Origin of the sequence: Pseudocitrobacter cyperus, assembly GCF_039889165.1 — a bacterium.
Classification (GTDB): Bacteria; Pseudomonadota; Gammaproteobacteria; order Enterobacterales; family Enterobacteriaceae; genus Pseudocitrobacter; species Pseudocitrobacter cyperus.
The window spans coordinates 345,446-403,116 of record NZ_JAYMYY010000004.1 but is presented as its reverse complement, the minus strand read 5'-3'; the positions used below and the strand labels follow the sequence as shown (position 1 = coordinate 403,116).

The following is a 57,671-nucleotide window of genomic DNA, read 5'->3' as shown; positions in this document are numbered from 1 at the left end:
TGCCACCACTTCGGCCCCGGTTTGCGGTGCAATAACCAGCGAAGCCAGTTGCGCAGCTTCGCTCTGTGGGTTGCGGGTGATCACGGCAACGGGTGCCCCTTTCGACCATGCGTGACGCAACGCCCCCCATACCCACGGCGTTTTACCGCCAACGGTCAACCCCAGCAGCATATCTTTGTCGTTGAAACCAATGGCCTCTAAATCGAGCGCGCCGCGATCATAATCGTAAGCGGCTTCACCTTTTTCAGTCAGCATCGCCTGCGGCCCACCCGCGATAAGCCCAACCACCGGGCCATTGCCCTGCGGCGTAAACTCACTTGCCGCCAACATGCCCGCGCGCCCCGACGCTCCTGCGCCAACAATAACCAGACGCCCACCGCGGCTCAGCGCCGCCGTAGCCTGATCAACTAAACGGGTAATTTCATCCAGACAAGGGGTAATAGCATCGGCAATACGTTTATCTTCCTGATTGATAACGTTGAGCATGTCCTCGGTGGACAATCTGTCGATATCAGCGGTCACTGTACTGCGTCGTTCCATGACTGCATCGGTAAGCTTAATGCTCATATACTGCCTCCTTATTATGAGTTACCGAACAATATAAAGTGTTTCATATGGGTAACCTGCGAGTACGGTCACAAAGAGACGTTTGATTTTGTAAGGTTTAGACTGCTTTAAGAAATCCTGCTTATCAGCGATAATGCATCTTTATCACCGATTTCTGGGATCCTGATGCACGACTTTCAGCAGCCTCAGGGCGCGCAAAAACGCCCGATGAAGCTCAGTACTCTGGTAACGTTGATGGTCTGCGGTGTTATCGGTGCCGTCCTGCTGGTTATCTACACCTTCTATCTTGCGCAAATCACCAGGGCGACACGCACGGGATTGCAGGATACCGCCTTCGCCATTGCCAGAACCCTGGCCGACTCCCCCGAAATCAAGCGCGGCTTACTGTCGCCATCGTACAGCGACATCATTCAGCCCCTGACAATGGATGTGAAGCAGCGGAATCATCTGCTGTATGCGGTTATCACGGATATGCACGGTATTCGCTATTCGCATCCGGATCCACGCCGCATCGGCCAGCGCTTTATCGGTGAGGATCTACAACCTGCCCTGCACGGCCAGGAAAACGTCTCCGTTAACCACGGCGTACTTGAAGAAGCGCTGCGCGTATTCACACCGATTTATAACACTCAGCGCCAGCAAATTGGCGTGGTGATTGTCGGTATCTCGATGAATGACGTTCAGGCGCAAATCAATCGCAGCCGCTGGAATGCCATCTGGTTTGTACTCTTTAGCGCCATTATTGGCACATTTGGCACCTGGGTACTGGTGAGGGTTCTGAAAAACATTCTGTTTGGCCTTGAGCCCTACGAGATTTCCACCTTATTTGAACAACGCCAGGCCATGCTGCAATCTCTTAAGGAGGGCGTCATTGCCGTAGATAGTCAGGGGAATGTCACGCTTATCAACCACACGGCGCGACAGATACTGCTGTCGACAAGCAACCGCCTGCCAGGTGAATCGCCACACGCGCCATTACAGGGCGGACTGGAGCAAGTGCTGTCCAGCGGTATCGCCCTTCAGGATCAGGAAGTTGGCTGCAATGGTCGATTGCTACTGACCAACACGGTGCCGGTACTCAGCCAGAGCCGGGTGATTGGCGCCATCTGTACTTTTCGTGATAAAACCGAAGTCAGCCAGCTTATGCAACGAATGGATGGGATGGTGAACTACGTTGACGCCCTGCGCGCCCAGTCCCACGAGTTTATGAATAAATTGCATGTCATTCTGGGGCTTTTGCATATCAAGCGCTATGACAAGCTGGAAGAGTACATTCTGCAAACAGCGCAAAATTATCAGACCGATATTGGTGAGATTCAGCATAAAATAAAATCACCCATTGTCGCAGGGTTCCTGTTAGGCAAGATTAACCGCGCAAAAGAAGCCGGTATTACCCTCACGCTTGCTGAAGAGTCGCGGGTTCCGGACAATGCCAATGAGCAGCAGGTCGCCGTGCTGGTGACGGTTCTCGGCAATCTCATTGAGAACGCCCTCGATGCGATGGCCAGCCAGCCAGAAGGTGAAATCAGCCTCCTGCTCCATTATCAGAATGGCTGGCTTAGCAGCGAAGTGAGTGATGATGGGCCGGGTATTGACCCGGACAAAATCGATGCCATCTTTACCAAAGGTTTTTCGACGAAAGGCGAGAATCGCGGCGTCGGGCTTTTCCTTGCCCGGCAGCAGACAGAAAACCTCGGCGGCAGTATTGCCGTGGAATCCGAGCCTGGCGTCTTTACTCAATTTTTTGTACAAATCCCCTGGGATAGCGAGAGGAATGCCGAGTGATTAATGTGTTAATTGTTGATGATGATGCCATGGTGGCCGATCTTAACCGTCTCTATGTCGAACGGGTTGATGGGTTTACCTGCTGCGGCATCGCCTCAACCCTCAGCCAGGCTCGCGAGTTAATTGAAGAGAGCATTCAGCCTATTGACCTGGTGCTGCTGGATGTCTATATGCAACAGGATAATGGCCTGGATCTGTTGCCGATAATTCGCGCATCGGGACGTGCTATCGATGTCATTATGATCTCCTCCGCCTCCGATGCGGAAACCATCCAGACTTCAATGCATTATGGCGTGGTGGATTATCTGATTAAGCCGTTCCAGTTCCCGCGTTTTGAAGAAGCGCTGACCGGGTGGCGAGAGAAAAAACAATTGATGGGTAATCATAAGTATTACGAGCAAGCGGATGTTGACCGCCTGTTACATGGCGGTGCCCCTGAGCTTGCTGATACAAAACGGCTACCAAAAGGCTTAACCCCGCAGACGCTGCGAACCATTTGCCAGTGGATTGACACCCATCAGGAGAGTGAATTTTCGACAGACGACCTCGCAAACGCGGTCAGTATTTCGCGAGTCTCCTGCCGTAAGTACCTGATTTGGCTGGCGCAAATCAATATCCTTTTTACCAGCATTCACTATGGCGCAACCGGTCGCCCGGTTTATCGCTACCATCTGCTGCCTGAGCAGTACGCCCTGCTTAAACAGTACGCGCAATAAGACGGTAATCGTCATCAAGCAGCGTAAAACGGTAATGATTTGCCGATGAGAGAATAATCTCGCGCTGTTTGGTGACAAATATTGCTTCTATATCTGACCGTGCGCGCAACGCCGCGCAGCCTTTCTCAACGCCCATCCCGTAAATCAGCGTGGACCAGATATCGCAATCCAGAGACTGGCGGGCAATGATAGTCACGCTATCAAGTTCGTTGTCCAGCGGGTAGCCGGTACGCGGGTCAAGAATATGGTGATAGCGGCGACCGTCCTGTTCAAAATAACGTTCATAGACGCCGGAAGTAACAACAGATTGGCCCATGACCTCAATGGTGCCCAGCAATGCTGTACCCGGGGCGAACGGTTTTTTCAGGCCGATTGACCAGCCGCCTTCCGGCGACCCCAGGGTCTGGACATTGCCGCCCAGGTTAATTAATCCCAGCGTGACGCCCTGCTGGCGTAAATAATCACGCACCCGGTCAGCGATATACCCTTTTGCAATCGCCCCCAGGTCAATTTCCATCCCGGGCAGAGTGAGAAAAACGCTGGTTTGCTCGTCATTAAGTACCACGTTTTGCGGGTCAGTTAGCGTCAGGCGCTGCGCAATATCTCCGGCAGGCGGCACACGGTCGCCTTTAAAGCCAATTTTCCAGCATTTTACCAGTGGGCCAATCGCCAGATTAAACGCGCCTCCGGCAACCAGGCTCGCTGCTTTTGCGCATTTGATCAGTTCATACACCGGGCGACTCACACTCACCGGTTGCTGACCCGCCGCCTGGTTGATATCCATCACCTGCGAGTGGGCACGATTCACGGTGAGGAGATCTTCATACTGTTTGATCAGGCTGAAAACGCGGGAAGCAAGAGGTTCGTTATGTTCGAAGAGTTTAAGCAGAATGGGGGAGCCCATCAGAACCGCAGAATAACTGTACATACGTGCATCGTCTGACATTCCAGCCTCCTGTCGCAAAAGAGAACCCGGTAGCCTGGGCTACCGGGATATCAAGGACTGCTAGCTGCGTTTTGCGCGCATCGCGGCCTGATGACCGGCGAGTGTACCAAAGATAATGATGTCGGCAACAGCGTTACCGCCGATACGGTTGCCACCGTGGATACCGCCAACCACTTCACCTGCGGCATATGCTCCGGCGATGGCGTTATGCTCTTTATCCAACACGCAGGTGTCGGTGTTGATAGTTACGCCGCCCATGGTGTGGTGTACGCCCGGCGCAATCTGAATGGCGTGGAACGGCCCTTCATTGATAGGTGCGCGCAGCGCGGTGGTGCGGCCGAAATCATCATCATGCTGTTTTTCAACAAAGCCGTTGTAGCGTTCCAGCGTCGCCAGGAAAGCATCTTCATTCAGCCCCAGTTTTTCCGCCAGCGCGCGCGGTGAACTGGCGCTGGTGACAAACCCACGGCCAATGTATTCATCAGCGGCTTTATTTTTCGCCCGAACATGCTCATCAAATACGATATAAGCATATTTTTCCGGCAGGGCGATGATTTGCGCCGACACTTTGTCGCGGGTTTCCATTTCGTTGAAGAAGCGGCTGCCCTGCTGATTGACCAGAATCGCCCCACCGCCGCGGATGGATTCGGAAATCAGATACGAGGTTTTCTGCTCAACGGTCGGGTGGATCTGAATCTCACCCATATCGACGGTGCCTGCGCCGATTTTTTCCAGCAGTGCAATACCGCCGCCGGTCGCACCTTTATGGTTGGTGGTCACGAAACCAGCGAGATCAGGGCGATATTTCACCACCATCGCACTGTTAGCGCTGAAACCGCCGGTCGCCACGATAATGCTTTTTGTGGCGATGGTCAGGGTTTCTTTCTCTTCCGTCAGCAGGTTAACCGCAGAGACTTCCCCCTCTTCCATGACAATATCCACCACGGAAGTATCGAGCATCACGTCAATATTACGTTTGTTAACGTTACGCACCAGGCCGCTTATCAGATAGCCGCCGACAGCCGATCCATCACGCGGGCGATGGGTACGGTCAATGCTCATCCCACCGGTGGTAGTGATGTCATTAAGCATGATGCCGCGGCTCGCCAGCCATTCAATGGCTTCAGGCGCGTTTTCCACAAAGCGACGCAGCAGTTCCGGGTTATTTTTGTTTTTCCCGCCTTTCAGGGTTTCCTGATAGAACAGCTCTTTGCTGTCCTGAATGCCTTTCACGCGCTGGAAGCGGGTTTCCGCAGCGTTCATCCCGGCAGAAGCTTTAATGGTGTTCCCGCCAATGGTCGGCATTTTTTCGACAATCAGCACGCTCGCACCTTCGTCGTGTGCCTGAATTGCCGCCGCCAGACCTGCGCCGCCGCTACCGACAACCACAACGTCATAGCTTTTCGCTTCTTCGACGTTACCGCCCTCTTCTGCCACCCGCGCTTTGCTCGATTTCAGCATCGCTTTGGACACCGCTTTTTTCACCGCTTCACTCTGGCTGGTTGCGCCGGAGATAGCATCGACGTGCGGCGTGTTGGCCTCAAGAATGCGGGTGCGAATTTCTTCAAAGCTGGTGGTAAATTCAACGCTCTGGTCAGGTGCGCTCGCCAGTTCGATATCCGCGATGCTATCCGTCGCCAGGCTGACGTTGATCACCAGTTCATTGGTATCATCCATCACGGTTTCTACGAAGGTGCCCGCTTTAAATTTCGACTCACCCATGCTCATGTCGCGGATCATGGCTTCAACCAGGAAGAAGCGCCACAGGGGTTCCGGAATGCACAGGGCTTCACGTTGAGTGCTGTCGATGAACAGTTCCGGCGCTTCGCCACGCGCAATACGGTCAGTCCAGTCCGGATAGGCAATGCAGGCGCGTCCGACAGCGACCAGGTCATAACCGTTATCCAGCGCCGTGTCGACATCGGCCTCGTTAACCACCCCGCCCACGCCCATCACCGGCACCTGTGCCAGGGTTTCAGAACGCATCGCGACATATTTTTGGATCAACGGCGTTGGGTCATTGGTCTCAACGATGGAAGGACGCAGCGTCGCGCCCACAGAGAAGTGCAGATAATCCACGCCGCGTTCAGCCAGTTTTTCCAGCAGATACATGGTGTCATCGAAACGGATGCCCGGAATTTCCATCTCTTCTGGTGAGAAACGGTAGCCAATGATGAAGGAATCATCCGCGTACTGGCGAGCCATTTTGTGGGTAATATCCAGCACCGCCAGCGGGAATTTCGCGCGGTTATCGCGACTGCCGCCCCACTCGTCGTCGCGCAGGTTAGAGTTAGGGGAGTAGAATTGTTGAATCAGATAGGTGTTGGCGCCGTGGATTTCCACACCATCAAAACCTGCCTGAATGGCACGGCGTACCGCGTCACCGAATTTCCCCACCATGCCATAGACTTCTTCGGTGGTCAGGGCGACCGGCGTCGCTGCACCATCACGCGGAGCCGCAACGGCACTCGGGCCCACCGGTGTGCGCCCGCCAATCAACTTCGGTTCGACCATGCGGCCGCCGTGATAGATTTGCAGCAGCGCTCTGGAACCCCGTGATTTTATCGCTTCGGCGATTTTCGCCAGCCCGGCGATTTTATCATCGTTGTCGATACCCAGCGCGCCCGGGAAGGCGAGACCGAGATCGTCAACAAAGCAGCACTCCACAATGATAGTGCCGATGCTGCCGGAACGGGCGCGATAGTACTCAATCAACTCACTGCTGACCGAACCGTCGTAATATCCCGAACAGGTGGTCATCGGTGCCATAAATAAACGGTTTTTAATTTCAGTACCGTTAGGTAAGGTGAACGATTCAAGTATGCGATGGTTTGTGCTCATCATATAAAACTCCAAACTTTTTAAAATTGAAATCTGCGAATTTTGAATCGGTGTGTATTTGAGTTATTTTTTCTTCCCGATATTGATGCTACTAATATAATGGTATTTTTAGTTACAAAAGTAATTACGTTAGTTAATAAACTAATGAATCACCGAAATAACACCAGTACCCCCATAGTGTTATTAATAAAAAATACTTTATTCACAATTATTTAAATAATTATTACTTTTCTGTTACCTTTAACGGCGCAAACCCAACGTCAAGGGAATCTTGATAGCTCAATAAAAACAATGCATTAGACAACATTAACCTTATGCTCTATATTTAAAGTAAGCGCCTCCCATCGGGGATAAACGGCAAATATCCCTATAGTCCAACAGGGTTATTCGGAAATAATAAAAAAGCGCATAACCATCCTGTTTTCTTGATCGAGATCAATTGCCTTATTCTTTAAAAGAGCATTAAATAAATATAAAGAACTCCTGATTTATCGCTGACAAAATAGCGCTAAATCTTCATGCCAGTAATACCAAATGCTGCCTTTAATAATTAAATAAAGTAAAAAAACTAAAGAAAGCAAAAAGTCATTTTTGGCATAACCGAATTACTAACAACTTAAGACGCAAAACTATGAAAGAGAAAACCGCCGTAACGCCCCCCGTGGCGAGCAAGCCAAAAGACGGAAATACAAAACGTCTGATGATGATGGCACTGCCGATTATCGTCGCCGTGCTGTTGCTGTTTGTGCCGGTTCCTGAAGGGCTGCCGCCGTATGCCTGGCACTACTTCGCAATCTTTGTCGGCGTGATCGTCGGCCTGATTTTCGAGCCCCTGCCGGGTGCGGTAATTGGCCTGACCGGTGTCGTTGCCATCGCGCTGTGCAGCCAGTGGGTGCTTTTCAGCCCGGAACAACTGGCCGACCCAAAATTCAAACTGGCAGGCGCGTCCTTTAAATGGGCGGTGAGCGGCTTCGGTAACTCAACCGTCTGGTTGATTTTCGGCGCTTTCATGTTTGCTGCTGGCTACGACAAAACCCGCTTCGGCCGCCGTCTGGCTTTGATTCTGGTTAAATACCTTGGTCGTCGCAGCCTGACGCTCGGTTATGCCATCACCTTTGCCGACCTGCTGCTGGCGCCGTTTACGCCGTCCAACACCGCACGTAGCGGTGGGACTATCTACCCTATTATCGCCAACCTTCCGCCACTGTATGGTTCTAAACCGAACGATCCCAGCGCGCGTAAAATTGGTTCTTATCTGATGTGGGTGGCGATTACCGCAGCCTGTATCACCAGCTCCATGTTCCTCTCTGCTCTGGCACCGAACCTGCTGGCGCTGGCGCTGGTAAAAAGCATCCTCGGCATCACCATCTCCTGGGGCACCTGGTTTATCGCCTTCCTGCCGCTGGGTATCCTGCTGATTCTGACCATGCCGCTGCTGGCTTACTGGTTCTATCCGCCAGAAGTGAAAGTAAACGACGAAGTGCCGCTGTGGGCGAGCCGTGAACTGGAAAAACTGGGCAAACTGTCGCGCAACGAAATTCTGCTGCTGGTCTTCGTATGCTGTGCGCTGATGATGTGGATCTTCGCCGCCGCGTGGATTGAACCGGCGATGGCCGCACTGTTGATCGTCGGCCTGATGCTGTGGACTGGCGTACTTGAGTGGAACGATATCACCGGTAACAAAGCCGCGTGGAATACCTTTGTCTGGTTCGCCACCCTGGTTGCGCTGGCAGATGGCCTCTCCTCTACCGGCTTCATTAGCTGGTTGGGTAAAGAAGGTGGCCTGCTGATGAGTGGTATCTCCCCAGGCGTCGCCACTATCGTGCTGCTGCTGGCGTTCTATCTGTTGCACTATCTGTTTGCCAGCACCACCGCGCACACGACGGCGCTGCTGCCGGCAATGCTGACTATCGCCGCCACCATCCCAGGCATGAATATGGAAGTATTTGTTCTGCTGATGGTGACTTCACTGGGTATCATGGGGATCATCACCCCTTACGGTACTGGCCCAAGTCCGATTTACTACGGAAGTGGCTACCTGCCGACCAAAGACTACTGGCGGCTGGGCACCATCTTCGGTGCCATATTCCTGGCAGCCCTGCTGCTGATTGGTTACCCGTGGATGTCCATGATGTTCTGATTCTCAACCGCCGGACGTTAACCTCCGGCGGTTTTATTTTATGGAGCAATAGCTATGTCGAATAAACCCTTTGTTTACCAGAACCCCTTCCCTCTTAGCAAAGATGATACGGAATACTATCTGCTGAGCCGCGAGCATGTTTCTGTTGCCGAATTTGAAGGTCAGGAAATCCTCAAAGTAGAACCTGAAGCGCTAACTCTGCTGGCGCAGCAAGCTTTCCATGACGCCTCTTTCATGTTGCGCCCTTCTCACCAGAAACAGGTTGCCGCGATCCTGAGCGACCCGGAAGCCAGCGAAAACGACAAATACGTTGCCCTGCAATTCCTGCGTAACTCAGAAATCGCCGCCAAAGGCGTACTGCCTACCTGTCAGGATACGGGTACCGCCATCATCATGGGTAAAAAAGGCCAGCGCGTCTGGACTGGCGGCGGCGATGAAGCTGCGCTGGCGCGCGGTGTTTACAACACCTACACCGAAGATAACCTGCGCTACTCACAGAATGCGCCGCTGGATATGTACACCGAGGTGAACACCAAAACCAACTTACCTGCGCAGATTGATCTCTACAGCGTTGATGGCGACGAGTACAAATTCCTCTGCGTCGCGAAGGGCGGCGGTTCAGCGAACAAAACCTATCTCTACCAGGAAACCAAAGCGCTGATCACCCCGGCAAAACTGAAAAACTATCTGGTTGAGAAAATGCGTACCCTGGGTACCGCGGCCTGCCCTCCGTACCATATCGCCTTTGTTATCGGCGGCACGTCAGCCGAAAGTACGCTGAAAACAGTTAAACTGGCGTCAACCCGCTATTATGACGGCCTGCCGACTGAAGGTAATGAGCATGGCCAGGCATTCCGCGATGTAAAACTTGAGCAGGAACTGCTGAAAGAAGCACAGAATCTGGGTCTGGGCGCACAATTCGGCGGCAAATACTTCGCCCACGACATCCGCGTGATCCGCCTGCCGCGTCACGGTGCATCCTGCCCGGTTGGCATGGGTGTTTCCTGCTCAGCAGACCGTAACATCAAAGCGAAGATTAACCGCGACGGTATCTGGATCGAGAAGATGGAGCATAATCCGGCTCAGTACATTCCAGAGGCGCTACGTCAGCAGGGTGAAGGCGATGCGATCGCCATCAATCTGAATCAGCCGATGAAAGAGATCCTCGCTCAGCTTTCCGCTCATCCGGTATCGACGCGCCTGTCGCTCAACGGGACGATTATCGTTGCCCGCGACATTGCGCATGCCAAACTGAAAGAGCTGATTGACAACGGAGAAGAGCTGCCACAGTACGTAAAAGATCACCCGATCTACTACGCCGGCCCGGCAAAAACCCCGGAAGGTTACGCTTCTGGTTCTCTTGGCCCAACCACCGCGGGCCGTATGGACAGCTACGTTGACCTGTTACAGTCTCATGGTGCAAGCATGGTGATGCTGGCGAAAGGCAACCGCAGTCAGCAAGTGACCGACGCTTGTCATCAGCACGGTGGCTTCTACCTTGGCAGTATCGGTGGCCCGGCGGCAATCCTCGCACAGGACAGCATTAAAAGCCTGGAATGTGTGGCCTACCCTGAACTGGGAATGGAAGCTATCTGGAAAATTGAAGTGGAAAACTTCCCGGCGTTTATCCTGGTGGATGACAAAGGAAATGATTTCTTCCAGCAGATCCAGAACAAACAGTGTGCGGGCTGCTCGCAGCGCTAACTGCCCCATCACCATCACGCATAGCGGTGTTTGTGCGTGATGGCGGCCTGATGCGCGCGATGCCATCAGGCCATTTCCCCGGCTATCAATAAAAAGTCGCTTTCGTCATCACCTTCAGCCTGAGCGGCTTTCTTGCAGGGTGATCGTCATAGGTGATGGTGACATCACAGGAACTGGGCGTACCCTGTTTATCGTACTTGCAGAGGCTTTCGCTGGTGTAGTTCTCGGAGTACTGCGATCTATTAATCAGTTTATAATCCAGTGGTTTATGTTCCGGGTCACTGTAGGTGACAACATTCGTTGCCGTTACACCACGCGATGAGAAGAATTTGGTCATCGTCATCCGCCCGCTTGCATCATAAGCATATTCTGAGACTTTATTTCCCATAAACCGTGTTGCCGTCAATAACCCGTTTTCCCCGGTATTATATTCCTCAAAGCCACCATTCTCCGTTTTTGACACAATATTACATTTTTCATCCAGAGTAATTACAATGATTGACCAGTCCTTCACTCCTTTTAGTGAACGACCATCACGTTTGAGAATGAGCTCTGATTTTTTTCTTACATCATTAAATTGCATACTATCGATACAGCCACTTTCGTTAAGGGATGCCTCAAGCTCATACACCATTTTGCCTTTATCATTTTCAATGACGACGTTTAAATTCTTGACCGCACCAGCAACAGGCATAAATCCATATAAAAGCGAAAAATTATATAAAACAGGAACATATGAATTACTCGCTAATACAGAGGTCGATACCACGAAAAATCCGAACAATAAATCCCTCTTTATCAAAATCATGATCCCCTCCGTTATAATCTATTGCTGCTTTCTTATAGTAAGCCACATCCCTCTCCCACGCTCAATATACTTAACGTATATTTTGACAATGAATAATCTCATCAATAATAAATTAAACATTAGACTCGTAGAATTAATGCAATACACGTACTCAGGAAATTATTATTCCATATCGGTGTTAATAGTTGCATCATGGTATTAATCTGTCGCAGCAAAATAAATATCCGGGAAACGCATTGGCTATTTTCTTTGATGTACAAGTGAACGTCGGGGCTAATGGAATAGACAGCGGATTGCACAGCCGCTAGCATGCCATAACGTTTCTTATCTCTCAGTGACATTTCCATTATGAAAAATGATATCAGATCTCTGGATCTCAATCTGCTCAAAGCGCTCGATGCCCTGCTTGATGAAGGGAGCGTCACCCGGGCGGCACAGCGGCTTTCCCTGACCCAGCCAGCCGTCAGCGGGATGCTTACCCGCCTGCGCGACTATTTCGACGACCCGCTGTTCGTGCGCGCCCAGCGCGGGATGGTGCCCACCGCGCGCGCCTGCGAACTGGCTGCGCCGGTAAAACAGATTTTGACTGATATCTCTGTTCTGCTGCAGCCCGTAGATTTTGACCCGCTGAGCGCCAGGATGACCTGTTCCATCATGGCTACCGATTACGCTCTAAAAGCCGTCATCGTTCCTCTGATGAGCGCACTCAAAAAACGTGCGCCGGGTATCCGTGTCGCCGTTCATCCGCTCGATAACACGCGACTCTTATCCCTGCTGGAACGGGGTGAAATCGACCTGGCGCTGGTGACTCCAGAGAGCACACCCGAAGACCTTCACGGACGAGCACTCTACGAGGAAGAGTATGTCTGTATGATGCGCGATAGTCATCCCATCCTGCTTTCCGGCTCAATGACGCTGGATACCTTCTGCGAACAGGAACATATCCTCGTCTCCTCCGGGGGAGGGTTCTGGGGAGTCACGGATGAAGCGCTGGCGAAACTCGGAAGGAAGCGGCATGTCGGAATGTCTGTTAACAGCTTCCTAGTGTTACCGGAAATATTACGCACGACAGACATGATAGCCGTTGTTCCCCGTCGTCTCGCCTGCCAGCACGACAATTTGACTATTGTCCCCCCACCGCTGGCAGTACCCGGTTTTACCAAAAGCATGGCCTGGCACGAGCGTAACCATCGCGACCCGGCGCATCAGTGGATACGCGCATTGTGTGCGGAGGTCAGCCAGCCGGGATCGCTGTGATATAAGTTATCTTATGTGCTTCATCGTGATTACTAATTTGTCTTATATGTGGTTCTGCCGATAATAGCTTCATACCGCCGGAACAGCGTTTAGTGACACAACTCAGCCTCCACTGCCGGCGACATCGACACTATATTCAGGAGAAACACGATGAATGCAATTAACTGGCCGGAAGGTTTTGTACCGGGCTATACCGATAACTTCGTTTCTAACGAGATGATTGTTGCCAATTTGAGCGTAAAAGATGTTTGGCCATTTCTGAATCAACCTTTTTTGTGGCCTGATTACTACAAAAACTCAGCAGACATTCGTTTCTACGATAATAAAGGCCCTGAACTGGAAAACGGCGTTCGCTTTTACTTCAGCACCTTCGGCTTCCCGGTAGAGTCTCAGGTGGTTGAATATCTTCCCCCGGCAAATGGCCAGGCCGCGCGTGTCGCCTGGCACGGTTGGTCTGGAGAGGTAAACAGCGCAGACCGCCTGGACGTGCACCACGCCTGGTTACTGGAAGATCTTCCTGGCAACCGCGTACGCATCCTGACCCAGGAAACTCAGAATGGTCAGCCTGCGAAAGCCCTCGCGGCAACCCGCCCTAACCCGATGCTGAACGGCCACCAGGAGTGGCTTGATGGGCTGGTTGACGCAGCGCTGAAGGCAAAAAAAGCCTGATGAGGGATCCCCCATCAGGCCTGCCATTCAGCGCTTTGGCACGGTGATGAAATGCCGGACAACGGGAGGTTCATCGCCCACATGATATTTCAGCAGTTCAGCTTGTATATCGGCATCAGATTTAGATACTCGCTGGTGTTGACGTAAATGTTCCGCCCAGGACTCAACCATAAACCACTCCAGTAGTATTCGCGGATTGGATGAGTCCTCGGTGATCCCCCAACGGTATGCCCCATCACGGCGTCGTTCATGGGAAAATGCGTGGATGATACGCAGAAAATCCTGACGCTGCTGTGGGTCGATTTCATATTCAATCTGCACCAGCACCGGCCCGCGATCGTGCTCAACGTCTCCCGACGTCAGCGGCTCAGGCCAGTGGTTTGAAGGCATCAGGTCAGACTCCCCCGTCGGCAAGCGCAGACGATAGCTCACCGCGCCAATAACGATAATCCCTATAGCCCCGATAAAAAGTGTCTGCTGCACGCCAGCCGACTGCGCCAGCGCGCCCCAGGCCAGGCTTCCCGCCGTCATTGCGCCATTAAAAACGGTCAGATAGACCGCCAGCGACCGCCCGCGAACCCAGTTAGGTAGAATAGATTGCGCTACGCCATTAAAGGTCGTCAGCGCGATAATCCAGCCGCATCCCAACACGACCAGCGCCACCACAGCCAGCCACTGCGGCGGGGCAATCGACAACAGCGCCATGACCGCAGCGGTAATGACCGACGCAAGCAGCAGCAGACCGTCAGCGCTGCATTTTTGTCGCAGAGTCGGCAGCAGAAAAGCCCCCAGAATCGCACCAACCCCCACCGCGCCCAGCAGAATGCCGTAAAATCCGGCATCCCCACCCAGAACCCGACGAGCAACCAGCGGCAGAAGCGCCCAGACAGAACTACAAAAGGCAAAAAACAGGAAGGTACGGATCAATACGACATGCAGTTCGCGGCTGGCCATCGTAAAACGCAGCCCGGCGCGGAAGGCACCGAGAAACTTTTCCGCCAGCTCATCACTCTCGGTTTTTGTTCGTTTCCACCATAGCAGTGCGGCAATCACGAAAAGGTAGCTGATCACATCCACGCCGTAAGTGACCGAAGTACCATAGGTCGCCAGCACGATACCGCCTAACGCGGGGCCAATCGCCCTGGCAATATTAATGCCCAGAGAGTTCAGTGCGACGGCGTCGCGCAAATCCTGTTTTTTCACCAGTTCGGGGACGATAGCCTGCCAGGTCGGCCCCATCAGTGCCGCACCAATCCCGCCGACAAATGTCAGCATCACCAGCGAAAGAATGGTTTGCAGACCTGTAGCAGAAAGCAATAGCAAAGAGATGCTCACGCTCGCCATCAGGAATTGAATGCCAATCAGAAATTTACGCCGATCGAGAATATCGGAAAGCACGCCTGCGGGAATTGCGAGCAGAAATACCGGTAACGTCGCCGCCGCCTGAACCATAGCAACCGCAAATGGCGATGAAGAGAGGTCGGTCACCAGCCAGGAACTGGCAATATCTCGCGCGAATGAACCAATATTACCGATAATCGTGGCCACCCAAAGTACGGCAAAAACCGTCTGGCGCAGAGGGCCAAAACCGCTGGATGTGGCGGTTGTCATGATTGCTCCCCCCACGTCCCGCTATGACGCAACAACAACATTTCTTTTTTCTGTTCAGCCATCGTTAACCCTCAGTCAATGTTCCCGGGATTAAAGTTAGCCGAAAGAAGCGATTAACACCCAATATCCTTATTAAAAAAGCCCCGACAGTTTTACCGGGGCAGAAACGGCGATCAGCGATAATCAATTACATCATTGTTTGAGGCAGAATTGCGATCGGTAGCTGGTGAGACAGCACCCTCAATCCGATCACGGTAAAAATGCAGACGCTGCTGGAAGTGTTCAGACATATCTAACGGCATATTACCCACTACAGCACGTGCGCACAGGCCACGTTGTTCATACTCCATTTTCGCAACGGTAAAGGCGATAAAATCTACGTTAGTTTTCATAGACTTTGGACAAAACTCAAACATATAAGCTCCTTTATTGTTTGTTTTCTCCACCCGACACACAGAGTCGGCTTTTTAAGCATAGCCTTTTTTTTAACCGCTGCGTCAAATAGCATCACAATAACAGTGGATACTTACCTGTTTTTAATTTTGCTGAAATATCTATACGATGAAATAAGGTATTTAAAATCAGAAGATATAATTTAGCCGAGAACTAATGCATCTCTGCGATTATTTCATCGTTTTGTACCCTGAATAGGAAAAATCAAAATGTCGTATCAGTGTCTGCATCCTGGTCCGCTTAACCTACAGGCGCCGCTCACTCAAAAGTCTGTACCGGCTTGAAGGCGTTAAGGGTAAACCAGACGCTGTGATTTTTTGAGGATATTCTCAGATTATCTCAATGCGAGTTGGGTCACTGAAAATAAAAGGGGTAAGTGCTTGAATAGTGGCGGAGAGAGGGGGATTTGAACCCCCGGTAGAGTTGCCCCTACTCCGGTTTTCGAGACCGGTCCGTTCAGCCGCTCCGGCATCTCTCCGTTATGATGGTTGCCATGATGCCAGGTTATTTGGCATTTTAACAGACCCAGTCCCTTCAATTGCGTTCAAGTGACGAGTTTGCGAGCAAAATGATGATTAAATGGCCCTGGAAGGCAGACGACTCTGCTGATAAAACCGACATCCCCTGGGAACAAGCGTTCTCCGTCCCGCTTTTGGCCAATCTCAGCACCGATGAGCAAGCCAGGCTACAGCCGCTCGCCGATCGTTTTTTGCAGCAAAAACGTCTGGTGCCACTTCAGGGATTGGTGATCGAGCCCGTTACCGAGGCGCGTATTGCCCTGCTATTTTGCCTTCCGATCCTCGAACTTGGGCTGGAGTGGCTCGATGGCTTCCATGAAGTGCTAATCTACCCTGCTCCATTCGTGGTGGATGATGAGTGGGAGGACGACATTGGCCTGGTGCATAACCAACGCGTGGTACAGTCCGGACAGAGCTGGCAGCAGGGCCCCATCATTCTCAACTGGCTGGATATTCAGGACTCCTTCGATACATCAGGTTTTAATCTGATTATCCATGAAGTGGCACACAAACTGGACTCACGCAATGGCGATCGTGCCAGCGGTATCCCTCTGATTCCCCTACGTGAAGTTGCGGGGTGGGAACACGATCTCCATGCCGCCATGGATAACATACAGGATGAGATAGACCTGGTCGGAGAAAGCGCCGCCAGCATTGATGCTTATGCGGCAACTGACCCCGCAGAATGCTTCGCTGTACTCTCTGAATATTTTTTCAGCGCCCCCGAACTTTTTGCGCCGCGATTCCCTGCCCTGTGGCAACGTTTCTGCCGGTTCTACCGTCAGGATCCACTGGCTCGTTTACGTGATAATGGCGAAGACGAGGAGATCCCGCCGGTAGTTCACTAAAACAGCAAGTCGCACTAAAATCATGCAATTGAATCAGTTAGTTAATTTTACTGTTGACACAAATATTCGGGGCCAGTAGTATTCGCCCCGTTCACACGATTCCTCTGTAGTTCAGTCGGTAGAACGGCGGACTGTTAATCCGTATGTCACTGGTTCGAGTCCAGTCAGAGGAGCCAAATTCAGAAAAGCCTGCTCAGGAAACTAAGCAGGCTTTTTGCTTTCTGCATTATATCCTCGCCAGAATACGCCGTACCATTTCTTCAAATTCAACCAGATCGATATGATCAATATCCCTGCCGACAACAAGCGTCTCTGAAATCTCCTGCATCGCTGGCCAGCGCGTTTTATAGTCAGCATAAATGGCAATTGCAGGAGTATTGTATGCACTAGCCATGTGCAGGATGGATGTATCAGGAGTGATAGTCAGAAAAGCATCTTTAATGACGCTTGCCGATCGCATTAATGAAGGTGCTAAAGAGAGGTGATAAACATCATCGTATGATTCGGTTAATTTAACTGCACAGTCAGCGCCTTTCGGCCCGTGAACAATAATGACTGGCATATCAGTTGCTTTTTTAATCGTCATAATGATCTTTTGTGCAACGGTAAAAGAAAATGTCCGTGCCTGCACACTCCCTTCCAGATTAAGCGCAATATAATCCCCCCACAAGGTCGTCTCGCGACGCACTTCCTCAAGAACGTCTTCGCTTAGGGGAAATTCATATTTTGCGATAACGGCTGGAAAGCCCGCCTCCCTCATTAATAGTGCCCAGGTCATGGGTACGGGCGCGCGCAGCGTCTGATCCATCCTGGAGGCCATCTTACAGACTGGGGAGTAACATTTTTGCGATAACCCAACGACCTGAAAATTGGTTGTTGCTCGCAGAGTACGAACAAAAAGCATCGTTTTCAGGTTTTTCTTGCGCATGGCTTCAATACAGAGATCCGGCGTACCGTGCTGATCTTTTATTGCTTTTGCGACATTTTTTATCTCTTTGAGACTGGCATAGTCTTGCATCGTCATGCTGACTACCGTCAATTGTGTATGACTTAATTTAAGTGATTCAAACACCGGTTTATTCATTACCGATGCCACAATAAGAAGATGTTTTATCTGCTGTTTTTCCAGAGAGCGAATAAGCGGAAAAATTGCCATCGCATCGCCTATCTGATCGGGAATATGAATAACGACAAATTTTACATTCCCACTGTCGATGGGTTTTTCTTTGTAATCATAAAAATTAAAAATAATATTCCTGAGAAGATTAATTAATAACATTTTTAACTACACCTCCCTGTAGATTAAAATAGTGTGCAGTCTAACAGATCCTGGCATAAATCGTAAAATAATCGTTACACTAAAATTCAGCACATAAAACCATTCACTCTTCAGGCCTGCCGAGGTAGTCTCATAAGTGCCAGTTATGAACCGGCGCAATGTGTACAATTTAATTTACATTATAAGAAAAAACAGCACAGACAGGATAACTATGGACTCCACCCTCACCTCCACGCGTCCTCAGGAGACAACGCCTTCACTTAACCGCGCGCGACGCGCAGCGCTGGGCAGTTTCGCCGGTGCCGTCGTCGACTGGTATGATTTTTTGCTTTATGGCATCACTGCCGCGCTGGTTTTCAATCGGGAATTTTTCCCCCAGGTCAGCCCGGCGATGGGCACACTGGCCGCATTCGCCACGTTTGGCGTCGGCTTCCTTTTCCGCCCGCTGGGTGGGGTAATTTTCGGTCACTTTGGCGATCGCCTTGGCCGTAAACGTATGCTGATGCTCACAGTATGGTTGATGGGCGGTGCCACGGCGCTGATCGGCATGCTCCCTTCTTTTGCTTCAGCAGGCTGGTGGGCCCCGGTGCTACTGGTCACGCTGCGCGCCGTTCAGGGATTTGCCGTGGGGGGTGAATGGGGTGGCGCGGCCTTACTCTCCGTAGAAAGCGCGCCAGAGGATAAAAAAGCCTTTTACAGCAGTGGTGTCCAGGTGGGGTATGGCGTAGGTTTACTGCTCTCCACCGGGCTGGTTTCACTTATCAGTATGATGACCACCGATGAGCAGTTTCTGAGCTGGGGCTGGCGCATTCCATTCCTCTTTAGCGTTGTACTGGTGCTTGGCGCGCTGTGGGTTCGCAACGGGATGGAAGAGTCTGCAGAATTTGAACAGCAGCAGACACCATCAGTCAAAAAGAGACTTCCGGTAATAGAAGCATTAACCCAACACCCAGGCGCTTTTGTAAAAATTATTGGCCTGCGCCTGTGCGAACTGCTGACCATGTATATTGTCACCGCCTTCGCACTCAACTACTCAACGCAGAACCTCGGCCTCCCCCGCGAGCTGTTTCTCAATATCGGTTTGCTGGTGGGCGGGATAAGCTGTCTGACTATCCCCTGCTTCGCCTGGCTTGCTGACCGCTTTGGTCGTCGCCGTGTGTACATTACCGGTGCGCTAACCGGCACCCTCTGCGCCTTCCCGTTCTTTATGGCACTGGAAGCACAATCGATTTTCTGGATCGTATTCTTCTCTATCATGCTGGCGAATATCGCCCATGACATGGTCGTTTGCGTTCAGCAACCCATGTTTACCGGCATGTTTGGCGCAGGCTACCGCTATAGCGGCGCGGGGGTGGGGTATCAGGTTGCAAGCGTAGTCGGTGGCGGATTTACCCCGTTTATCGCAGCGGCGCTGGTCACCTTCTCCGGCGGCGACTGGCACAGTGTGGCAATTTATCTGCTGGTAGGCTGTCTTATTTCCGCCATGACCGCGTTGCTGATGAAAAATAAACCGCATCCCTGACCCTCATGCTTAAAGGTTAACCAGTTGTAACAAAGGCGTCGTCTGACGCTTTTGTTTCATCCGGGGCTGACATACTATCGATGAACGCCGCAGACCTGACACAAGGAGCGAAGGATGAATACTACGAGCGCGAGCCTGACGCCGGAACAAGCCCTGGAAAAACTTCAGGCACTATACGACCAATCAGTCACCGCCCTGCGTGATGCCATTTCCATCTATATTGACAATCATTCGCTGCCTGATCCGAAAGCGCGCGCAGACGGGCTTTTTGTCTACCCTCAGCTCTCCGTTTCATGGAATGGAAACGCGCACAAGGCACAAAAAACGCGGGCTTTTGGCCGCTTCACCCACTCAGGGTGTTACACCACCACCATCACCCATCCGACGCTGTTTCGCCCCTATTTACTCGAACAGCTTACGTTACTGCACGAAGATTATGATGCGCATATTGAGGTTGGCCTGTCGCAGCATGAAATTCCTTATCCCTATGTCATTGATGGTTTACTGCTCGACCGCTCAATGAGTGCTGATTTAACCCGCTTCTTCCCTACCACCGAACTGGCGCAAATTGGCGACGAAACGGCTGACGGCATTTTCCATCCCACGGAGTTTTACCCGCTATCGCATTTTGATGCCCGTCGCGTCGACTTCTCTCTGGCCCGACTGCGCCACTATACCGGCACACCGGTTGAACACTTCCAGCCCTTTGTACTTTTTACTAACTACACCCGCTATGTGGATGAGTTCGTGCGCTGGGGATGCAGCCAGATCCTCGATCCTGAGAGCCCTTATATTGCTCTCTCCTGCGCGGGCGGTATCTGGATCACCGCCGAAACGGAAGCACCGGAGCAGGCGATTTCCGACCTGGCCTGGAAAAAGCACCAAATGCCAGCCTGGCATTTAATTACTGCGGATGGTCAGGGGATCACGCTGATTAACATTGGCGTCGGGCCATCAAATGCCAAAAATATCTGCGACCACCTTGCGGTGTTGCGCCCTGACGTCTGGCTGATGATTGGCCACTGCGGCGGGCTGCGCGAAAGCCAGACCATCGGTGACTACGTGCTCGCCCACGCCTATCTGCGTGACGACCACGTACTGGACGCCGTTCTGCCGCCGGATATTCCAATCCCGAGCATCGCGGAAGTGCAGCGCGCACTCTACGACGCGACCAAACAGGTTAGCGGCATGCCGGGTGAAGAAGTCAAACAGCGCCTGCGTACAGGCACCGTGGTCACGACTGACGATCGAAACTGGGAGCTACGCTACTCTGCCTCGGCTCTGCGCTTTAACTTAAGCCGCGCGGTAGCGATTGATATGGAGAGCGCCACCATTGCCGCCCAGGGCTATCGCTTCCGGGTACCTTATGGCACTCTGCTGTGCGTCTCAGATAAACCGCTGCACGGCGAAATTAAGCTGCCGGGTCAGGCTAACCGTTTCTACGAAGGCGCGATTTCCGAGCATCTGCAAATAGGCATTCGGGCCATTGACCTGCTGCGCGCCGAAGGCGACAAGCTCCACTCCCGTAAGCTGCGCACGTTCAACGAACCCCCGTTCCGCTAATATAATGAAAAGGGTCAGAAATGGCCCTTTTTGCTTCCTGCCAACCCAACGCGGTATAGCGCTTTCGAGAGAGCGCATGCCTGATGCTGTCGTGAATGCCGGCTGGAAGCTATTCTGAGTTGAAACGCAGAAAAGCAAAAAGCCCGCTAAAAAGCGGGCTTCTCAAATTTGGCTCCTCTGACTGGACTCGAACCAGTGACATACGGATTAACAGTCCGCCGTTCTACCGACTGAACTACAGAGGAATCGTGTGAACGGGGCGAATATTAACGGGGTGCCCCGGGGTTGTCAAAGCCTGATTTCACAAAAAAATGCCGTTTGCTGAATTATTCCGCACTTCGGTCAAAAATTGTTGTTTGCGGATGTTTTTCACAGCAATTACGCGTCTATTCCGACTTCACTCGCGGATATTTCCACAGCCAGCGCCCGCTCACTAATCGCCAGTAGAAAAACGCCCCACGCACCGCCCAGTCGAGGAACATCCCCAGCCAGACACCGACAACGCCCATGCCAAGCACAACCCCCAGCGTATAACCCGCCACCACGCGACAGCCCCACATGCCGAGCATTGACACCCACATGGCAAAACGCACGTCGCGCGCCCCTTTAAAACCTGACGGTAACACCCAGGACGCGGCCCAAATAGGCATGAAAGCCGCATTCAACCACAGCAACACTTTCACTACTTCTTTCACATCTTGTTCCTGGGTGTAAAACGACGCGAATAGCCCGGCAAACGGTGCGGTTCCCCAGGCGATTGCCGTTAGCACAATGGTCGACATCCAGAACACATGGCGCAACTGCCGCTCTGCCTGGCCTATCTGACCGGTACCCAGTCGTTTTCCGGTAATAATCGTGGAGGCCGAGCCAAGGGCATTCCCCGGCAGGTTAATCAATGCCGCCACCGAAAAGGCAATAAAGTTACCGGCAATGACATTCGTCCCCATACCGGCAACAAACATCTGCGTCAGCAATTTCCCGCTATTGAACAGAACGGATTCAATACTTGCCGGAATACCAATTCCCATCACCTCCCAGATAATGGCGAAGTTAAGTGGCTTGAGATAGCTTTTCAACGGAATACGCAGCGCAGGGTTAAAACCTATCATCAACACCCAGATAATCGCCGCTGCGCCGATATAGCGAGAAATGGTCAACCCAAGCCCCGCCCCTGCAAACCCCAGCCCCTGCCAGGAAAAGGCACCGTAAATCAGAACGCTGCTGATGACGATATTGAGGATATTCATCCCGCCATTAATCATTAGCGGAATTTTTGTGTTTCCGGCTCCCCGCAACGCCCCGCTGCCAATAAGAGCAATCGCCGCTGCCGGATAACTCAGCACCGTCAGTTCAAGGTAAGTTAACGCCAGTGCTTTAACTTCCTCTGTCGCCTCACCGGCGACGATATTAATGATTTCACTGCCGAAATAGTGGATAACGGCCGCCAGCACGGCCGCGAACAGCGTCATGATCACCAGCGACTGCCGCGCAGCCGCCCTTGCGCGCCGCCGGTCACGCTTACCCAGGCTGAATGCAACTACCACTGTTGTACCAAGATCGATCGCCGCGAAGAAGGCCATGATGACCATATTGAAACTGTCAGCGAGGCCAACGCCCGCCATCGCTTCTTTCCCCAACCAGCTAACCAGGAATGTACTCAATACCCCCATCAGCAGGACGCAGGTATTCTCCAGAAAAATAGGTACAGCAAGAGGGGTGATTTCACGCCAGAAGAGAACACGGTAGCTTTTGCGTTTTTTATACCAGGGCGTGCGTGCAACGGCCTGACGGAGCGCAGTGGTGACGTTCAAAGTAGACCTTAGTGAGAAAGTTGAAACTCCATTTCAAATGATGAGCGAGAAAGCTAAATCCTGCAAAACATTTTTCCTTAATATTTGTCGGTAATTACGACAAATTGTTGTCAGAAACGGCAATCAGCAACACCAGCCAGAATTGGTGTTTGACAAAAAATTTTTCGCCGCTAATATGAGCCTCCACAACGATTCCTCTGTAGTTCAGTCGGTAGAACGGCGGACTGTTAATCCGTATGTCACTGGTTCGAGTCCAGTCAGAGGAGCCAAATTTAAAAAGCCCGCTTTTTAGCGGGCTTTTTGCTTTTCTGCGTTTCAGCTCAGAATAGCTTCCAGCCGCTTACCATTTCAGACACCCATATCAATGGTTCGGGGCTGGTTGCAACGGATCACGTCCGTTGTTTTTGTCCCCGCGCGTCCAATGAAACGGTAAAACCGGCTGCTTGGGGCAATTCACAAGGAAACGTGATCCTCCTCGCTGATATTCACCGGCATCCCGGAACGTCGCTGCATTTCACTCTGCGCCCGCTCGACATCCACGCCTTCGCCGCGCACGAATGCCTGCATGGCTGGGGTAACTGGCAGCGGTACCTTTTTGTCCGACTCATATTCCGCGCGGTTACGCGATAACGGTTCATGGATCTCAATCCATCGGCTGCCATCCGGCTCAGTGGTATATTTCACCGGCCGGTCAATAATCTGTACCCGCGTCCCCACCGGAACGGTGTCGAAAAGATATTTGATGTCATCGTTACGCAGACGAATGCAGCCCTGGCTCACCCGCAGACCGATGCCAAAATTCGCATTGGTACCGTGGATAGCGTACAGGCGGCCAATATAGATGGCATACAGCCCCATCGGGTTTTCTGGCCCGGCAGGCACCATCGCAGGCAGGGTTTTGCCTTCTTTGGCATATTCACGTCGCGTATTGGCCGTCGGTACCCAGGTCGGCCCTTCCTGCTTACGTTCCACCTTAGTCACCCAGTTACGTGGCGTTTCGCGCCCTGCCTGCCCAATGCCGATCGGTAATACCTCCACCGTATTCCCCTCCGGCGGATAATAGTAGAGTCGCATCTCGGCAACGTTAATCACTATTCCCTGCCGTGGTGTGTCGGGCAGGATGAGCTGCTGCGGGATAGTCAGCGTAGAGCCTCGCGCAGGGAGGTAGACATCCACACCAGGGTTCGCCTCCAGCATATTGCTCAGTCCCTGACCATAACGCGCCGCAAAGGCTTCCAGCGGGAAATGGCTATCGAGCGGAACAATGATTTGCAATGGGCTGCCGACCAGTCGGCTTCCTTCCGGGGGCAACGGATAAGTGACTGCCAGCGCGCTGTAACTGGCTAACAGCAGCACGGCGGGCCATAACAGTTTGACACGACGCATAATTTCCCTTCCTCAGCCGTGAAAAGATGATTGTTAATTATAGCTTTTTTATCCGCCTTATGTCGGTAAAGAAAGCCATTAAAGGAAGGGATTTCATTCAGGTCAGGAGAAACCGCTCCGACGGGAGCGGTGAAGGGAAAATTACTTCTCCGGCAGGACGATATTACTTTCAGCCAGTGTTCCCATATTGTTATAGATAGCGCAGGCTGATTCAACGATATGCATCGCCATTGCCGCCCCGCTCCCCTCGCCAAGACGCATCGCCATATTGAGGTACGGTTCCAGCTCCAGCGCTTCAAGCGCAATACGTGCCCCCTTCTCCGCAGAAAGATGCGACGGGATCAAATAAGGTTTTACGGCAGGGGCGATCCGACACGCTGCCAGCGCTGACGCATAGGAGAGAAAACCATCCAGCACCACCGGCAGCCCACAGGAAGCCGCGCCAAGCATGACGCCCGTCATCCCCACCAGATCAAAACCGCCCACTTTCGCCAGTACATCCATACCATCCGCAGCATCGGGCTGATTAAACGCAATTGCACGACGCACCACGTTCACTTTATTCGCCATCTGGGTTTGTGGCAGGTTAGCACCGATACCGACGGTATCCTGCGGATCGACCCCGGTTAGCACACTGACGATGGCGGCGGCAGGCGTGGTGTTAGCCATTCCGAGCTCGCCTACGCCAAACAGCGTAACACCCTGCTCCGCCAGCTCGCGCGTATAACGGATAGTTTCCAGCAGCAACTCCTGCGCCTGCTGGCGGCTCATCGCGGGCTCTCGGGCGATATTGCCGCTGCCGCGCGCCACTTTCATGTTGACCACGCCGGGGATGGGATCGGCATCAATCCCGACATCAATAACATGCACCTTCGCCCCGGCCTGCGCTGCCAGTACACATACGCCGGTATTATGGCGAGTCATGTTAACCGTTTGGATTGCGGTGACGACCTGCGGCGATATCGCTACACCTTCATGCCAGACGCCATGATCGGCACACATCACCAGAATGGCTTTTTGCGTTACCTGCGGCCGCCCTTTTAAACCCGGCATGCCCGCCAGTTGTACCGCCAGCGCTTCGAGACGCCCCAGGCTTCCCGGAGGTTTAAGCAACCCATCAATGTGATGTTGCGCCTGCGCCATTGCGGCGCTGTCCGTCTCCGGGATGGCGTCGAGCAGCGTTGAAAGTGTTTGCATCTTGTTCCCCGATATTCTGATCAGACTGACTTAAATTAACGCCAGCAGAAAAATAAGTTCGCCCAGTTCAATGCCTGCGCCCATGGTATCGCCCGTCAGACCGCCCAGCGTGCGTTTGAGCAGTTGCCCGAGAATAAAGACGCCGATAAGCGTCACCAGCAACGCGCGCAGCCCCTGCACGCCAAGTAGTGTCGCCACCAGCACGGCGCTCAGCCCCAGCGTGATCCCCGTCTGGCGCAACGACACTTTGCCAATAAACAGATTGCCCAGCCCCTCTTCGCGCGCATAGCGGTGGCGGTACATCATCAGCACCACGCAACCGCGCCCGGCGATGCAGGCACATGCCAGAGCCGCCAGCATCGGCGTATCGCGCAACGCCAGTTCATTGACCGCCAGCACTTTGCCCAGCAGAATAAAAATCAGCGCCAGCCCGCCGTGAGTCCCCAGACGGCTGTCGCGCATGATCTCCAGCATTTTCTCGCGACGACGTGCCGAGAAAACGCCATCACAGGTATCCGCCAGGCCATCAAGATGAAAACCCCCCGTTAACAGCGCCAGCGCCAGCACGGCAAAAAATGCCGCCAGCGGCACGCCGCACCAGGGTTGCAGCAGCATAAAGGCCAGGCCGCTTAAGACACCGAGCAATAGCCCGACAAGAGGAAACGTCACAACCCCACGCACATACTGGTCGATATCCAGCCCCTGCGACCAACGCTGCGGCACCGGCAGACGGCTCATAAAAGACAGCGTGGCAAAGAAGATCCTGCTCATTTTATTTTGACTCCAATTCCTGACACCACCAGCCAGACGTCATCTGCCGCCTGAGCCAGTTTTTGATTCACTCGCCCGGCAATGTCGCGGAAATGGCGCGCCAGACGGTTCTCCGGCACGATGCCCATCCCCACCTCATTAGTAACCAGCACGACCGGCGAAGGACAGTGCTGACAGGCTATAATAAGCGTCTCAATTTCCAGGTCTACCGCCCTCTCCAGCGCGGCAAAATCCCACTGTTCAATGTCACCCTCATCTTCTGTGGCAAACAACACATTCGTTACCAGAGTGGTGATGCACTCCAGCAAAATGGCCTCGCCGGGATCGTTGTCGGGGGTGATGACCTCACTCAAATTCTGCCAGCGCTCTGCGGTACGCCAGTGCGCCGGACGGCTGTCACGATGATGCTGAATGCGCGCCGCCATCTCGGCATCGGTAATTTGTGAAGTGGCGATGTAGAGCACATGCGGGTAATCGCGCAGCAGGGATTCAGCATGGCGGCTTTTCCCGCTGCGTGCGCCGCCAGTCACCAGTATCATGATTGGGGCTCCTGATAGTCCTGCATAATCTGATAAATTCTCCCAATATCGATATGTTCGCGCATGGCGTCGGCAAGGATATCAAACTGCTGCGCTTTGTAATCGGCGTAGCTCATCACAGTATCCAGCGCGGGCAGCCCTTTACGCTGGCGCAGCGCGTTGATAATGCCGCGAGTAAATACATCGCAGTCGAACAAACCATGAAGATAGGTGCCGAACACCAGGCCGTCGTCGCTGACCGCGCCATCCTCCAGCGTTGAACCGTCCTGGCGCTGCAGGGATAGCCCCGCCTTGCAGTGGGCGCGTCGCGTGGTGGTGCCCATATGAATTTCATAACCCGCGATTGCCATACCGGACACAGCGGCTAACCAGCCTGGCAGGGCGTCGGCCATTACCGCGCGCGTTTGTTCGGTGGTTTTCTCCGGCGCAAACAGCGTGTCCGTCGCCAGCAAGCCAAGCCCAGGCACAACGCCCAGTCCCGATTCAATCTCATCGGTAATGGTCTCGCCCAGCATCTGATAACCGCCGCAAATACCCATTACCGGCGTCCCTTCCCGATGGCTTGCCAGCACGGCCTGCGCCAGCCCACTCTGGCGCAACCAGTTCAGGTCGCCCAGCGTATTTTTACTTCCCGGCAGAATAATCAAATCGACCTGCGCCAGCGCTTCTGCCGTGCGTACATAACGCACCTGGACATCGGGCTGCGCCGCCAGCGCATTCATATCGGTAAAGTTTGAGAGGTGGGGAAGTTGCACCACTGCAATCGTTATGGGACGATCGCCGATATGGCGATAGAGCCCGCGCTGCATCGCCACGCTATCCTCTTCTTCCAGGTCTACCTCCAGCCATGGCATCACGCCAAGCACCGGCACCCCGGTCAGCTCCTCAATCTGTTTCACGCCCGGCATCAGGAGCGAAACGTCGCCGCGAAATTTGTTGATGATAACGCCCTTCACCCGGGCACGTTCGTGCTCTAACAGTAGCGCCAGCGTACCGTATATCGACGCAAAGACGCCCCCACGGTCGATATCCGCCACCAGGATCACCGGGCAATGTGCCAGTTCGGCCATTCCCATGTTGACGATATCACGGTCGCGCAGATTAATTTCCGCCGGGCTACCCGCGCCTTCGAGCACCAGCGCATCATACTCCTGCCCAAGATGGGTATAGACGTCAAGGATCTGCTGACGCAGCCGCGGTTTGTATTCGTGATAGCTGACCGCATCCATATCTGTCATCACCTTGCCCATCAATACCACCTGCGCTTTGCAGTCGCTGGTTGGTTTCAACAGCACCGGGTTCATGCGCACATCGGGCGTGATACCGGCGGCTTCAGCCTGAAAAATTTGTGCGCGCCCCATCTCTTTGCCATCCGGAGTAATACCGGAATTAAGCGCCATATTCTGCGATTTGAACGGCGCGGTTTTCAGGCCATCCTGATGAAAAATACGGCACAGCCCGGCCACCAGCACACTTTTGCCGACGTCGGATGCGGTACCCTGAATCATAATTGCCTGCGTCATGATGCCTCTTCATGCTGGCTGTTGCGCATAAGCCCCGTGATGGCCAGCGCGTCAGCCGTTAAACCATTTTGCTGTGACCGGGAATGATACTTGTCATTAGGGAGCCGCCGCCAGTCAGATCGTCTGGCATTCAGAAAGTAAGCGGGCAAAAGCGCACAACATTGATGCATGTCGCTCAATCAGTGCGAAATTATCGGCAATGCAATTCAGGCCGGCTCTTCTGAACGCTTTTCGCGGATTTGTTGGCGGTACGCCTGCGGTGTTATCTGGTAGGTGTGGCGAAAAACCTTACAAAAATAGCTGGTCTGAGAAAACCCTAAATTGCGGGCAATACTGGCAATGCTCCAGTTACTGTGGCTAAGCAACTCTTTGGCGCTCGCCATACGTTGTTGATTGACCCAGGCGTTAAAGCCAATGCCCTGATATTTTCTGAACAGCTTGCTGAAATAATAAGGACTGAGATAAACATGAGAAGCCACCTCTTCGAGACGAAGTTCATCAGACAAGTGTGCCTCTATGTAACGTAGTGCTTTATTCATTTTACTGTCATGGGGATTCGCCTCCCGCTGGGAACGGGGCGACACCGCCTGCGGAGGGTTATCTTTAATCACCACAAAGTTAAGCTGCTTTTTAAGGCAGTTTTCTACGATCAATTTCAGCAGATCCGCAGAGGCCATCACGCGCGAAAAATCCATTTCCGGGACATTGCGAAACTCATTAAGCAGTTGCGGATCCGCCTGCCAGCGATCATCAACATTCAGAATATCAATCATGCCCGTTTCTGCGTCATTGCGCACACGCACCTGACCGCACAGAACGAACCCGACAAGATGCCCGGCTATAATCAGTGGAATAGAAATGTCTGTTAATCCGGCATGGCAGCGATAGATGCACGGCTGGTCTGATTTGGATGCTTCCAGCCCGCCGCAGCGATCGCTCATTCGGCAGCGAGTGCTGTGCTGCGGGTGCTGACGCATCATCTGGCAAAATGAGGTGAAATTAAACAGTTCAGAAATTTCATCACCATGTATATTGACCACTACAACCGCCAGACTGGTGGCCTGTGCAAAATCCTGCGCGATTTTATTAATGAGTTCTGAGTTCAGTGTACTCGCAGAAATCATGATAAAACCCCTCAGTTAATTCATTGTTACAGTGAAACATTGTTTTCACGCATCTATTTCACATCATCTTTAATGCTTATCGATGGTATGACGTAGGGTGGACAATAACAAAAGCCCCTCGAAACCGAGAGACTTTTTAATAAATCCGGAAAGCGGATCACGAAATAATAATGAATAAAATGCTACTGCTAATCAGAAGCCTAATGAATGCGCTACTTAATATTCACTGGCAGATTATTACTGAACAAATATCGATAAATGGCAGCCCCCGCACAGGCACCAATAAGCGGCGCGATCAGCGGAACAATAAAGTAAGGAATGTCACGCCCACCGGTGATAGCCACATTTCCCCACCCGGCAAGCCAGGTAAAAATTTTGGGGCCAAAATCACGCGCAGGATTCATGGCGAACCCCGTCAGCGGCCCGGTTGCCGCACCAATGACCGCCACCAGAATACCGATAAGCAGCGGTGCCAGTGGGCCTTTTGGCATGCCATTACCATCGTCCGTCAACGCCATAATCAACCCCATCAGCATTGACGTGATGACGATTTCCACCAGCGCTGCCTGCCAAACGCTCAGCGCCGCGGCCGGGTAAGTGCTAAATATTCCCGCCAGTTGCAGGCTTTCGACACTTCCGCGAACCATATTGTGGGCTGATTCAAACTCAGTGAAGAGAGAGGCATACATCAAATACGCAAGCAGTGCACCACTGAAGGCACCCGCAAACTGAGCAGCGGCGAAGGGGAGCACTTTGCGCCCAGGAAATTGCGCAAACAGCCAAAGTGCGACAGTAACGGCCGGATTAAGATGTGCGCCAGAGATCCCCGCGGTTAAGTACACAGCAAGTGAGATCCCAAGCCCCCAGACAATGCAGATCTCCCATAAACCGAAGCTCGCGCCCGCAACAACCGCTGCGCTCAGACAACCGATACCAAAAAAGAGAAACAGGCCTGTGCCTAAAAATTCAGCAATACATTGTGTTTTTAGTGAATCATTCATAGTGACACCTTTTAAGCAGGGGTTGTGCCTTCGCCAGCCGCTCCACTGCTGACGATGAAGTACGTCGCCCCTTACTATAAAAAGTGGCGTATGAAAATTGTTGGCAACCTGAATAAATCCACATTGGTAAAATCGCCTTGCGATAGCAAATTCTTGCCATGCCCTTTTCATATATCTATACACACCGGGCACTCCAGCTAATAATTTAATTTTTTAAAATATGAAAATATTGCTTTCATCAGATTTATTTTTTCCAATGAGCATCACACATCGGTTCATTTTCGCCTGGCACACAATGTATTCACTGTCATCAAAAAAAATGTAAATATGGATTGTTAATAGCTAATTATTCACATAATTAAAAACTGCAAAATCAATTCAAATCATCAACATAAAAAAAGCAATGACAATTTTATATCATTGCTGCGCCACTATTTTTTCACGCATGCCATCAAGTCAGCCATTCTTTTTTCTCGCTTCTTTTTATAGTCATCAATATCAAAAAAACCAGGCGAGGTCTTTATGCAACAAGAAGCGTTAGGAATGGTAGAAACCAAAGGATTAACTGCCGCGATAGAGGCCGCAGATGCAATGGTGAAATCGGCCAACGTGATGCTGGTCGGTTACGAAAAAATCGGTTCAGGGCTTGTGACCGTTATTGTCCGTGGCGATGTTGGCGCGGTAAAAGCGGCCACGGATGCGGGGGCTGCGGCAGCGCGCAACGTGGGAGAAGTGAAAGCCACACATGTCATTCCTCGCCCACACACCGATGTCGAAAAAATCTTACCAAAGGGAATTAACGGATGAGCAGCAATGAACTGGTGGAACAGATCATGGCACAGGTGATCGCCCGAGTGGCGACGCCGGGGCACTCGGTTACTCCTGAAACCTCCAATACACAACGAGAAACAGCTATGGCAGAGAAAAGCTGCAGTCTAACGGAATTTGTGGGCACCGCGATGGGTGACACGGTCGGCCTGGTTATCGCAAATGTGGACAGCGCCCTGCTGGACGCCATGAAGCTTGAAAAGCGCTACCGCTCAATCGGCATCCTGGGCGCGCGCGTCGGCGCAGGCCCACACATTATGGCCGCCGATGAAGCCGTGAAAGCGACCAACACGGAAGTCGTGAGCATCGAACTTCCTCGCGATACCAAAGGAGGCGCTGGTCACGGCTCGCTGATCGTTCTGGGCGGCAATGACGTTTCTGACGTCAAACGCGGCATCGAAGTGGCTCTGAAAGAGCTCGATCGCACCTTTGGCGACGTCTATGCCAATGAAGCCGGGCACCTCGAATTGCAGTACACCGCGCGCGCCAGCTACGCGCTGGAAAAAGCGTTCGGCACGCCAATTGGCCGCGCCTGCGGCGTCATTGTCGGTGCGCCTGCGGCTGTCGGTGTGCTGATGGCCGATACGGCACTGAAATCGGCCAATGTCGACGTGGTGGCTTACAGCTCCCCTGCACAGGGCACCAGCTTCAGTAATGAAGTCATCCTGGTGATTTCCGGCGACTCCGGGGCTGTGCGTCAGGCGGTGATCTCCGCCCGTGAAATCGGCAAAACCGTACTCTCGACGCTCGGTTCTGAACCGAAAAACGACCGCCCCTCCTACATTTGATATCCATGAGGCTGATTCATGAGATCGAAAAGATTTGAAGCACTGGCAAAACGCCCTGTGAATCAGGACGGTTTTGTTAAAGAGTGGATCGAAGAAGGCTTCATTGCGATGGAGAGCCCGAACGACCCGAAACCGTCAATTAAAATCGTTAATGGCGCCGTCACCGAACTGGACGGCAAACCGGTCAGTGAATTTGATTTGATTGACCACTTTATCGCGCGTTACGGGATCAATCTGGCACGAGCGGAAGAAGTCATGGCGATAGACTCTGTCAAACTCGCCAATATGCTGTGCGACCCGAATATAAAACGCAGCCAAATCGTTCCGCTGACCACCGCGATGACGCCGGCAAAAATTGTCGAAGTAGTATCGCACATGAACGTGGTTGAGATGATGATGGCGATGCAGAAAATGCGCGCCCGTCGTACCCCTTCTCAGCAATCGCACATTACCAACGTAAAAGATAACCCGGTGCAAATCGCCGCAGATGCGGCGGAAGGTGCCTGGCGTGGATTCGACGAACAGGAAACTACCGTTGCGGTGGGGCGTTATGCGCCATTCAACGCCATCGCGTTACTTGTTGGCTCACAGGTCGGACGCCCTGGCGTACTGACACAATGTTCCCTGGAAGAAGCGACTGAGCTGAAGCTCGGCATGCTGGGGCACACCTGCTACGCCGAAACCATCTCCGTTTATGGGACGGAACCCGTCTTCACCGACGGCGATGATACGCCGTGGTCGAAAGGCTTTTTAGCCTCATCCTACGCATCGCGCGGCCTGAAAATGCGCTTTACCTCAGGTTCCGGTTCAGAAGTCCAAATGGGTTATGCCGAAGGTAAATCCATGTTGTACCTGGAGGCACGCTGCATTTACATCACTAAAGCCGCAGGTGTTCAGGGGCTACAAAACGGTTCCGTGAGCTGCATCGGGGTACCTTCTGCAGTGCCATCAGGGATCCGCGCGGTGCTGGCGGAAAACCTGATCTGCTCCTCACTGGATCTGGAATGCGCCTCCAGTAATGACCAGACCTTCACCCACTCCGATATGCGCCGTACCGCCCGTTTCCTGATGCAGTTCCTGCCGGGTACAGACTTTATCTCCTCCGGTTTTTCTGCGGTACCGAACTACGACAACATGTTCGCAGGCTCCAACGAAGATGCCGAAGACTTTGACGACTACAACGTTATTCAGCGCGACCTGAAGGTTGATGGTGGCCTGCGGCCGGTGCGTGAAGAAGACGTTATCGCCATTCGAAACAAAGCCGCCCGGGCGTTGCAGGCCGTATTTGCCGGTATGGGGCTGCCGCCTATCACTGACGAAGAAGTTGAAGCCGCAACCTATGCGCATGGCTCGAAGGATATGCCTGAACGCAATATCGTCGAAGATCTCAAATTTGCCCAGGAAGTCATCAACAAAAACCGTAACGGCCTGGAAGTGGTGAAAGCACTGGCTCAGGGCGGTTTTAACGATGTTGCGCAGGACATGCTGAATATTCAGAAAGCCAAACTGACAGGGGATTATCTGCATACCTCCGCCATTATCGTGGGCGACGGACAGGTGCTCTCTGCGGTAAACGACGTCAACGATTATGCCGGTCCGGCAACAGGTTATCGCTTACAAGGCGAACGCTGGGAAGAGATTAAAAATATCCCTGGCGCACTTGATCCCAACGAGCTTGGCTAAGGGGTGAACAATGGAAATTAATGAAAAGCTACTGCGCCAGATTATTGAAGACGTGCTGTCCGAAATGCAGTCCAGCGATAAGCCTGTCTCCTTCCGCGCAGCAGGCGCATCTGCAACGCCCACTGCGCCACAGGGTGAAAGCTTTCTGACGGAAATCGGCGAAGCAAAACAGGGTACCCAACAGGACGAAGTCATCATTGCGGTGGGGCCAGCCTTTGGTCTCTCTCAGACCACCAACATTGTCGGCGTACCCCATAAAAATATCCTGCGTGAAATGATCGCCGGTATTGAAGAGGAAGGGATTAAAGCGCGCGTAATTCGCTGCTTTAAATCCTCCGATGTGGCATTTGTTGCCGTCGAAGGTAATCGTCTGAGCGGCTCGGGTATCGCCATCGGCATCCAGTCCAAAGGCACGACCGTTATCCACCAGCAGGGTCTGCCGCCGCTGTCGAATCTCGAACTGTTCCCGCAGGCACCGCTGCTGACGCTTGAGACCTACCGTCAGATTGGTAAGAACGCCGCGCAGTACGCAAAGCGCCAATCACCACAGCCAGTTCCTACGCTGAATGACCAGATGGCGCGCCCGAAATACCAGGCCAAATCCGCCATTCTGCACATTAAAGAGACGAAATATGTCGTAACGGGCAAAAACCCGCAGGAACTGCGCGTGGCGCTTTAATAAGGATCGCTTTATGAATACCGATGCAATTGAATCGATGGTTCGGGACGTGTTGAGCCGCATGAACAGCCTGCAGGGCGATGCTTCTGTTCCGGTCGCCGCCCCCGGTAATACCACACACACCGCAAAAGTGACTGACTACCCGCTGGCGAATAAGCATCCGGATTGGGTAAAAACCGCCACCAATAAAACGCTGGATGAGCTCACCCTTGAAAACGTCCTGAGCAATAAAATCACCGCGCAGGATATGCGTATCACACCGGAAACGCTGCGCATTCAGGCTGCCATCGCAAAAGATGCGGGGCGCGACCGCCTGGCAATGAACTTTGAACGTGCAGCAGAGTTAACGGCCGTGTCGGACGACCGCATCCTGGAAATCTACAACGCCCTGCGGCCCTATCGCTCCACCAAAGAAGAGTTAATGGCTATTGCGGACGATCTCGAAAGTCGCTATCAGGCGAAGATCTGCGCTGCTTTTGTTCGTGAAGCGGCAGCACTGTACGTCGAACGTAAAAAACTCAAAGGCGACGATTAAGGGTAGGACATGAAATATATCGCTGGCATTGATATTGGCAACTCATCAACAGAAGTCGCTCTGGCGACGATTGATGAGGCGAATGCATGCACCATAATTGGTAGCGCACTGGCAGAAACCACCGGAATTAAAGGCACATTGCGTAATGTGTTTGGCATTCAGGAAGCGCTCACGCATGCGGCCCATCACGCAGGCATCAATGTCAGCGACATTTCACTTATTCGCATCAACGAAGCCACGCCGGTCATTGGCGATGTGGCGATGGAAACCATCACCGAAACCATCATCACCGAGTCCACCATGATTGGCCATAACCCCAAAACACCGGGTGGTGTTGGCCTGGGCGTGGGGATAACCATTACGCCGGATACGTTGTTAACCTGTTCCGCGGATACGCCTTATATCCTGGTCGTGTCATCAGCATTCGATTTCGCGGATGTTGCCGCCATGATTAACGCATCCACGCGTGCGGGGTATCAGTTAACCGGCGTGATTCTGCAACAAGACGATGGCGTGCTGGTGAGTAACCGTCTGGATAACCCGCTGCCTATTGTCGATGAAGTGCGTTACATCGACCGTATTCCTCTGGGAATGCTGGCCGCCATTGAGGTTGCCGTTCCCGGAAAAGTGATTGAAACACTCTCTAATCCCTATGGCATAGCCACTGTATTTAACCTCAATGCGGACGAAACCAAAAATATCGTTCCCGTGGCAAGGGCATTGATTGGTAACCGTTCCGCCGTGGTGGTGAAAACACCGTCGGGTGATGTAAAAGCACGCGCGATCCCAGCCGGACACATTGAACTGCAATCTCAGGGGCGCACATTACGGGTCGACGTGGCGGCGGGAGCCAACGCCATTATGAAAGCTGTCGGCGAGTGTCCAAAACTGGATAACGTCATCGGCGAAGCGGGCTCCAACATCGGCGGTATGCTTGAACACGTTCGCCAGACCATGGCAGAACTGACTAATAAACCCGGCAACGAAATTTTTATTCAGGATCTGCTGGCCGTTGATACCTCCGTCCCGGTCAGCGTCACCGGCGGATTAGCGGGTGAATTTTCGCTGGAGCAGGCCGTTGGTATCGCGTCGATGGTGAAATCCGATCGACTGCAAATGGCGATGATTGCCCGTGAAATCACGCAAAAGCTGGGCGTGGATGTTCAGGTGGGTGGGGCTGAAGCGGAAGCCGCGATTTTAGGGGCGTTAACCACGCCCGGGACAACGCGGCCACTGGCGATTCTGGACTTAGGTGCGGGCTCAACAGACGCCTCAATTATCAACCCGAAAGGGGACATTATTGGCACACACCTCGCGGGAGCGGGCGATATGGTCACCATGATCATCTCCCGCGAACTTGGGCTGGACGATCGTTATCTGGCAGAGGAGATTAAAAAATATCCGCTGGCAAAGGTGGAAAGTCTTTTCCACCTGCGACATGAAGATGGCAGCGTGCAGTTCTTCCCTTCCCCGCTCCCCCCGACGGTCTTTGCGCGCGTCTGCGTCGTAAAACCCGATGGGCTGGTACCCCTGCCCGGCGATCTGGCCCTTGAGAAAGTGCGTGCTATTCGCCGTAGCGCTAAAGAGCGCGTCTTTGTCACCAACGCCCTGCGCGCGCTTCGTCAGGTCAGCCCCACCGGCAATATTCGTGATATTCCGTTTGTGGTGCTGGTGGGAGGTTCATCTCTTGATTTTGAAGTTCCACAGCTTGTCACCGACGCGCTGGCACACTATCGCCTGGTTGCCGGGCGGGGAAACATTCGAGGAACAGAAGGGCCACGCAATGCCGTCGCTACGGGGTTGATCCTCTCCTGGCACAAGGAGTTCGCGCATGGACAGCAATAACCCTATTCCGGCCATTGTCATTTCCCCCATCGGAGAAAGCCTCTTCGACTGGCATGACGTCCTGCTCGGCATCGAAGAAGAAGGTATCCCCTTCGTTATCCAGCCACAACCAGACGGCGATGTTACACATTGCGCATGGCAGGCGGCGTGCCGATCGCCGCTGCTCGTGGGCATTGCCTGCGATAACAACGCGCTGGTTGTGCATTACAAGAATTTACCCGCATCAGCGCCGCTTTTTACGCTGACGTATCACCAAAACAGCCTTGATCGCCGAGGTACAGGAAACAACGCGGCAAGGTTAGTCAAAGGCATCCCTTTTCGGGATCTGAATAAGTAATCCACAGGAGAATCGCTGTATGAATAACGCACTGGGGCTTGTTGAAACAAAAGGACTGGTCGCCGCCATTGAAGCGGCGGATGCCATGGTGAAATCCGCCAATGTGCAACTGGTTGGCTACGAAAAAATCGGTTCTGGCCTGATTACCGTGATGGTTCGTGGCGATGTGGGTGCCGTAAAAGCGGCCGTCGATGCTGGTAGTGCCGCAGCCAATGCTGTGGGTGAAGTCAAATCATGCCATGTCATTCCACGCCCTCACACTGACGTTGAGGCCATTTTACCGAAGTCAGCTTAAATCGCAGATAAAAGGAGTTCAGCGTGAAGCAATCACTGGGATTACTCGAAGTTAGTGGTCTGGCATTAGCCATCAATTGCGCGGATATCATGGCGAAAGCCGCTTCCATCACGCTGGTTGGCCTCGAAAAAACCAACGGTTCAGGCTGGACGGTTATCAAAATCACCGGCGATGTGGCATCCGTGCAGTCCGCCATTATCACCGGTGCCAGTTTTGCAGGCCTTCAGAACGGTCTGGTCGCACACAAAGTGATCGCCAGACCCGGAGAAGGCATTCTTTCTCGCGCGGCATATGCTGGTTCTGTGCCCATGAAAGAAGCCGCCCAACAGCCTGAGACTGAGGTCGCTGTAGAAGAGTCAGCACCGGAAAAGAACCCTGCGGATCGAGGAGTCATTTGCAATCTGTGTCTTGACCCGGCCTGTTCGCGCCAAAAAGGTGATCCCCGGTCACTCTGTCTGCATTCCGGTAAGTAAGGTAAAGCGTAATGGACAAACAAGAACTGGAAACAACGGTCAGCAAAGTGCTGGATGAAATGCGTCAGCGGCCTATTCCGCTGGGCGTTTCAAACCGTCACATCCATCTTAGTGAAGACGATTATGCCCGGCTTTTCCCGGGGCAACCGATCAGTGAGAAAAAAGGGCTTCTCCAGCCGGGTCAGTTCGCATCGAACCAGACGCTCACCCTCGTCGGGCCAAAGGGGCAGTTGAAGAATGTCCGTTTGCTGGGGCCGCTGCGCAGCGCCAGCCAGGTTGAGATTTCGCGAACCGATGCCAGAACATTGGGGATCGACGCGCCGCTGCGTATGTCCGGCGATTTGGCTGGCACGCCAGGCGTGCACCTTATCAGCCCGTTCGCCGAACTGGATTTAACGTCTGGCGTCATTGTCGCTCAGCGTCATATCCATATGACGCCGCTGGATGCGTTGATCCTGCGTGTATCGCACGGCGACAGCGTTTCTGTTGCCATTGAAGGCGATGCGCGCCAGTTAGTGTTCGATAACGTCGCGGTTCGCGTCTCACCGGATATGTGCCTTGAGATGCATATCGACACAGACGAAGCCAACGCCGCGGGGGCCGATAACCCCCAGATCTGCGCCAGACTGGTCATGCCGTGATGGACAGCGAACAGTTGCAGCGAATCGTCGAAGAGGTTGTTTACCGCCTCACGCGTCGTGCCGGGCGTGTTGCTACGCTCAGCGTCGCACAACTACGGGAAGCCAACGTCCGCGCGTTGTTTTGCCACTATGCCTCCCTGACGATCCAGCAGGTTGATCTGCCGTTGCTGCAGCACATTGCTTGTGCCTCTTCGTCAGATACCGCGGCAGCCATCATTCAGGAAGCGCTGGCTTCCGGGCTTTGCGTACACCTGTCAGTGCAGCAACGTTTGTTATCAGCACTACCGGTGAAAAAGCTGGCGCGACTGCCTCTTACGTTCAGCGATGAGCACGGGAAAGGCGTTGTTTTGTACCCGCATACACTGCTGAGCTATGCCGATGTGGCACATCACAGCGGGGGAGTACTGGTATTAGGTCGCCAGTGCGTTGTTACCGCGTTAGCCCGTGAAGCCGCCAGCGCGCGGAATATTCAATTCATTAAGCAGGAGTAAACCATGCATCTGGCCCGGGTTACTGGCGCAGTGGTCGCCACACAAAAATCGCCTTCTCTGGTGGGCAAAAAACTCCTGCTGGTGCGTCGGGTCAGCGCGGACGGTGAATTGCCCGCGAGCCCCGCTTCAGGTGATGAAGTGGCGGTGGACTCGGTAGGCGCAGGGGTTGGTGAACTGGTGTTGCTGAGTAGCGGTTCCAGCGCGCGGCACGTTTTTTCCGCCCCCAACGAAGCCATCGATCTGGCCGTTGTCGGTATTGTCGACACACTTTCTCGCTAAGGGGACGCCATGCCGATTTATACACGCACGGGTGATGCCGGAACCACCGCCCTGTTCTCCGGTCAGCGCATCAGCAAAGCCCATCCGCGCGTTGAGTCCTACGGCACGCTCGATGAGCTTAACGCCGCACTGAGCCTGTGTGTTTGTGCCACGGGTTGCGGACAACATCGTTCACTGCTGGAAGCGATACAACAACAGCTTTTCTGGTTTAGCGCCGAGCTGGCCTGCGAAAGTGAAACGCCCACGTCGAACCAGCGTTACATCAGTATGGAAGACATTGCCACACTGGAAGCCGCCATTGATACCGCGATGGCGCGAGTACCACCTCTGCACGGTTTCATTTTGCCGGGTCGCAGTGAAGCCGCTAGTCGGCTGCATTTCGCCCGAACCATCGCCCGCCGTGCGGAACGTTGTCTGGTTGAACTCTCCACAGAGGTAGCCGTCAGGCAGGTGTTAATGCGCTATATCAATCGGCTATCTGATTGCCTGTATGCCCTGGCGCGCGCCGAAGATCATGACGCCCACCAGCAAACCATCATTCAGGAAGTGACGAGACGCTATCTGGCGTCCACTCACGCCTTACCCGCAAAGGATTACGCTATGAGTCTCTCTTTTCAGGATCTCCACCAGTTGACCCGCTCTGCCGTAGCTCGTGCAGAAGAAGTAAACATCCCCGTGGTTGTCAGCATTGTTGATGGTAACGGTACGCAAATGGTGACGTGGCGTATGCCTGACGCCCTTTTAGTCAGCAGCGAACTCGCGCCTAAAAAAGCCTGGACCGCCGTGGCAATGAAATCCGCAACGCATGAGCTGGCCTTAGCCGTTCAGCCGGGCGCACCGCTGTTCGGGCTTGAGAGCCATATGCAGGGAAAAGTGGTCACCTTTGGCGGGGGTTTCCCACTCTGGCGTGACGGACAACTTATTGGTGGTCTCGGTATCAGCGGCGGAAGCGTTGAACAGGACATGGATATTGCGCAAGCCGCCATTGCGGCGATTAACGTGAGTACACATCGATGAACAGATCTGAACTGGAAACCCTTATCCGCTCAATTCTGAGCGAACAACCGGTAACGGGTAGCGAAGAAGCCAAACAAAACGGCATTTTCCAGTCTGTCGGCGAAGCCATTGATGCCGCTCATCAGGCCTTCTTGCGCTATCAACAATGCCCGCTAAAGACCCGCAGCGCCATCATCAGCGCGATGCGTGAAGAGCTGACCCCACACCTGCCTGCGCTGGCGACAGAAAGTGCGGACGAAACCGGTATGGGAAACAAAGAGGATAAACTCCTTAAAAACAAAGCCGCGCTGGATAACACGCCGGGCGTCGAAGACTTAACCACCACGGCGCTAACCGGTGATGGCGGCATGGTGCTGTTCGAGTACTCGCCATTTGGCGTCATTGGCTCGGTCGCCCCCAGCACAAACCCGACGGAAACCATTATTAACAACAGCATTAGCATGCTGGCGGCGGGAAACAGTGTTTACTTCAGCCCGCATCCCGGTGCAAAAAACGTGTCCCTTAAGCTGATTGCGATGATCGAGGAAATTGCCTTCCGTTGCTGTGGCATTCGCAACCTGGTCGTGACGGTTGCAGAACCGACATTTGACGCGACCCGGCAAATGATGGCCCATCCCAAAATTGCCGTGCTGGCAATCACCGGAGGCCCTGGCATTGTGGCGATGGGCATGACCAGCGGGAAAAAAGTGATTGGCGCGGGCGCAGGTAATCCACCGTGTATTGTTGATGAAACGGCAGATTTAGTGAAAGCCGCGGAAGATATTATTAATGGCGCATCGTTCGATTACAACCTGCCCTGCATTGCCGAAAAAAGCCTGATTGTTGTTGAATCTGTCGCGGAAAAACTGATTCAGCAGATGCAAAGTTTTGGCGCGCTGCTTCTCAACGCGGCGGACACCGATAAACTCCGGGCGACCTGTATGCCGAACGGCCAGGCCAACAAAAAACTGGTCGGTAAAAGCCCGTCAGCCATGCTTGAGGCATCCGGGATACCCGTTCCTGCCAAAGCACCACGCCTGCTTATTGCCGTGGTGCAGGCAGATGATGCCTGGGTTACGGGTGAACAACTGATGCCGATGCTGCCCATCGTCAAAGTAAACGATTTTGACAGTGCGCTGGCGTTGGCGCTGAAAGTTGAAGAGGGCCTGCACCACACCGCCATCATGCATTCGCAAAATGTGTCGCGCCTGAATCTGGCGGCGCGTTCCCTGCAAACCTCTATCTTTGTGAAAAATGGGCCGTCCTACGCAGGTATTGGCGTGGGTGGCGAAGGGTTCACCACGTTCACCATCGCAACGCCCACCGGGGAAGGCACGACATCAGCCCGCACCTTTGCCCGCTCGCGGCGCTGCGTGCTGACCAACGGTTTCTCCATCCGATAACGAGGTCGTAATGAACAGGTTTTCACTGCAAACCCGGCTATACAGCGGCAAAGATTCTTTGAATGTGCTGAAGCGCTTTACGAATAAGCACATCTGGGTTATCTGCGACGGGTTCCTGGCGCGTTCCGAACTGATTGAAACGCTGCGCGGGGCGCTTCCCGCGAGCAATCGCATTAGCGTGTTTAGTGAGGTCACACCCGATCCAACCATCGCGACGGTCGCGCAGGGGATCGCGCAAATGCACTCCCTGGCACCTGATGTGGTTATTGGTTTTGGCGGTGGTTCGGCACTCGACGCCGCGAAAGCCATCGTCTGGTTCAGCCGCCAGTTTGGTATCGAAATTGAAACCTGCGTGGCAATCCCTACCACCAGCGGTACGGGTTCAGAAGTTACCAGCGCTTGTGTGATAAGCGATCCCGAAAAAGGGATTAAATATCCGTTATTCAATAACGATCTTTACCCCGACATGGCCATTCTCGACCCTATGCTGGTGGTCAGCGTTCCTCCAGCAATCACAGCCAATACGGGGCTGGATGTTCTGACTCACGCGCTGGAGGCTTACGTCTCTTCACGGGCCTGTGATTTCACGGATGCACTTGCGGAAAAAGCCGGACAGATCGTTTTCGAGTATCTACCTGTCGCCGTCCATAAGGGCGATTGTGTGGCAACCCGCAGTAAATTGCATAATGCCTCGACCATGGCCGGGATGGCCTTTAGTCAGGCAGGGCTCGGGCTTAATCACGCCATCGCCCATCAACTGGGCGGTCAGTTTCATCTGCCTCACGGCCTGGCAAATGCGCTTCTGCTGACGCCGGTCATTCGCTTTAATGCGTGCGACCCACGTGCGGAAAAACGTTATGCCCGATTCGCCAAAGCCTGCCATCTTTGCTCACAAGATGCGAATGAAACCGCCAGCGTAAACGCACTCATCCAGCACATTGAACAACTCAAAAAAGCGTGCGCTATCCCCACGCTTTACGACGCACTTAAAGAGCAGAGACAACGCTGGTCGCAACATATTCCGGCAATGGTTCAGGCAACCCTCGCGGACGTCACGCTGAAGACGAATCCGCGCACCGCGGATGCGAATACCATCAAGGAACTGCTTGAGGAGTTGTTATGAACAGAGCCCTGAATACAACCCCCCCTGATTTGGACGCGCAAACTATTCGCGAGGCTGTTCGCAATGCGGGCGTCGTGGGTGCCGGAGGAGCGGGTTTTCCGGCCCATATCAAATTGCAGGCGCAGATAGAGACCTTTCTGGTCAATGCCGCCGAGTGCGAACCCATGCTGAAAGTTGACCAGCAACTGATGGTTCAACAATCTGCCCGGCTGATCCGTGGCGTCCAGTATGCCATGATGGCAACGGGTGCGCGCGAAGGCATTATTGCGCTCAAAGAGAAATATCAACCTGCTATCAATGCGTTAACCCCGCTTTTACCCGGCAATATCCGCTTGCATATCCTGCCAGATGTCTACCCGGCAGGTGACGAGGTGTTAACAATTTGGCTGGCAACGGGCCGCCGTGTTCCCCCCGCTGCCCTTCCCGTCAGTGTGGGCGTGGTGGTCAATAACGTCCAGACAGTGCTGAATATCGCCAGAGCCGTTGAGCAAAATTATCCGGTGACACGCCGGACATTAACGGTGAACGGCGCAGTGGCGAAACCGCTCACGTTAAGCGTGCCCGTTGGCATCTCTCTGCGGGAAGTGCTGGCACTGGCTGGCGGAGCAACCGTCGATGAGCCCGGTTTTATCAACGGTGGCCCGATGATGGGAAGCCTTATCGCGTCGCTGGATACCCCGGTAACAAAAACCACTGGCGGCCTGCTGGTACTGCCGAAATCGCATCCATTGATTCAACGGCGCATGCAGGATGAACGCACCGTGCTGTCCGTGGCGAGAACCGTTTGCGAACAGTGTCGTCTGTGTACAGACCTCTGCCCGCGACACCTTATCGGTCACGAATTGTCACCGCATCTGCTGGTTCGGGCCGTCAATTTTCAGCAAACCGCAACACCGCAATTGTTACTCAGCGCGCTGACCTGCTCCGAATGCAATGTCTGCGAAAGCGTAGCATGCCCGGTGGGGATATCCCCGATGCGTATTAACCGCATGCTGAAACGCGAACTGCGCGCGCAAAACCAGCGCTATGCCGGGCCGCTGAATCCTGCTGATGAGATGGCAAAGTACCGGCTGGTACCTGTGAAACGATTGATCGCCAAACTGGGCCTCACTCCGTGGTATCACGATGCGCCACTCTCTGACGCTGAGTTCAGTACCAAGACCACCACGCTGCTGCTGCGACAGCACATTGGCATGAGTGCGGTTCCTTGCGTACAAAAAGGCGACCACGTTGTCCGGGGTCAGCGTGTTGCTGACATTCCACAAGGTGCGTTAGGTGCGCCTGTCCACGCCAGTATTGACGGTCTTGTCACGGATGTGACCGATCAGGCCATCACCGTTGTGAGAGGATAACCATGTCTCAGGCTATAGGTATTTTAGAACTCACCAGTATCGCGAAAGGAATGGAAACCGGCGATGCGATGCTAAAAAGCGCCGGTGTGGATCTGCTGGTCAGCAAAACGATTTGCCCGGGCAAATTTCTGTTGATGATCGGCGGAGATGTCGGCGCGGTGCAGCAGGCCATTGAAACAGGGGCTTCACTTGCCGGTGAAATGCTGGTCGATAGTCTGGTTTTACCCAATATTCATGCCAGCGTATTGCCCGCCATTAGCGGACTTAACAGCGTTGATAAGCGTCAGGCCGTTGGGATCGTAGAAACATGGAGCGTGGCCGCCTGTATCAGCGCCGCCGATCGCGCGGTCAAAGCGTCAAACATCACATTAGTGCGTGTGCATATGGCATTTGGCATCGGCGGGAAATGCTACATGGTCGTCGCCGGAGAAGTTTCTGATGTCAACAATGCCGTCACGGTTGCCAGTGAAAGCGCAGGGGAAAAAGGGTTACTGGTCTATCGCTCCGTGATCCCCCGCCCTCATGAGGCGATGTGGCGCCAGATGGTGGAGGGATAATGGATAAACAAGCCACGACGGATCGCATGATCCAGGAATATGTGCCGGGGAAACAAGTCACGCTGGCGCATCTTATTGCCAATCCTGGCAAAGAGTTATTCAAAAAACTGGGATTACAGGATGCGGTTACCGCCATTGGTATTCTGACAATCACACCGAGCGAAGCGTCGATTATTGCCTGCGATATCGCGACGAAATCAGGGGCGGTAGAAATTGGTTTTCTCGACCGCTTCACGGGCGCGGTCGTGCTGACGGGCGACGTGTCGGCAGTCGAGTATGCGCTCAACCAGGTCACACGCACGCTGGGGGAGATGATGCGGTTTACCGCCTGCCCCATTACGCGGACATAACACCATGAAAAGAATGATGTTAATTGGCCCCAGCCAGTGCGGTAAAACATCGCTTACGCAGGCAATGCAGGGGGAAGCACTTCACTATCAAAAAACGCAGGCAATCGTCTGGTCGACTAACGCGATTGATACCCCTGGTGAATATCTGGAGAACCGACGGCTGTACAGTGCGTTACTGGCCAGCTCCTGCGAGGCAGATGTCATTGCGTTGGTACTCAATTCGGATGCCCTCTGGTCACCGTTCTCACCGGGATTCACCGGGCCGATGAGTCGCCCGGTGATCGGGCTGGTAACCAAAGCCGATTTAGCAACCTCAACGCGCATTTCAGCCGTTGCGCAGTGGCTGGAACAGGCAGGAGCGGAAAAGGTATTCATCACCAGTTCACTCGCAAAATCCGGGCTGGATGAGGTATTGACCTATCTGAATGAAAAGGAACTCACATGTCTTACAAAGTAATGGCGATCAACGCAGGAAGCTCATCCCTCAAGTTTCAACTGCTTTCAATGCCACAGGGAGAGCAGATCTGCCAGGGGCTGATAGAGCGCATCGGAATGGCCGACGGGAAGGTCACTTTCAGGGCGCAGGGGCAGAAATGGCAGGATACTCTACCCATAGCAGACCACCGAGAAGCGGTGGCGCTACTGCTGGAAAAGCTGCTCGGTCACAATATTATCCGTAGCATCAACGAGATTGAGGGTATCGGCCATCGCGTGGCGCACGGCGGAGAGTCATTTAAAGATTCAGTGCTTGTCACGGATGAAACGCTGGCGGAGATTGAGCGCATTTCTGATCTGGCTCCCTTGCATAATCCTGTCAACGTCGTGGGCATTAACGTGTTTCGCCAGTTGCTGCCCAACGCGCCTGCGGTCGCCGTGTTTGATACGGCCTTTCACCAGACGCTGGAGGCAGCCGCCTATATCTACCCTCTTCCCTGGCGCTATTACGCAGAACTGGGGATTCGACGCTACGGTTTTCATGGTACCAGCCATAAGTACGTCAGCAGCACCCTGGCGGAGAAACTGGGTGTTCCTCTGAGCGCATTACGGATTGTCAGTTGCCATCTGGGCAACGGCAGTAGCGTTTGTGCGATTCAGGGGGGAAAATCCGTCAATACATCAATGGGTTTCACACCGCAATCCGGCGTGATGATGGGAACGCGAAGCGGTGATATCGATCCGTCTATTCTGCCCTGGCTCGCCCTGCGTGAAGGTCAAACGCCTCAGCAACTCAACCATCTGCTTAACAACGAATCAGGGCTGTTAGGCGTCTCTGGCGTATCGCACGATTGTCGCGATGTCGAAAACGCGGCCGCCGCAGGCAACCCGCGAGCCAAACTGGCGCTAACGCTGTTTACCGAGCGTATTCGTGCCACTATCGGAAGCTATATTATGCAGATGGGAGGTCTGGATGCCCTTGTCTTTACAGGGGGGATCGGCGAAAACGGCGCTGACATCCGGCAGGCGATTTGCCATAACCTTCACTTCCTGGGGCTATCCATTGACGATGAGAAAAACCAGCGAAATGCAACCTTCATTCAGGCTGAAAATGCTCTCGTCAAAGTGGCCGTCATTAACACCAACGAGGAGTTGATGATTGCCAAAGATGTGATGCGTATTGCTTTAACAAACACGCGGGAGACCTGCCTTAGTGCCTGATAAGAAAAAAGGCGATATGCGGTGGCCGCAAAAACAGTGCTGGTGATGATTGAAGGCGGGGTGAGGTAGCATTCAGGTGGCGTTTCCGCCACCTGATGGGAAATTACTCAGCTTTCGGCTCAGCAACTTTCTGTTCGCCCATCGCTTTCAACTTTTTAGAGATGTCGCGACGTTCTTTAGAAATTTCAGCATTTTTGATGATGTAGTCATCAACACGATCTTCATAATCGCTCTTCATGCTGGCGATAATGCCCTGAATCGCTTCAACGCTCATGCCAGGTTTGATGTAGTCGCTAAGGTTGTCCAGCAGCAGTACGCGTTTCTGGTTGTCACGGATCTTTTTCTCAACGTCCTGAATTTCACGCTGCAGTTTGTTTTTACGGCGGAACAGACGAACAAACTCCAGTACATCCTGAAATGAAGGCTTAGTTGTTTCCATTTTTACACCCCTGATATTTGAGACTCGGATTCGTAAATACAACGGCTATAAGACTATATATACGTATAGGCGCTGCTAATGACAATGGTTTTTACCTGTCCCTCATCATAACCCTAAACGCGGCTGAATCGAAACAACCCGAGGCCAAAGGTGTTGCATTCGTCGCTTATTTACGCAGCGCCCGACAGATAAGCAGCGATAATAGCTCAAGCTGACGCGCCAGCTCCATGCTTAGCCAGACATAACCGTGCATCGGCGTCTCTGCCAGGTTCTCGCTCTGGTGCTCGCGTATCAGTTGCCGCAGTTCAGCGACGATATCATTCAGCTTTTCCGTATTGGCCTTCACCGGCTGCGGATTTCCCTCATACAACGCATGGGCGATGGTCAGCAGCGTTTGCTGTGTCATCTGCTGGGTCTCCCGAAGTGTATGAGCGTTGAGCATCAAAAAGTGGCTTTCACGGGAGGCCCAGTGGGCGTTGATTTGCAGTTCGAGGATACACACGAGGTTGCGGCTGACGGTCTGGATGGCTTCGAAAATGCTCTTATGAATATGCGTCTCTTTGCTGGCGGGGGTAATCAGGCCACGCATTTTAACGACGTCGTTAAGCACCGATTGCAGGTGTTTTTCCAGATGCGGACGTTCGACCAGGTTTGGCGAGAACCCGGCCTGATACAGCCGGTTGAACTGGGTCACGAAGGTGGCCATCTGGATGCGCCAGTGAATAAATGCCCGCTGCGGCCAGACCCCGGTAAAGAGCATCGCCAGCAGCGAACCAAAAATAACATCACCGCTTCGCCACAGAGCGGTATTCATGTCGCCCGGCGGCGCTCCCACGACAACCCCCAGCGTAATACCGATCAACAACGCCTGATAAGGCTTTTTCCCCAGCGCCAGCCAGCCGCACAGGAACATCGCCCCGGCACACCAGAGAAGCATCAGCGGCAGGGAGATTAGCTCCAGCTTGAGGGCTATCAGGCCCAGCGCCGAACCGAGGATCGTCCCGCCGATACGCTGGAACGCGCGCGGCACCACGTTTCCCCAGAAAGAAATAGGCCCCATAATCACCACCAGAGTGATCAACGGCCATGACCCTTCCGGAATGTTGAAGATGCGCACGACCAGGAAGGCCAGCACAAAGGCAAGGGCTATACGCGCACCATGCACCGCACGGTAGTTTCGGTATAGCCTTATTTCAAAAGGACTGAGAGATTTATCAGGACGCACACCGGCTCTCCGGCAAAACTAAAGAGCGCAATTGTACCTGCTTTTGCGCATCACGCATCACGGCTCGCCAAAAATCCACTGCCCTACCCCTTATTTCCCCGCGCGCTTATTATTTGCGTACCACCGAAATGTACATCTGGATATCCCAGTAACCATCCTGGTTGCCATCATTAAGGTAGATTTCAAAGCACGGGTTATCGCCCATCAGCCAGTCTCGGTCTTTGAACAGGGCCTCGAAAAACTGCAGCCAGGGCGTAGAGAAATCATGATTGACGACGCGCGCGCTGGCAATGGCATACTCGCCGCCTGCAATATGGGTAAGAATAACGCCTTCACTGTTCGGCGGGAGAGTGAAATCATCGGCCACCGTCACCACCGTGTTGCAGCGCAGCTTTTCAGGCGGCACTTCATCGGGATTATCAAAATAGACCGCAACCCACTCCTTCGCCGGGATAGCCTGGCCATCTACCCACATCATGAGTTGCTCGAAACCTTGTTTAACGGTTTCTTCCCATGGGCCAACCATGTGAAAACCGGCAACGGTACGTGCTGGAACGTGTTCGATACTGTAATGCATAGATCCCCCTGAGATAGAAATGACTGTATATAAATACAGTAAAAATATAGCAGTGCCACACGTGTTAGTATGTGCACTGCTTCACGTTATCGCGAGGATTTGCCGGATGGCTCTGGCGCTTATCCGGCAGGGAGGATCGTTATGCTTTGTGGTGGAAATAGTCACTTAGACGCGAGAACATCCCGCCTTTCTTCACGCTTTCCAGCGTGACCAGCGGCCAGTGGGCGACAATTTTATCGCGGTCATAAAGCTGAATTTCGCCTACGCGTTGATGCGCGGCGATAGGGGCTTCCAGCTCTTTACCATCAAGGACGTATTTCGCTTTGATGTTAGGAATTTCAGTCTTCGGCAGCGCCAGCCAGAAATCCTGATCGGTACCGAGATTAATGGTCTCTTTATCGCCGTACCAGATCCGCTCGGTGCCCACTTTCTTACCATTTTGCAAAACCTGCACCGTATCAAAGTTCTGCTGGCCCCAGTGCAGCAGCGTCCGCGCCTGATCTTCACGCCCTTTAGGACTATCTGCGCCCATCACCACCGCGATCAGACGGCGTTTACCGTCAACGGCGGAAGCTATCAGGTTAAAACCTGCGCCTGAAGTATGCCCAGTTTTCAGGCCATCGACGTTCATGGTTTTATCCCATAACAGGCCGTTCCGGTTCTGCTGGGTGATACCGTTCCACGTCAGGCTCTTTTCGCTGTACATATGATAGAAGTCAGGTTCACCGTGAATAATCGCCCGCGACAGCACCGCGAGATCGTAAGCAGAACTGTGCTGCCCCGGCGCATCAAGGCCGTGTACGGTTTCAAAATGGGTATCGCGCAGCTTCAGGGTTTCCACATAGTGGTTCATCATGGCGACAAACTGCGGCTGACCACCGGCGATATAATCCGCCAGCGCGACGCAGGCGTCGTTCCCGGAATCGACAATCAGACCACGGCTCAAATCGTGCACGCTGACGCGGTCGCCCTCTTTGAGGAACATCAGTGAAGACCCATCAAACACCGGGTTGCCTTTCGCCCAGGCGTCGCGCCCGACGGTTACGATGTCGTCAGGCGTAATGCGATGGCTGTCAATAGCGCGATCAACGACATAACCAGTCATCAGCTTGGTCAGGCTCGCCGGGTTGCGTTGTTGGTGTTCATTCCCGGCAGTCAAAATTTGTCCGGTGGTATAGTCCATTAAAACCCAGGAACCCGCCTGAATGGCGGGCGGCGTAATGGGAGGAATCGCGCTGTCAGTGGCAAAGGCGCAAGAAATACTCGAAGCGAGCAAAGATACAGCAATAAAGAAACGGGCTTTCAACAGCAAATCCTCAGCAATTACAAAATCGTCGTCCTTTTTACGGAACTTCCCACTTTCATACAGCCATTAATTGCAAGAAAATATGACACAGCCTGAACCGGCCTCGAAAAACCGCCCTTCTGATGGCTCTGTAAATCGTTTACCATGGTCTTAATTCGCCCGCTCGCTTATCAGGGATTACGTTAAGACCATGCAAGAACCTGCCAATACCCCCGGATTCCTCTTCCACGATTACGAAACCTTCGGCACCAGCCCGTCGCTGGATCGCCCGGCGCAGTTTGCTGCTATTCGTACCGATAACGACTTTACTATCGTGGGAGACCCCGAGGTCTTTTACTGTAAACCGGCGGACGACTACCTGCCGCAGCCGGAAGCGGTGCTCATCACCGGCATTACGCCGCAGGAAGCGCGTACCAAAGGCGATAATGAAGCCGCGTTTGCACGCCGCATCCACGACCTGTTTACCGTGCCGCATACCTGCGTGGTGGGCTATAACAATGTGCGCTTCGATGATGAAGTCACGCGCAATATCTTTTATCGCAACTTTTACGATCCCTATGCCTGGAGCTGGCAAAATCATAATTCGCGCTGGGATCTGCTTGATGTCATGCGCGCCTGCTATGCCCTGCGCCCGGAGGGGATCAACTGGCCGGAAAATGAAGACGGACTGCCGAGTTTCCGCCTCGAGCATCTGACCAAAGCCAACGGCATTGAACACAGCAACGCCCACGACGCCATGGCCGACGTTTATGCCACCATCGCGATGGCAAAGCTGGTAAAAACGCAGCAACCGAAGCTGTTTGATTACCTCTACGCTTACCGCGGTAAACAAAAACTGACCACTCTGATTGATGTGCCGCAGATGAAACCGCTGGTGCATGTGTCGGGGATGTTTGGCGCATGGCGGGGCAACACGAGCTGGATTGCCCCGCTGGCCTGGCATCCCGATAACCGTAACGCGGTTATCATGGTGGATTTGGCGGGCGATATTACGCCACTGCTGGATCTGGATGCCGACACGCTGCGCACACGCCTCTATACGCCAAAAGCAGAACTGGGCGATATGTCGCCTGTACCGGTAAAACTGGTGCACCTCAATAAATGCCCGGTGCTTGCCGTCGCGAATACCCTGCGCCCGGAAGATGCCGAACGGCTGGGGATCAACCGCCAGCACTGTCTGGATAATCTTAAAGCGCTGCGCGAAAACCCGCAGGTACGCGAAAAAGTGGTGGCGATCTTTGCCGAGGCTGAACCGTTTGTACCATCGGAAAACGTCGATGCGCAGCTCTACAATGGCTTCTTCAGCGACGCCGATCGGGCGGCAATGAAGATTGTGCTGGAAACGGAACCGCGCAATTTGCCCGCCCTGGATCTCACCTTCGCCGATGGGCGCATTGAGAAACTGCTGTTTAACTACCGGGCGCGCAATTTCCCGGGCTCACTGGATGAACAGGAACAGCGGCGCTGGTTAGAACATCGTCGCGATGTCTTCACGCCAGAGTTTTTACAGGGGTATATGCAGCAACTTGAATCGCTGTACGCGGAATATGAAGGGAACACTGAGAAACTGGCGTTGCTGAAAGCGCTTTATCAGTATGCGCAGGAGATTGTTTAACGCCCACCGCCCCGGTTCCGGGGCGGTTTGCTGTATGGCCTCTTAAGCTCGGGCTCTTTTCTGATTTTGCCTCCTCCAGAATAAAAGCACTTCATCCATCCAGGTGAATTGACTCATCATACTTAGGTCGAAAATTATTCATGGAATAGAATAATGACCCTCTATCAGATAAAACCCGCTTTTCAGCGTCTCTTACGTCCGCTGATGTTTTGGCTGCATCAACATCAGATTACGCCCAATCACATCACACTCTCTGCAATGGCGCTTTCGTTTATCGCTGGCGGGATACTGGCGCTGTTTCCTCAACCGGGTTACTTTGCGCTGCTGCCCGTCGTGCTGTTCGTCCGCATGGCGCTCAATGCCCTGGATGGCATGCTTGCGCGCGAGTGCAATCAAAAAACCTCTCTCGGGGCCATTCTGAATGAAACGGGCGATGTGCTCTGCGATATTGCACTCTATTTACCCTTCATGCTTCTCCCCGGCAGTAACGCTACTCTGGTTTTATTCATGTTGCTTTGCATGCTGATGACAGAATTCTGTGGAGTGTTGGCGCAAACCATCACAGGCACCCGTAGTTATGGCGGGCCGCTTGGCAAAAGCGACAGAGCGCTGATATTCGGCGCGTGGGGGCTCGCGTTGGCATACCGGCCCTCGTTAGTGCAATGGAACAATGCATTGTGGGGCGCTGTGACGCTATTGCTGCTTTGGACCGTCGCGAACCGTTGCCGCAGTGCCGCACATCAGGGAGAGACATCATAATGTTGCTTGAAAAATCGCTGGCCGTCATTTTTCTACTGTTGCTGGTCGCGACATTCATCAATGGAGTACTGCGGCTGTTACGCCCAGGCAAAAACTGGAGAGAATTAACCCTGCGTATACGCACCTGGTGGGTCATTATTATCCTGTTCTCGCTAGCTCTACTCAGTCCCCACTGGCTGGCACTCACTTTCTTCGGGCTGGTGAGCTTTGTCGCACTTAAAGAGTTTCTGACCCTGGCGCCATTACGCCAATCCGATCGTATGCCATTGTTATGGATGTTTATTGCTATCCCCATCAACTACTGGCTGATAGGAATTGGCTGGTATGGCATGTTTACAATATTTATCCCCGTGTATGTTTTTCTGTTCTTACCCACACGGATGGTGATTGCTGGAGACACCCACAGCTTTTTGCGCACCGCATCTCAACTCCACTGGGGTCTGATGACCACGGTTTTTGCCTTTAGTCACGTCGCCTTTTTGCTCATTTTACCGGCGGATAATCAATCCACTGGCGCATTACTGGTACTTTTTCTGGTCGGTCTGACCGAGTTTAACGATATCGCGCAATATCTATGGGGGAAATCGCTGGGCCATATCAAAGTTACCCCAAGGGTCAGCCCCAACAAAACGCTGGCCGGTCTGTTGGGCGGAGTGGCAACCACAACTATCGCCGCAACGGTATTGGGGCCAATACTGACGCCGCTCTCCTCCCCTATGGCATTGGCCGCAGGTTTCATCATCGGCATAACCGGATTCTGCGGCGATGTGGTGATGTCGGCCATCAAACGCGATATCGGCGTGAAAGACAGCGGTACCCTACTGCCCGGGCATGGAGGCATCCTCGACAGACTGGATTCATTGCTCTTCACTGCGCCGGTATTCTTCCATTTCATTCGTTATTTTTATTACTAGCTATGCCGAAACGTATCCTTCATTTTCTGTTCTCACTTTGCATAGTCTGGCCCGTGATGTGGCTATGGTTAGGCCTGCGAATCAAGCACCGTGAAAAATTGCCCAAACGCGGCCCGGCAATTGTCGTCGCAAATCATAATAGCCACATGGACGTGTTCGCGCTGTTGTCTCTTTTCCCGCTGCGCCAGCAGGGCAACATTCATCCCGTTGCGGCCGCTGATTACTTCCTGCGTAACAAACAAATGGCGTGGTTTTCGCTTAACATCCTCAACATTATTCCCGTTTCACGTAAAGGTGGCGAATCCAACCCATTGGCGCTGTGTGAGCAAGCATTGCGCGCAGGCGAAACAGTCATTCTGTTTCCTGAAGGAACACGTGGCGAACCGGGAGTGATGTCGCCCCTGAAATCAGGCGTCTGGTATTTGAGTCAGGCCTTACCGGAAGTGCCAATCATTCCCATCTGGCTTCATGGAACTGACCAGGCAATGGCCAAAGGAAGCCTAATCCCCCTACCGTTGTTTATTGATGTCACAATCGGTGATGCGTTGCATTTTAATCAGGATAAAGAAGTGTCTATGAGCATGCTGAAGGAACAACTGCTTGCGCTGGAACAACAAACAACAGGGAGTCATTCTCATGATTAATACGCGGACGGCGGAAGAACGACAATTTTATACCGGCGATAACGTTGAGTTATTTTATCGCTACTGGCCTGCAATAGCAGGCGAAACAGTGCGAAAAATTATTGTGTTATTTCACCGCGGTCACGAACATTCAGGTCGATTGCAACATATCGTCGATGAACTGGCCATGCCGGACACGGCTTTTTATGCCTGGGATGCCAGAGGCCATGGCCGCTCACCTGGCCTGAGAGGTTTTAGTCCTTCATTGGCGCGTTCGGTACGGGATGTCGACGAGTTTGTCCGCTTCGTAGCACATGATAGCCAGGTGGCGCTGGAGGATATTGTTGTTGTGGCGCAAAGTGTTGGCGCGGTGCTGGCTGCAACCTGGGCCCATGATTATGCCCCAACAATACGCGGGCTGGTTCTGGCGTCTCCCGCTTTTAGGGTCAAACTGTATGTACCCTTCGCTCGCTCCGGGCTAACGTTGATGCACCGGCTACGTGGTCTCTTTTTTGTTAACTCTTATGTTAAGGGTAAGTATCTGACTCATGATCCAGACCGGGTGGCAAGTTTCAACCAGGATCCGCTGATTACCCGTCCGATTGCCGTCAATATCCTGCTCGACCTCTATAAAGCGGCTGAGCGCGTGGTCAGTGATGCCAGCGCAATTACTCTGCCTGTTCAGATACTTGTCTCAGGGGAAGATTACGTTGTGCATCGCCAGCCGCAACTTGATTTCTACCATAAGCTACGTAATCAAAATAAAGAACTGCATATCCTGAGCGGCTTTTATCACGATACGCTGGGAGAAAAAGATCGCCATTTGGCATTTGATAAAATGCGTGGATTCATTGATTCGCTTTATACCAACCCACCACAGCATTTTGACTACAGCGCTGAAGACCAACGCAGCCCGGGAGCCGACAACTGGCGCATATTGAGCGGAGGGCCAGAGCCCTATTCACTGGATGACTTTGCATACCGTGGCTTACGTTATGCCATGAAAATAGTGGGAACCCAATCCAGCGGCGTACGCCTGGGTTTTGAAACCGGATTTGATTCCGGTAGCACGCTCGATTATGTCTATCGTAATCAGCCACAGGGAAGCAGCAAGTTGGGGCGATTGATTGACAAGAACTACCTTAACAGCGTGGGCTGGAAAGGTATTCGCCAGCGTAAAGTTCACCTTCAGATGCTAATCAGGCAAGCGGTCGAACAACTGTCGGCACAAAACAAGCCAATACGGGTGGTAGATATTGCCGCAGGACATGGGCGTTATGTGCTTGATGCACTGGAGGACATCCCTGCGGCAACTGAAATTCTCTTGCGAGATTTTAGTGAATTAAACGTTTCAAAAGGCCAGGAGATGATCGCGAGCCGCGGTATGGCTGGCCGCGTGCGTTTTGAACAGGGCGACGCGTTTAATCACCAGCAATTGGCCGCCCTCACTCCGCGCCCGACGCTCGGTATCGTCTCCGGGTTATATGAACTTTTCCCTGAAAACGAAGGGATACGCCACTCACTTGCAGGAATGGCTGACGCCATCGAACCTGGCGGTATTTTGATCTATACCGGGCAGCCCTGGCATCCACAGTTAAAAACTATCGCCTGGTCGCTCACCAGTCATAAAGATGGCAAACCATGGATTATGCGTGTGCGTACACAAGGGGAGATGGATACGCTGGTTCGCGAGGCAGGTTTTGATAAATGCACCCAACTTATCGATGAATGGGGAATTTTTACCGTTTCTCTCGCGGTGCGGCGCACATCATGACCACCCGACGGGCGCGTTTCAGGCAGGGAACTGGCTGGCTTGTGGTACTGGCACCCTTTTTTTTCTTAACCTACGGACAGGTGAATCAGTTTACTGCCGGGCGGGGAAATATTGGCAGCCTGGTGTTTGACTGGGAACACGCTATTCCCTTCATACCGCTGACGATCATTCCGTACTGGAGTCTGGATCTCTTGTATGGCGTCTCGTTATTTGTCTGCTCATCATGCAAGGAACAGCGGCGGCTGGTGAGCCGGTTGCTGCTTGCGTCGCTTATCGCCTGCTCAGGTTTTCTGCTATTTCCGCTGCGGTTTACGTTTGTCCGCCCGGAGATAACCGGCGTTGCCGGCTGGTTATTCGCGCGGCTTGAACAATTTGATCTGCCCTATAACCAGTCCCCGTCGTTACACATCATTTTGTGCTGGTTGCTGTGGCGTCATTTCTCTCGCCATGTTACTCCGAGGTGGAAGCCGCTTAACACCGGCTGGTTTGTGCTGATCGCCGTGTCTGTTCTGACAACCTGGCAACATCACTTTATTGATGTAATCACAGGGCTGGCGGTAGGTCTGTTCATCGATTGGATGATTCCAGAGCAGGCTCCAGGGCCTGTGCAAATAGCACATGGCAAACGGCGGGGGCTGGCCCTACGCTATTTTAGCTCGATGTTATTGGTCATCCTCTGCGCAATGCTAATCAGCGCATGGTTTTGGTGGCCCGCCCTGGCGTTACTTGTTGTCACCCTGGCTTATGGCGCGCTCGGCGTTACCGCACTGCAGAAAAGTGCACAGGGAGCGATAACACCAGCCGCCTGGTGGTTATTAGCCCCCTGGAGGATGGGGATGATGATATCAATGCGCGTCTACACACGCACTTTGCCGTCAATCAGTCTGGTTGCAGATGGCGTATTTATTTCCGTTTACCCCCGAACAATACCGGTGCAGCGCGCGGTACTCGATCTTACCAGTGAGTTTTCCCGCTCCCGGGCGACCCGTGGCCTGGCTTATCGTTGCGTGCCAATGTTGGATTTGGTTAATCCGGATCTCTCTCAGCTTCACATGGCAGTGCTTGAGCTGGAACAGTTACGCAAGGAATATGGCAGCGTACTTGTGCATTGCGCGCTGGGCTTGTCACGCAGCGCGCTGGTAGCGGCAGCTTGGTTGATGCAAAGAAAGCCAGCGCTTACGCCACTACAAGCTATTACGCAGATCCAACGGGCTCGCCCGGAGGTTGTTTTCACCACCGAACACAGAGAGCTTCTGCAAATATGGGCAATAGAGAGACATAGTTAACCCCCGATACGTTTTTACAACGTAAACTCCTGCAACAGACCCTGGAAAGCTGGCGTTTTTTCATTTTCTATTCTCTGCCACCCATGACGTGGGCATTGTGTGCTACACCCTATCTTTTCGCGAAAGCGATCATCGTGTTGCTCGTTGGGCTTGTCTGGTTTGGATGCTGGCGACTCTGGCTGGATAGCCGCTATTTTCGCTGGATTGATGAAGAAAACAATCAGGCTGCGGGAGAGGCGCTCTGCTATATCTGGCATCGCGAG

The 57,671-nt window shown here is 53.1% G+C and carries 55 protein-coding genes, 4 tRNA genes and 1 pseudogene (2 of these 60 running past the window's edge); 38 read left to right on the top strand and 22 right to left on the bottom strand.

Translation table 11 applies throughout. From position 1 onward, the window contains the following. Positions 1 to 567 carry the 5' portion of an N-acetylmuramic acid 6-phosphate etherase gene (locus VSR74_RS15745; protein WP_347795581.1) on the bottom strand. The gene continues 330 nt to the left of window position 1, outside the view, so 567 of the gene's 897 nt are visible here — the first part of the coding sequence; its start codon is at positions 565 to 567; the stop codon falls past the left edge of the window. 165 nt (positions 568 to 732) lie between these two features. On the opposite strand from VSR74_RS15745, the gene VSR74_RS15740 reads away from it, so the two are divergent. Together VSR74_RS15740 and dcuR are read left to right on the top strand one after the other, a co-directional pair. Next, entirely contained in the window at positions 733 to 2,352 is a 1,620-nt protein-coding gene (locus VSR74_RS15740; RefSeq protein WP_347795580.1) for a sensor histidine kinase, read from the top strand. Beyond that, on the top strand, positions 2,349 to 3,068 hold the full coding sequence (gene dcuR, locus VSR74_RS15735; protein WP_347795579.1) for a two-component system response regulator DcuR: 720 nt from the start codon (positions 2,349 to 2,351) through the stop codon (positions 3,066 to 3,068). Before VSR74_RS15740 ends, dcuR begins: the two co-directional genes overlap by 4 nt. On the opposite strand, the gene VSR74_RS15730 is transcribed toward dcuR, so the two are convergent. Next, entirely contained in the window at positions 3,049 to 4,014 is a 966-nt protein-coding gene (locus tag VSR74_RS15730; RefSeq protein WP_347795578.1) for an FAD:protein FMN transferase, read from the bottom strand. The two genes, dcuR and VSR74_RS15730, sit on opposite strands and share 20 nt — an antisense overlap. Before the next feature lie 60 nt (positions 4,015 to 4,074). Continuing rightward, positions 4,075 to 6,855: a flavocytochrome c gene (locus VSR74_RS15725; RefSeq protein ID WP_347795622.1), complete on the bottom strand. Its 2,781-nt coding sequence runs from the start codon at positions 6,853 to 6,855 to the stop codon at positions 4,075 to 4,077. A gap of 631 nt (positions 6,856 to 7,486) precedes the next feature. Between VSR74_RS15725 and VSR74_RS15720 the strand changes: the two genes are divergently transcribed. Further along, on the top strand, positions 7,487 to 8,995 hold the full coding sequence (locus tag VSR74_RS15720; protein WP_347795577.1) for an anion permease: 1,509 nt from the start codon (positions 7,487 to 7,489) through the stop codon (positions 8,993 to 8,995). Positions 8,996 to 9,049: 54 nt separating this feature from the next. Continuing rightward, complete coding sequence (gene fumA, locus VSR74_RS15715) at positions 9,050 to 10,699, top strand: class I fumarate hydratase FumA (protein ID WP_347795576.1); 1,650 nt, start codon at positions 9,050 to 9,052, stop codon at positions 10,697 to 10,699. An 85-nt stretch (positions 10,700 to 10,784) separates the two neighbouring features. On the opposite strand, the gene VSR74_RS15710 is transcribed toward fumA, so the two are convergent. After that, entirely contained in the window at positions 10,785 to 11,507 is a 723-nt protein-coding gene (locus VSR74_RS15710; protein WP_347795575.1) for a YnfC family lipoprotein, read from the bottom strand. 348 nt (positions 11,508 to 11,855) lie between these two features. Between VSR74_RS15710 and VSR74_RS15705 the strand changes: the two genes are divergently transcribed. Continuing rightward, the gene (locus tag VSR74_RS15705) at positions 11,856 to 12,764 is read left to right on the top strand and encodes a LysR family transcriptional regulator (protein WP_347795574.1); all 909 of its coding nucleotides are present in this window, start codon (positions 11,856 to 11,858) and stop codon (positions 12,762 to 12,764) included. Positions 12,765 to 12,914: 150 nt separating this feature from the next. Beyond that, the gene (locus VSR74_RS15700) at positions 12,915 to 13,433 is read left to right on the top strand and encodes an SRPBCC family protein (protein WP_347795573.1); all 519 of its coding nucleotides are present in this window, start codon (positions 12,915 to 12,917) and stop codon (positions 13,431 to 13,433) included. Positions 13,434 to 13,460: 27 nt separating this feature from the next. Here the strand turns inward: VSR74_RS15700 and VSR74_RS15695 are convergent, their stop codons facing one another. The 3 genes from VSR74_RS15695 to VSR74_RS15685 form a co-directional block, all read right to left on the bottom strand. Next, positions 13,461 to 15,044: an MFS transporter gene (locus tag VSR74_RS15695; protein WP_347795572.1), complete on the bottom strand. Its 1,584-nt coding sequence runs from the start codon at positions 15,042 to 15,044 to the stop codon at positions 13,461 to 13,463. A gap of 173 nt (positions 15,045 to 15,217) precedes the next feature. Further along, on the bottom strand, positions 15,218 to 15,460 hold the full coding sequence (locus VSR74_RS15690; protein WP_347795571.1) for a hypothetical protein: 243 nt from the start codon (positions 15,458 to 15,460) through the stop codon (positions 15,218 to 15,220). 425 nt (positions 15,461 to 15,885) lie between these two features. After that, positions 15,886 to 15,975 (bottom strand) — tRNA-Ser (locus VSR74_RS15685). Between the two features lie 90 nt (positions 15,976 to 16,065). Between VSR74_RS15685 and mtfA the strand changes: the two genes are divergently transcribed. Together mtfA and VSR74_RS15675 are read left to right on the top strand one after the other, a co-directional pair. After that, a complete protein-coding gene (gene mtfA / locus VSR74_RS15680) occupies positions 16,066 to 16,863 on the top strand; it encodes a DgsA anti-repressor MtfA (protein ID WP_347795570.1) in 798 nt (265 codons plus the stop codon). 100 nt (positions 16,864 to 16,963) lie between these two features. After that, a tRNA-Asn gene (locus tag VSR74_RS15675) sits at positions 16,964 to 17,039 on the top strand. 50 nt (positions 17,040 to 17,089) lie between these two features. Here the strand turns inward: VSR74_RS15675 and VSR74_RS15670 are convergent. Next, positions 17,090 to 18,142: a glycosyltransferase family 9 protein gene (locus VSR74_RS15670; RefSeq protein ID WP_347795569.1), complete on the bottom strand. Its 1,053-nt coding sequence runs from the start codon at positions 18,140 to 18,142 to the stop codon at positions 17,090 to 17,092. Between the two features lie 211 nt (positions 18,143 to 18,353). Here VSR74_RS15670 and shiA point away from each other — a divergent pair, with 211 nt between their 5' ends. Beyond that, positions 18,354 to 19,664: a shikimate transporter gene (gene shiA, locus VSR74_RS15665; RefSeq protein ID WP_347795568.1), complete on the top strand. Its 1,311-nt coding sequence runs from the start codon at positions 18,354 to 18,356 to the stop codon at positions 19,662 to 19,664. Positions 19,665 to 19,778: 114 nt separating this feature from the next. Then, complete coding sequence (locus tag VSR74_RS15660) at positions 19,779 to 21,227, top strand: AMP nucleosidase (protein ID WP_347795567.1); 1,449 nt, start codon at positions 19,779 to 19,781, stop codon at positions 21,225 to 21,227. A gap of 169 nt (positions 21,228 to 21,396) precedes the next feature. On the opposite strand, the gene VSR74_RS15655 is transcribed toward VSR74_RS15660, so the two are convergent. Together VSR74_RS15655 and VSR74_RS15650 are read right to left on the bottom strand one after the other, a co-directional pair. Next, positions 21,397 to 21,472 (bottom strand) — tRNA-Asn (locus tag VSR74_RS15655). A 141-nt stretch (positions 21,473 to 21,613) separates the two neighbouring features. Then, entirely contained in the window at positions 21,614 to 23,038 is a 1,425-nt protein-coding gene (locus VSR74_RS15650; protein ID WP_347795566.1) for an EmmdR/YeeO family multidrug/toxin efflux MATE transporter, read from the bottom strand. Between the two features lie 193 nt (positions 23,039 to 23,231). Between VSR74_RS15650 and VSR74_RS15645 the strand changes: the two genes are divergently transcribed. Beyond that, a tRNA-Asn gene (locus tag VSR74_RS15645) sits at positions 23,232 to 23,307 on the top strand. Between the two features lie 82 nt (positions 23,308 to 23,389). Here VSR74_RS15645 and VSR74_RS15640 read toward each other — a convergent pair. The 8 genes and pseudogenes from VSR74_RS15640 to pduF form a co-directional block, all read right to left on the bottom strand. Then, positions 23,390 to 23,481, bottom strand: a pseudogene (locus VSR74_RS15640) (type II toxin-antitoxin system PemK/MazF family toxin); the annotation flags it as partial. Between the two features lie 10 nt (positions 23,482 to 23,491). Continuing rightward, a complete protein-coding gene (gene ldtA, locus VSR74_RS15635; RefSeq protein WP_347795565.1) occupies positions 23,492 to 24,424 on the bottom strand; it encodes a L,D-transpeptidase in 933 nt (310 codons plus the stop codon). A gap of 141 nt (positions 24,425 to 24,565) precedes the next feature. Further along, entirely contained in the window at positions 24,566 to 25,621 is a 1,056-nt protein-coding gene (gene cobT / locus VSR74_RS15630) for a nicotinate-nucleotide--dimethylbenzimidazole phosphoribosyltransferase (protein WP_347795564.1), read from the bottom strand. A gap of 30 nt (positions 25,622 to 25,651) precedes the next feature. Then, complete coding sequence (gene cobS / locus VSR74_RS15625) at positions 25,652 to 26,392, bottom strand: adenosylcobinamide-GDP ribazoletransferase (protein WP_347795563.1); 741 nt, start codon at positions 26,390 to 26,392, stop codon at positions 25,652 to 25,654. Further along, positions 26,389 to 26,934, bottom strand: coding sequence for a bifunctional adenosylcobinamide kinase/adenosylcobinamide-phosphate guanylyltransferase (cobU, locus tag VSR74_RS15620; RefSeq protein WP_347795621.1), 546 nt, complete (start codon positions 26,932 to 26,934; stop codon positions 26,389 to 26,391). Before cobU ends, cobS begins: the two co-directional genes overlap by 4 nt. Continuing rightward, complete coding sequence (locus VSR74_RS15615; protein WP_347795562.1) at positions 26,928 to 28,454, bottom strand: cobyric acid synthase; 1,527 nt, start codon at positions 28,452 to 28,454, stop codon at positions 26,928 to 26,930. Before VSR74_RS15615 ends, cobU begins: the two co-directional genes overlap by 7 nt. A 206-nt stretch (positions 28,455 to 28,660) precedes the next feature. After that, positions 28,661 to 29,578, bottom strand: a complete 918-nt coding sequence (gene pocR / locus VSR74_RS15610; RefSeq protein WP_347795561.1) for a transcriptional regulator PocR — start codon at positions 29,576 to 29,578, stop codon at positions 28,661 to 28,663. 212 nt (positions 29,579 to 29,790) lie between these two features. Beyond that, the gene (gene pduF, locus VSR74_RS15605; protein WP_347795560.1) at positions 29,791 to 30,579 is read right to left on the bottom strand and encodes a propanediol diffusion facilitator PduF; all 789 of its coding nucleotides are present in this window, start codon (positions 30,577 to 30,579) and stop codon (positions 29,791 to 29,793) included. Positions 30,580 to 31,101: 522 nt separating this feature from the next. Here pduF and pduA point away from each other — a divergent pair. The 20 genes from pduA to VSR74_RS15505 are packed head-to-tail and all read left to right on the top strand — an operon-like array spanning position 31,102 to position 46,890. Continuing rightward, on the top strand, positions 31,102 to 31,386 hold the full coding sequence (pduA, locus tag VSR74_RS15600; protein ID WP_149462318.1) for a propanediol utilization microcompartment protein PduA: 285 nt from the start codon (positions 31,102 to 31,104) through the stop codon (positions 31,384 to 31,386). Continuing rightward, entirely contained in the window at positions 31,383 to 32,195 is an 813-nt protein-coding gene (pduB, locus tag VSR74_RS15595) for a propanediol utilization microcompartment protein PduB (RefSeq protein ID WP_347795559.1), read from the top strand. The genes pduA and pduB overlap by 4 nt, the downstream gene beginning before the upstream one ends. Positions 32,196 to 32,213: 18 nt before the next feature. Then, positions 32,214 to 33,878, top strand: a complete 1,665-nt coding sequence (gene pduC, locus VSR74_RS15590; RefSeq protein WP_347795558.1) for a propanediol dehydratase large subunit PduC — start codon at positions 32,214 to 32,216, stop codon at positions 33,876 to 33,878. Between the two features lie 10 nt (positions 33,879 to 33,888). Further along, positions 33,889 to 34,557, top strand: a complete 669-nt coding sequence (locus VSR74_RS15585; protein ID WP_347795557.1) for a propanediol/glycerol family dehydratase medium subunit — start codon at positions 33,889 to 33,891, stop codon at positions 34,555 to 34,557. 13 nt (positions 34,558 to 34,570) lie between these two features. Then, positions 34,571 to 35,092, top strand: coding sequence for a propanediol dehydratase small subunit PduE (gene pduE, locus VSR74_RS15580; protein ID WP_347795556.1), 522 nt, complete (start codon positions 34,571 to 34,573; stop codon positions 35,090 to 35,092). Positions 35,093 to 35,101: 9 nt separating this feature from the next. Continuing rightward, positions 35,102 to 36,937: a diol dehydratase reactivase subunit alpha gene (locus tag VSR74_RS15575; protein WP_347795555.1), complete on the top strand. Its 1,836-nt coding sequence runs from the start codon at positions 35,102 to 35,104 to the stop codon at positions 36,935 to 36,937. Further along, on the top strand, positions 36,924 to 37,274 hold the full coding sequence (locus VSR74_RS15570) for a glycerol dehydratase reactivase beta/small subunit family protein (protein ID WP_347795554.1): 351 nt from the start codon (positions 36,924 to 36,926) through the stop codon (positions 37,272 to 37,274). Before VSR74_RS15575 ends, VSR74_RS15570 begins: the two co-directional genes overlap by 14 nt. A 19-nt stretch (positions 37,275 to 37,293) precedes the next feature. Next, a complete protein-coding gene (gene pduJ, locus VSR74_RS15565; protein WP_149462325.1) occupies positions 37,294 to 37,569 on the top strand; it encodes a propanediol utilization microcompartment protein PduJ in 276 nt (91 codons plus the stop codon). 23 nt (positions 37,570 to 37,592) lie between these two features. Then, positions 37,593 to 38,042 (top strand): BMC domain-containing protein, encoded by a 450-nt coding sequence (locus tag VSR74_RS15560; protein ID WP_347795553.1) that lies wholly within the window; start codon positions 37,593 to 37,595, stop codon positions 38,040 to 38,042. An 11-nt stretch (positions 38,043 to 38,053) separates the two neighbouring features. Next, a complete protein-coding gene (locus VSR74_RS15555) occupies positions 38,054 to 38,683 on the top strand; it encodes a phosphate propanoyltransferase (protein ID WP_347795552.1) in 630 nt (209 codons plus the stop codon). Further along, a complete protein-coding gene (gene pduM, locus VSR74_RS15550; protein ID WP_347795620.1) occupies positions 38,683 to 39,174 on the top strand; it encodes a microcompartment protein PduM in 492 nt (163 codons plus the stop codon). The genes VSR74_RS15555 and pduM overlap by 1 nt, the downstream gene beginning before the upstream one ends. Before the next feature lie 3 nt (positions 39,175 to 39,177). After that, on the top strand, positions 39,178 to 39,453 hold the full coding sequence (gene pduN / locus VSR74_RS15545; RefSeq protein WP_347795551.1) for a propanediol utilization microcompartment protein PduN: 276 nt from the start codon (positions 39,178 to 39,180) through the stop codon (positions 39,451 to 39,453). Positions 39,454 to 39,462: 9 nt separating this feature from the next. After that, positions 39,463 to 40,470 carry a two-domain cob(I)yrinic acid a,c-diamide adenosyltransferase PduO gene (gene pduO, locus VSR74_RS15540; protein WP_347795550.1) on the top strand — a complete coding sequence of 336 codons (1,008 nt, stop codon included), beginning with the start codon at positions 39,463 to 39,465 and terminating at the stop codon, positions 40,468 to 40,470. Next, positions 40,467 to 41,852 (top strand): CoA-acylating propionaldehyde dehydrogenase PduP, encoded by a 1,386-nt coding sequence (gene pduP / locus VSR74_RS15535; protein ID WP_347795549.1) that lies wholly within the window; start codon positions 40,467 to 40,469, stop codon positions 41,850 to 41,852. Before pduO ends, pduP begins: the two co-directional genes overlap by 4 nt. A 10-nt stretch (positions 41,853 to 41,862) precedes the next feature. Further along, positions 41,863 to 42,975, top strand: a complete 1,113-nt coding sequence (locus VSR74_RS15530) for a 1-propanol dehydrogenase PduQ (RefSeq protein ID WP_347795548.1) — start codon at positions 41,863 to 41,865, stop codon at positions 42,973 to 42,975. After that, positions 42,972 to 44,327: a 4Fe-4S dicluster domain-containing protein gene (locus tag VSR74_RS15525; RefSeq protein WP_347795547.1), complete on the top strand. Its 1,356-nt coding sequence runs from the start codon at positions 42,972 to 42,974 to the stop codon at positions 44,325 to 44,327. The genes VSR74_RS15530 and VSR74_RS15525 overlap by 4 nt, the downstream gene beginning before the upstream one ends. A gap of 2 nt (positions 44,328 to 44,329) precedes the next feature. Next, positions 44,330 to 44,884: a propanediol utilization microcompartment protein PduT gene (gene pduT / locus VSR74_RS15520; protein WP_347795546.1), complete on the top strand. Its 555-nt coding sequence runs from the start codon at positions 44,330 to 44,332 to the stop codon at positions 44,882 to 44,884. Next, positions 44,884 to 45,234 (top strand): propanediol utilization microcompartment protein PduU, encoded by a 351-nt coding sequence (pduU, locus tag VSR74_RS15515; RefSeq protein ID WP_347795545.1) that lies wholly within the window; start codon positions 44,884 to 44,886, stop codon positions 45,232 to 45,234. The genes pduT and pduU overlap by 1 nt, the downstream gene beginning before the upstream one ends. Positions 45,235 to 45,238: 4 nt before the next feature. Continuing rightward, positions 45,239 to 45,691, top strand: a complete 453-nt coding sequence (pduV, locus tag VSR74_RS15510; RefSeq protein WP_347795544.1) for a propanediol utilization protein PduV — start codon at positions 45,239 to 45,241, stop codon at positions 45,689 to 45,691. Further along, positions 45,676 to 46,890: an acetate/propionate family kinase gene (locus VSR74_RS15505; RefSeq protein ID WP_347795543.1), complete on the top strand. Its 1,215-nt coding sequence runs from the start codon at positions 45,676 to 45,678 to the stop codon at positions 46,888 to 46,890. Before pduV ends, VSR74_RS15505 begins: the two co-directional genes overlap by 16 nt. A gap of 103 nt (positions 46,891 to 46,993) precedes the next feature. On the opposite strand, the gene VSR74_RS15500 is transcribed toward VSR74_RS15505, so the two are convergent. The 4 genes from VSR74_RS15500 to dacD all read right to left on the bottom strand — a co-directional run bounded on the left by VSR74_RS15500 (position 46,994) and on the right by dacD (position 50,437). Continuing rightward, complete coding sequence (locus tag VSR74_RS15500; protein ID WP_015963878.1) at positions 46,994 to 47,329, bottom strand: DUF496 family protein; 336 nt, start codon at positions 47,327 to 47,329, stop codon at positions 46,994 to 46,996. A 166-nt stretch (positions 47,330 to 47,495) separates the two neighbouring features. Beyond that, entirely contained in the window at positions 47,496 to 48,554 is a 1,059-nt protein-coding gene (locus VSR74_RS15495; protein ID WP_347795542.1) for an FUSC family protein, read from the bottom strand. Between the two features lie 109 nt (positions 48,555 to 48,663). Further along, on the bottom strand, positions 48,664 to 49,131 hold the full coding sequence (gene sbmC, locus VSR74_RS15490) for a DNA gyrase inhibitor SbmC (RefSeq protein ID WP_347795541.1): 468 nt from the start codon (positions 49,129 to 49,131) through the stop codon (positions 48,664 to 48,666). Positions 49,132 to 49,270: 139 nt separating this feature from the next. Continuing rightward, entirely contained in the window at positions 49,271 to 50,437 is a 1,167-nt protein-coding gene (gene dacD, locus VSR74_RS15485) for a serine-type D-Ala-D-Ala carboxypeptidase DacD (protein WP_347795540.1), read from the bottom strand. Between the two features lie 190 nt (positions 50,438 to 50,627). Between dacD and sbcB the strand changes: the two genes are divergently transcribed. From sbcB to VSR74_RS15450, 7 genes are all read left to right on the top strand, one after another. Then, on the top strand, positions 50,628 to 52,052 hold the full coding sequence (gene sbcB, locus VSR74_RS15480; RefSeq protein ID WP_347795539.1) for an exodeoxyribonuclease I: 1,425 nt from the start codon (positions 50,628 to 50,630) through the stop codon (positions 52,050 to 52,052). A gap of 153 nt (positions 52,053 to 52,205) precedes the next feature. Beyond that, positions 52,206 to 52,811 (top strand): CDP-alcohol phosphatidyltransferase family protein, encoded by a 606-nt coding sequence (locus VSR74_RS15475; protein ID WP_347795538.1) that lies wholly within the window; start codon positions 52,206 to 52,208, stop codon positions 52,809 to 52,811. Beyond that, positions 52,811 to 53,725: a phosphatidate cytidylyltransferase gene (locus VSR74_RS15470; protein ID WP_347795537.1), complete on the top strand. Its 915-nt coding sequence runs from the start codon at positions 52,811 to 52,813 to the stop codon at positions 53,723 to 53,725. The genes VSR74_RS15475 and VSR74_RS15470 overlap by 1 nt, the downstream gene beginning before the upstream one ends. A gap of 2 nt (positions 53,726 to 53,727) precedes the next feature. Continuing rightward, positions 53,728 to 54,369, top strand: coding sequence for a lysophospholipid acyltransferase family protein (locus tag VSR74_RS15465; protein ID WP_347795536.1), 642 nt, complete (start codon positions 53,728 to 53,730; stop codon positions 54,367 to 54,369). Continuing rightward, positions 54,362 to 56,122: a bifunctional alpha/beta hydrolase/class I SAM-dependent methyltransferase gene (locus VSR74_RS15460; RefSeq protein WP_347795535.1), complete on the top strand. Its 1,761-nt coding sequence runs from the start codon at positions 54,362 to 54,364 to the stop codon at positions 56,120 to 56,122. The genes VSR74_RS15465 and VSR74_RS15460 overlap by 8 nt, the downstream gene beginning before the upstream one ends. Beyond that, on the top strand, positions 56,119 to 57,408 hold the full coding sequence (locus tag VSR74_RS15455; protein WP_347795534.1) for a phosphatase PAP2/dual specificity phosphatase family protein: 1,290 nt from the start codon (positions 56,119 to 56,121) through the stop codon (positions 57,406 to 57,408). Before VSR74_RS15460 ends, VSR74_RS15455 begins: the two co-directional genes overlap by 4 nt. A 134-nt stretch (positions 57,409 to 57,542) precedes the next feature. After that, a protein-coding gene (locus VSR74_RS15450; RefSeq protein WP_347795533.1) for a hypothetical protein crosses the window boundary here: on the top strand, positions 57,543 to 57,671 show its 5' portion. It continues 120 nt past the right edge of the window; 129 of the gene's 249 nt are visible here — the first part of the coding sequence; its start codon is at positions 57,543 to 57,545; the stop codon falls past the right edge of the window.

Bases quoted from the DNA above. Each gene is read 5' to 3' on its own strand.
- VSR74_RS15740 (WP_347795580.1), top strand. From the start codon at position 733: ATGCACGACTTTCAGCAGCCTCAGGGCGCGCAAAAACGCCCGATGAAG.
- VSR74_RS15730 (WP_347795578.1), bottom strand. From the start codon at position 4,014: ATGTCAGACGATGCACGTATGTACAGTTATTCTGCGGTTCTGATGGGC.
- VSR74_RS15725 (WP_347795622.1), bottom strand. From the start codon at position 6,855: ATGAGCACAAACCATCGCATACTTGAATCGTTCACCTTACCTAACGGT.
- VSR74_RS15720 (WP_347795577.1), top strand. From the start codon at position 7,487: ATGAAAGAGAAAACCGCCGTAACGCCCCCCGTGGCGAGCAAGCCAAAA.
- fumA (WP_347795576.1), top strand. From the start codon at position 9,050: ATGTCGAATAAACCCTTTGTTTACCAGAACCCCTTCCCTCTTAGCAAA.
- VSR74_RS15710 (WP_347795575.1), bottom strand. From the start codon at position 11,507: ATGATTTTGATAAAGAGGGATTTATTGTTCGGATTTTTCGTGGTATCG.
- VSR74_RS15705 (WP_347795574.1), top strand. From the start codon at position 11,856: ATGAAAAATGATATCAGATCTCTGGATCTCAATCTGCTCAAAGCGCTC.
- VSR74_RS15700 (WP_347795573.1), top strand. From the start codon at position 12,915: ATGAATGCAATTAACTGGCCGGAAGGTTTTGTACCGGGCTATACCGAT.
- VSR74_RS15695 (WP_347795572.1), bottom strand. From the start codon at position 15,044: ATGACAACCGCCACATCCAGCGGTTTTGGCCCTCTGCGCCAGACGGTT.
- VSR74_RS15690 (WP_347795571.1), bottom strand. From the start codon at position 15,460: ATGTTTGAGTTTTGTCCAAAGTCTATGAAAACTAACGTAGATTTTATC.
- mtfA (WP_347795570.1), top strand. From the start codon at position 16,066: ATGATGATTAAATGGCCCTGGAAGGCAGACGACTCTGCTGATAAAACC.
- VSR74_RS15670 (WP_347795569.1), bottom strand. From the start codon at position 18,142: ATGTTATTAATTAATCTTCTCAGGAATATTATTTTTAATTTTTATGAT.
- shiA (WP_347795568.1), top strand. From the start codon at position 18,354: ATGGACTCCACCCTCACCTCCACGCGTCCTCAGGAGACAACGCCTTCA.
- VSR74_RS15660 (WP_347795567.1), top strand. From the start codon at position 19,779: ATGAATACTACGAGCGCGAGCCTGACGCCGGAACAAGCCCTGGAAAAA.
- ldtA (WP_347795565.1), bottom strand. From the start codon at position 24,424: ATGCGTCGTGTCAAACTGTTATGGCCCGCCGTGCTGCTGTTAGCCAGT.
- cobT (WP_347795564.1), bottom strand. From the start codon at position 25,621: ATGCAAACACTTTCAACGCTGCTCGACGCCATCCCGGAGACGGACAGC.
- cobS (WP_347795563.1), bottom strand. From the start codon at position 26,392: ATGAGCAGGATCTTCTTTGCCACGCTGTCTTTTATGAGCCGTCTGCCG.
- VSR74_RS15615 (WP_347795562.1), bottom strand. From the start codon at position 28,454: ATGACGCAGGCAATTATGATTCAGGGTACCGCATCCGACGTCGGCAAA.
- pocR (WP_347795561.1), bottom strand. From the start codon at position 29,578: ATGATTTCTGCGAGTACACTGAACTCAGAACTCATTAATAAAATCGCG.
- pduF (WP_347795560.1), bottom strand. From the start codon at position 30,579: ATGAATGATTCACTAAAAACACAATGTATTGCTGAATTTTTAGGCACA.
- pduA (WP_149462318.1), top strand. From the start codon at position 31,102: ATGCAACAAGAAGCGTTAGGAATGGTAGAAACCAAAGGATTAACTGCC.
- pduB (WP_347795559.1), top strand. From the start codon at position 31,383: ATGAGCAGCAATGAACTGGTGGAACAGATCATGGCACAGGTGATCGCC.
- pduC (WP_347795558.1), top strand. From the start codon at position 32,214: ATGAGATCGAAAAGATTTGAAGCACTGGCAAAACGCCCTGTGAATCAG.
- VSR74_RS15585 (WP_347795557.1), top strand. From the start codon at position 33,889: ATGGAAATTAATGAAAAGCTACTGCGCCAGATTATTGAAGACGTGCTG.
- pduE (WP_347795556.1), top strand. From the start codon at position 34,571: ATGAATACCGATGCAATTGAATCGATGGTTCGGGACGTGTTGAGCCGC.
- VSR74_RS15575 (WP_347795555.1), top strand. From the start codon at position 35,102: ATGAAATATATCGCTGGCATTGATATTGGCAACTCATCAACAGAAGTC.
- VSR74_RS15570 (WP_347795554.1), top strand. From the start codon at position 36,924: ATGGACAGCAATAACCCTATTCCGGCCATTGTCATTTCCCCCATCGGA.
- pduJ (WP_149462325.1), top strand. From the start codon at position 37,294: ATGAATAACGCACTGGGGCTTGTTGAAACAAAAGGACTGGTCGCCGCC.
- VSR74_RS15555 (WP_347795552.1), top strand. From the start codon at position 38,054: ATGGACAAACAAGAACTGGAAACAACGGTCAGCAAAGTGCTGGATGAA.
- pduM (WP_347795620.1), top strand. From the start codon at position 38,683: ATGGACAGCGAACAGTTGCAGCGAATCGTCGAAGAGGTTGTTTACCGC.
- pduN (WP_347795551.1), top strand. From the start codon at position 39,178: ATGCATCTGGCCCGGGTTACTGGCGCAGTGGTCGCCACACAAAAATCG.
- pduO (WP_347795550.1), top strand. From the start codon at position 39,463: ATGCCGATTTATACACGCACGGGTGATGCCGGAACCACCGCCCTGTTC.
- pduP (WP_347795549.1), top strand. From the start codon at position 40,467: ATGAACAGATCTGAACTGGAAACCCTTATCCGCTCAATTCTGAGCGAA.
- VSR74_RS15530 (WP_347795548.1), top strand. From the start codon at position 41,863: ATGAACAGGTTTTCACTGCAAACCCGGCTATACAGCGGCAAAGATTCT.
- VSR74_RS15525 (WP_347795547.1), top strand. From the start codon at position 42,972: ATGAACAGAGCCCTGAATACAACCCCCCCTGATTTGGACGCGCAAACT.
- pduT (WP_347795546.1), top strand. From the start codon at position 44,330: ATGTCTCAGGCTATAGGTATTTTAGAACTCACCAGTATCGCGAAAGGA.
- pduU (WP_347795545.1), top strand. From the start codon at position 44,884: ATGGATAAACAAGCCACGACGGATCGCATGATCCAGGAATATGTGCCG.
- pduV (WP_347795544.1), top strand. From the start codon at position 45,239: ATGAAAAGAATGATGTTAATTGGCCCCAGCCAGTGCGGTAAAACATCG.
- VSR74_RS15505 (WP_347795543.1), top strand. From the start codon at position 45,676: ATGTCTTACAAAGTAATGGCGATCAACGCAGGAAGCTCATCCCTCAAG.
- VSR74_RS15500 (WP_015963878.1), bottom strand. From the start codon at position 47,329: ATGGAAACAACTAAGCCTTCATTTCAGGATGTACTGGAGTTTGTTCGT.
- sbmC (WP_347795541.1), bottom strand. From the start codon at position 49,131: ATGCATTACAGTATCGAACACGTTCCAGCACGTACCGTTGCCGGTTTT.
- sbcB (WP_347795539.1), top strand. From the start codon at position 50,628: ATGCAAGAACCTGCCAATACCCCCGGATTCCTCTTCCACGATTACGAA.
- VSR74_RS15475 (WP_347795538.1), top strand. From the start codon at position 52,206: ATGACCCTCTATCAGATAAAACCCGCTTTTCAGCGTCTCTTACGTCCG.
- VSR74_RS15470 (WP_347795537.1), top strand. From the start codon at position 52,811: ATGTTGCTTGAAAAATCGCTGGCCGTCATTTTTCTACTGTTGCTGGTC.
- VSR74_RS15465 (WP_347795536.1), top strand. From the start codon at position 53,728: ATGCCGAAACGTATCCTTCATTTTCTGTTCTCACTTTGCATAGTCTGG.
- VSR74_RS15460 (WP_347795535.1), top strand. From the start codon at position 54,362: ATGATTAATACGCGGACGGCGGAAGAACGACAATTTTATACCGGCGAT.
- VSR74_RS15455 (WP_347795534.1), top strand. From the start codon at position 56,119: ATGACCACCCGACGGGCGCGTTTCAGGCAGGGAACTGGCTGGCTTGTG.